This is a genomic window from Brevundimonas sp. UBA7664 (genome assembly GCF_002483305.1).
In the GTDB taxonomy this organism is placed as follows: domain Bacteria; phylum Pseudomonadota; class Alphaproteobacteria; order Caulobacterales; family Caulobacteraceae; genus Brevundimonas.
This window is the reverse complement of sequence record NZ_DLHQ01000059.1, coordinates 729-54,559: the sequence shown is the minus strand read 5'-3', so window position 1 is coordinate 54,559 and position 53,831 is coordinate 729. Positions and strand designations below refer to the sequence as shown.

The 53,831-nt window shown below is 68.9% G+C and carries 62 protein-coding genes, 1 tRNA gene and 1 pseudogene (1 of these 64 only partly in view); 26 read left to right on the top strand and 38 right to left on the bottom strand.

The window, feature by feature from the left end; all coding sequences use genetic code 11:
* The 6 genes in view from narI to mobA are tightly spaced (at most 58 nt apart) and all read left to right on the top strand, a layout consistent with a single transcriptional unit that may run on beyond the window.
* Positions 1-485, top strand: the 3' portion of a protein-coding gene (gene narI / locus B2742_RS14075) for a respiratory nitrate reductase subunit gamma (protein ID WP_292067461.1). The gene continues 235 nt to the left of window position 1, outside the view; only the last 485 of its 720 coding nucleotides appear in the window; the start codon falls outside the window, past its left edge; the stop codon is at positions 483-485.
* Entirely contained in the window at positions 482-1,594 is a 1,113-nt protein-coding gene (locus B2742_RS14070; protein ID WP_292067459.1) for a peptidylprolyl isomerase, read from the top strand. The genes narI and B2742_RS14070 overlap by 4 nt, the downstream gene beginning before the upstream one ends.
* Before the next feature lie 58 nt (positions 1,595-1,652).
* Positions 1,653-2,834 carry a hypothetical protein gene (locus tag B2742_RS14065; protein ID WP_292067458.1) on the top strand — a complete coding sequence of 394 codons (1,182 nt, stop codon included), beginning with the start codon at positions 1,653-1,655 and terminating at the stop codon, positions 2,832-2,834.
* A gap of 30 nt (positions 2,835-2,864) precedes the next feature.
* Complete coding sequence (locus B2742_RS14060) at positions 2,865-3,425, top strand: hemerythrin domain-containing protein (RefSeq protein ID WP_292067456.1); 561 nt, start codon at positions 2,865-2,867, stop codon at positions 3,423-3,425.
* On the top strand, positions 3,422-4,117 hold the full coding sequence (locus tag B2742_RS14055) for a carbonic anhydrase (protein WP_292067453.1): 696 nt from the start codon (positions 3,422-3,424) through the stop codon (positions 4,115-4,117). The genes B2742_RS14060 and B2742_RS14055 overlap by 4 nt, the downstream gene beginning before the upstream one ends.
* On the top strand, positions 4,118-4,699 hold the full coding sequence (mobA, locus tag B2742_RS14050; RefSeq protein ID WP_292067451.1) for a molybdenum cofactor guanylyltransferase: 582 nt from the start codon (positions 4,118-4,120) through the stop codon (positions 4,697-4,699). It abuts the gene before it with no gap.
* A 178-nt stretch (positions 4,700-4,877) separates the two neighbouring features.
* On the opposite strand, the gene B2742_RS14045 is transcribed toward mobA, so the two are convergent.
* A complete protein-coding gene (locus B2742_RS14045; RefSeq protein WP_292067450.1) occupies positions 4,878-5,675 on the bottom strand; it encodes a DUF2189 domain-containing protein in 798 nt (265 codons plus the stop codon).
* Positions 5,676-5,757: 82 nt separating this feature from the next.
* Positions 5,758-7,200: an aldehyde dehydrogenase family protein gene (locus B2742_RS14040; protein ID WP_292067448.1), complete on the bottom strand. Its 1,443-nt coding sequence runs from the start codon at positions 7,198-7,200 to the stop codon at positions 5,758-5,760.
* Positions 7,201-7,375: 175 nt separating this feature from the next.
* Here B2742_RS14040 and B2742_RS14035 point away from each other — a divergent pair.
* Positions 7,376-7,451, top strand: a tRNA-Thr gene (locus B2742_RS14035).
* Between the two features lie 5 nt (positions 7,452-7,456).
* On the opposite strand, the gene B2742_RS14030 is transcribed toward B2742_RS14035, so the two are convergent.
* The 3 genes from B2742_RS14030 to B2742_RS14020 all read right to left on the bottom strand — a co-directional run bounded on the left by B2742_RS14030 (position 7,457) and on the right by B2742_RS14020 (position 10,223).
* Positions 7,457-7,975, bottom strand: a complete 519-nt coding sequence (locus tag B2742_RS14030; protein ID WP_292067446.1) for a hypothetical protein — start codon at positions 7,973-7,975, stop codon at positions 7,457-7,459.
* Positions 7,976-8,043: 68 nt separating this feature from the next.
* On the bottom strand, positions 8,044-9,915 hold the full coding sequence (feoB, locus tag B2742_RS14025) for a ferrous iron transporter B (protein ID WP_292067444.1): 1,872 nt from the start codon (positions 9,913-9,915) through the stop codon (positions 8,044-8,046).
* Positions 9,915-10,223, bottom strand: coding sequence for a FeoA family protein (locus B2742_RS14020; RefSeq protein ID WP_292067441.1), 309 nt, complete (start codon positions 10,221-10,223; stop codon positions 9,915-9,917). Before B2742_RS14020 ends, feoB begins: the two co-directional genes overlap by 1 nt.
* 151 nt (positions 10,224-10,374) lie before the next feature.
* Between B2742_RS14020 and B2742_RS14015 the strand changes: the two genes are divergently transcribed.
* Positions 10,375-10,884, top strand: a complete 510-nt coding sequence (locus B2742_RS14015) for a c-type cytochrome (protein WP_292067439.1) — start codon at positions 10,375-10,377, stop codon at positions 10,882-10,884.
* A 3-nt stretch (positions 10,885-10,887) separates the two neighbouring features.
* On the opposite strand, the gene B2742_RS14010 is transcribed toward B2742_RS14015, so the two are convergent.
* From B2742_RS14010 to B2742_RS13995, 4 genes are all read right to left on the bottom strand, one after another.
* Complete coding sequence (locus B2742_RS14010; RefSeq protein WP_292067629.1) at positions 10,888-14,115, bottom strand: efflux RND transporter permease subunit; 3,228 nt, start codon at positions 14,113-14,115, stop codon at positions 10,888-10,890.
* Positions 14,115-15,239, bottom strand: a complete 1,125-nt coding sequence (locus B2742_RS14005; protein ID WP_292067437.1) for an efflux RND transporter periplasmic adaptor subunit — start codon at positions 15,237-15,239, stop codon at positions 14,115-14,117. The genes B2742_RS14010 and B2742_RS14005 overlap by 1 nt, the downstream gene beginning before the upstream one ends.
* Before the next feature lie 123 nt (positions 15,240-15,362).
* Positions 15,363-16,148, bottom strand: coding sequence for a hypothetical protein (locus tag B2742_RS14000; RefSeq protein ID WP_349681133.1), 786 nt, complete (start codon positions 16,146-16,148; stop codon positions 15,363-15,365).
* On the bottom strand, positions 16,145-16,909 hold the full coding sequence (locus tag B2742_RS13995; protein ID WP_292067435.1) for a class II aldolase/adducin family protein: 765 nt from the start codon (positions 16,907-16,909) through the stop codon (positions 16,145-16,147). Before B2742_RS13995 ends, B2742_RS14000 begins: the two co-directional genes overlap by 4 nt.
* 142 nt (positions 16,910-17,051) lie before the next feature.
* On the opposite strand from B2742_RS13995, the gene B2742_RS13990 reads away from it, so the two are divergent.
* From B2742_RS13990 to B2742_RS13980, 3 genes are all read left to right on the top strand, one after another.
* Positions 17,052-18,185, top strand: coding sequence for a DUF2336 domain-containing protein (locus tag B2742_RS13990; protein WP_292067433.1), 1,134 nt, complete (start codon positions 17,052-17,054; stop codon positions 18,183-18,185).
* 31 nt (positions 18,186-18,216) lie between these two features.
* On the top strand, positions 18,217-18,999 hold the full coding sequence (locus B2742_RS13985; RefSeq protein ID WP_292067431.1) for an NAD kinase: 783 nt from the start codon (positions 18,217-18,219) through the stop codon (positions 18,997-18,999).
* Between the two features lie 112 nt (positions 19,000-19,111).
* The gene (locus B2742_RS13980) at positions 19,112-19,543 is read left to right on the top strand and encodes an Hpt domain-containing protein (protein ID WP_414633074.1); all 432 of its coding nucleotides are present in this window, start codon (positions 19,112-19,114) and stop codon (positions 19,541-19,543) included.
* A 56-nt stretch (positions 19,544-19,599) separates the two neighbouring features.
* Here B2742_RS13980 and B2742_RS13975 read toward each other — a convergent pair whose 3' ends face one another.
* Together B2742_RS13975 and B2742_RS13970 are read right to left on the bottom strand one after the other, a co-directional pair.
* Positions 19,600-20,742, bottom strand: coding sequence for a DUF2336 domain-containing protein (locus B2742_RS13975; RefSeq protein ID WP_292067427.1), 1,143 nt, complete (start codon positions 20,740-20,742; stop codon positions 19,600-19,602).
* A gap of 75 nt (positions 20,743-20,817) precedes the next feature.
* On the bottom strand, positions 20,818-21,615 hold the full coding sequence (locus B2742_RS13970) for a transglycosylase SLT domain-containing protein (protein ID WP_292067425.1): 798 nt from the start codon (positions 21,613-21,615) through the stop codon (positions 20,818-20,820).
* 199 nt (positions 21,616-21,814) lie between these two features.
* Here B2742_RS13970 and B2742_RS13965 point away from each other — a divergent pair, with 199 nt between their 5' ends.
* Positions 21,815-22,549, top strand: a complete 735-nt coding sequence (locus tag B2742_RS13965; RefSeq protein ID WP_292067424.1) for a TonB family protein — start codon at positions 21,815-21,817, stop codon at positions 22,547-22,549.
* Here the strand turns inward: B2742_RS13965 and B2742_RS13960 are convergent, their stop codons facing one another.
* Together B2742_RS13960 and B2742_RS13955 are read right to left on the bottom strand one after the other, a co-directional pair.
* Positions 22,550-23,560 (bottom strand): NAD(P)/FAD-dependent oxidoreductase, encoded by a 1,011-nt coding sequence (locus B2742_RS13960; RefSeq protein ID WP_292067422.1) that lies wholly within the window; start codon positions 23,558-23,560, stop codon positions 22,550-22,552. It abuts the gene before it with no gap.
* Positions 23,561-23,606: 46 nt separating this feature from the next.
* Positions 23,607-25,466 carry a phosphoenolpyruvate carboxykinase (GTP) gene (locus tag B2742_RS13955; RefSeq protein WP_292067420.1) on the bottom strand — a complete coding sequence of 620 codons (1,860 nt, stop codon included), beginning with the start codon at positions 25,464-25,466 and terminating at the stop codon, positions 23,607-23,609.
* Positions 25,467-25,671: 205 nt separating this feature from the next.
* Here B2742_RS13955 and B2742_RS13950 point away from each other — a divergent pair, with 205 nt between their 5' ends.
* Positions 25,672-26,307: a DUF938 domain-containing protein gene (locus tag B2742_RS13950; RefSeq protein ID WP_292067419.1), complete on the top strand. Its 636-nt coding sequence runs from the start codon at positions 25,672-25,674 to the stop codon at positions 26,305-26,307.
* Positions 26,304-27,059: a pseudouridine synthase gene (locus B2742_RS13945; protein ID WP_292067417.1), complete on the top strand. Its 756-nt coding sequence runs from the start codon at positions 26,304-26,306 to the stop codon at positions 27,057-27,059. The genes B2742_RS13950 and B2742_RS13945 overlap by 4 nt, the downstream gene beginning before the upstream one ends.
* A gap of 271 nt (positions 27,060-27,330) precedes the next feature.
* On the opposite strand, the gene B2742_RS13940 is transcribed toward B2742_RS13945, so the two are convergent.
* Together B2742_RS13940 and B2742_RS13935 are read right to left on the bottom strand one after the other, a co-directional pair.
* Entirely contained in the window at positions 27,331-27,870 is a 540-nt protein-coding gene (locus tag B2742_RS13940; protein WP_292067415.1) for a dihydrofolate reductase family protein, read from the bottom strand.
* A gap of 1 nt (position 27,871) precedes the next feature.
* Entirely contained in the window at positions 27,872-28,549 is a 678-nt protein-coding gene (locus tag B2742_RS13935) for a glutathione S-transferase family protein (protein ID WP_292067413.1), read from the bottom strand.
* A 60-nt stretch (positions 28,550-28,609) separates the two neighbouring features.
* On the opposite strand from B2742_RS13935, the gene B2742_RS13930 reads away from it, so the two are divergent.
* From B2742_RS13930 to B2742_RS13920, 3 genes are all read left to right on the top strand, one after another.
* Positions 28,610-29,050, top strand: coding sequence for a MarR family winged helix-turn-helix transcriptional regulator (locus tag B2742_RS13930; protein WP_292067410.1), 441 nt, complete (start codon positions 28,610-28,612; stop codon positions 29,048-29,050).
* Between the two features lie 73 nt (positions 29,051-29,123).
* A complete protein-coding gene (locus tag B2742_RS13925) occupies positions 29,124-30,116 on the top strand; it encodes a sensor histidine kinase (protein WP_292067408.1) in 993 nt (330 codons plus the stop codon).
* Between the two features lie 79 nt (positions 30,117-30,195).
* Positions 30,196-31,887 carry an alpha/beta hydrolase gene (locus tag B2742_RS13920; RefSeq protein WP_292067406.1) on the top strand — a complete coding sequence of 564 codons (1,692 nt, stop codon included), beginning with the start codon at positions 30,196-30,198 and terminating at the stop codon, positions 31,885-31,887.
* An 18-nt stretch (positions 31,888-31,905) separates the two neighbouring features.
* Here B2742_RS13920 and B2742_RS13915 read toward each other — a convergent pair whose 3' ends face one another.
* The 10 genes from B2742_RS13915 to crcB all read right to left on the bottom strand — a co-directional run bounded on the left by B2742_RS13915 (position 31,906) and on the right by crcB (position 38,776).
* Positions 31,906-32,166, bottom strand: a complete 261-nt coding sequence (locus B2742_RS13915; RefSeq protein WP_292067404.1) for a phosphotyrosine protein phosphatase — start codon at positions 32,164-32,166, stop codon at positions 31,906-31,908.
* 56 nt (positions 32,167-32,222) lie between these two features.
* Positions 32,223-32,669: a hypothetical protein gene (locus tag B2742_RS13910; protein WP_292067403.1), complete on the bottom strand. Its 447-nt coding sequence runs from the start codon at positions 32,667-32,669 to the stop codon at positions 32,223-32,225.
* Between the two features lie 143 nt (positions 32,670-32,812).
* Positions 32,813-33,280 carry a hypothetical protein gene (locus tag B2742_RS13905; protein ID WP_292067401.1) on the bottom strand — a complete coding sequence of 156 codons (468 nt, stop codon included), beginning with the start codon at positions 33,278-33,280 and terminating at the stop codon, positions 32,813-32,815.
* Positions 33,277-34,809, bottom strand: a complete 1,533-nt coding sequence (locus B2742_RS13900; RefSeq protein ID WP_292067397.1) for an acyl-CoA carboxylase subunit beta — start codon at positions 34,807-34,809, stop codon at positions 33,277-33,279. Before B2742_RS13900 ends, B2742_RS13905 begins: the two co-directional genes overlap by 4 nt.
* Before the next feature lie 248 nt (positions 34,810-35,057).
* Entirely contained in the window at positions 35,058-35,384 is a 327-nt protein-coding gene (locus tag B2742_RS13895) for a winged helix-turn-helix domain-containing protein (RefSeq protein WP_292067396.1), read from the bottom strand.
* Positions 35,381-35,827 (bottom strand): hypothetical protein, encoded by a 447-nt coding sequence (locus B2742_RS13890; protein ID WP_292067394.1) that lies wholly within the window; start codon positions 35,825-35,827, stop codon positions 35,381-35,383. The genes B2742_RS13895 and B2742_RS13890 overlap by 4 nt, the downstream gene beginning before the upstream one ends.
* Before the next feature lie 79 nt (positions 35,828-35,906).
* Positions 35,907-36,671, bottom strand: coding sequence for an ATP12 family chaperone protein (locus B2742_RS13885; RefSeq protein ID WP_292067393.1), 765 nt, complete (start codon positions 36,669-36,671; stop codon positions 35,907-35,909).
* Positions 36,672-36,678: 7 nt separating this feature from the next.
* Positions 36,679-37,353, bottom strand: a complete 675-nt coding sequence (locus B2742_RS13880; protein ID WP_292067388.1) for an HAD-IA family hydrolase — start codon at positions 37,351-37,353, stop codon at positions 36,679-36,681.
* Complete coding sequence (locus B2742_RS13875) at positions 37,350-38,384, bottom strand: RluA family pseudouridine synthase (protein WP_292067385.1); 1,035 nt, start codon at positions 38,382-38,384, stop codon at positions 37,350-37,352. The genes B2742_RS13880 and B2742_RS13875 overlap by 4 nt, the downstream gene beginning before the upstream one ends.
* The gene (gene crcB, locus B2742_RS13870; RefSeq protein ID WP_292067384.1) at positions 38,381-38,776 is read right to left on the bottom strand and encodes a fluoride efflux transporter CrcB; all 396 of its coding nucleotides are present in this window, start codon (positions 38,774-38,776) and stop codon (positions 38,381-38,383) included. Before crcB ends, B2742_RS13875 begins: the two co-directional genes overlap by 4 nt.
* Before the next feature lie 208 nt (positions 38,777-38,984).
* Between crcB and B2742_RS13865 the strand changes: the two genes are divergently transcribed.
* The 3 genes from B2742_RS13865 to B2742_RS13855 all read left to right on the top strand — a co-directional run bounded on the left by B2742_RS13865 (position 38,985) and on the right by B2742_RS13855 (position 41,034).
* Positions 38,985-39,227, top strand: coding sequence for a hypothetical protein (locus B2742_RS13865; RefSeq protein WP_292067382.1), 243 nt, complete (start codon positions 38,985-38,987; stop codon positions 39,225-39,227).
* Between the two features lie 9 nt (positions 39,228-39,236).
* Positions 39,237-39,674 (top strand): DUF2214 family protein, encoded by a 438-nt coding sequence (locus B2742_RS13860; protein WP_292067380.1) that lies wholly within the window; start codon positions 39,237-39,239, stop codon positions 39,672-39,674.
* A 142-nt stretch (positions 39,675-39,816) separates the two neighbouring features.
* On the top strand, positions 39,817-41,034 hold the full coding sequence (locus B2742_RS13855) for a hypothetical protein (protein WP_292067378.1): 1,218 nt from the start codon (positions 39,817-39,819) through the stop codon (positions 41,032-41,034).
* Between the two features lie 135 nt (positions 41,035-41,169).
* Here B2742_RS13855 and B2742_RS13850 read toward each other — a convergent pair whose 3' ends face one another.
* The 6 genes from B2742_RS13850 to B2742_RS13825 form a co-directional block, all read right to left on the bottom strand.
* Positions 41,170-41,670 carry a CC0125/CC1285 family lipoprotein gene (locus B2742_RS13850; protein ID WP_292067377.1) on the bottom strand — a complete coding sequence of 167 codons (501 nt, stop codon included), beginning with the start codon at positions 41,668-41,670 and terminating at the stop codon, positions 41,170-41,172.
* A gap of 56 nt (positions 41,671-41,726) precedes the next feature.
* The gene (locus B2742_RS13845; RefSeq protein WP_292067374.1) at positions 41,727-42,452 is read right to left on the bottom strand and encodes an RluA family pseudouridine synthase; all 726 of its coding nucleotides are present in this window, start codon (positions 42,450-42,452) and stop codon (positions 41,727-41,729) included.
* Between the two features lie 40 nt (positions 42,453-42,492).
* A complete protein-coding gene (locus B2742_RS13840; RefSeq protein ID WP_292067372.1) occupies positions 42,493-42,936 on the bottom strand; it encodes a hypothetical protein in 444 nt (147 codons plus the stop codon).
* Positions 42,933-43,379, bottom strand: a complete 447-nt coding sequence (locus B2742_RS13835; RefSeq protein ID WP_292067370.1) for a hypothetical protein — start codon at positions 43,377-43,379, stop codon at positions 42,933-42,935. Before B2742_RS13835 ends, B2742_RS13840 begins: the two co-directional genes overlap by 4 nt.
* 62 nt (positions 43,380-43,441) lie before the next feature.
* Complete coding sequence (locus B2742_RS13830) at positions 43,442-43,816, bottom strand: VOC family protein (RefSeq protein WP_292067368.1); 375 nt, start codon at positions 43,814-43,816, stop codon at positions 43,442-43,444.
* Positions 43,813-45,120, bottom strand: coding sequence for a replication-associated recombination protein A (locus B2742_RS13825; RefSeq protein WP_292067366.1), 1,308 nt, complete (start codon positions 45,118-45,120; stop codon positions 43,813-43,815). The genes B2742_RS13830 and B2742_RS13825 overlap by 4 nt, the downstream gene beginning before the upstream one ends.
* A 73-nt stretch (positions 45,121-45,193) precedes the next feature.
* Between B2742_RS13825 and B2742_RS13820 the strand changes: the two genes are divergently transcribed.
* Complete coding sequence (locus tag B2742_RS13820) at positions 45,194-45,622, top strand: VOC family protein (protein WP_292067364.1); 429 nt, start codon at positions 45,194-45,196, stop codon at positions 45,620-45,622.
* A 3-nt stretch (positions 45,623-45,625) separates the two neighbouring features.
* Here the strand turns inward: B2742_RS13820 and B2742_RS13815 are convergent, their stop codons facing one another.
* Positions 45,626-46,999: a trypsin-like peptidase domain-containing protein gene (locus B2742_RS13815; RefSeq protein ID WP_292067626.1), complete on the bottom strand. Its 1,374-nt coding sequence runs from the start codon at positions 46,997-46,999 to the stop codon at positions 45,626-45,628.
* A gap of 189 nt (positions 47,000-47,188) precedes the next feature.
* Here B2742_RS13815 and B2742_RS13810 point away from each other — a divergent pair, with 189 nt between their 5' ends.
* Genes B2742_RS13810 through B2742_RS13790 form a run of 5 tightly spaced genes read left to right on the top strand, consistent with a single transcriptional unit; the run spans position 47,189 to position 49,959 of the window.
* Positions 47,189-47,416, top strand: coding sequence for a DUF433 domain-containing protein (locus B2742_RS13810; RefSeq protein WP_292067362.1), 228 nt, complete (start codon positions 47,189-47,191; stop codon positions 47,414-47,416).
* Positions 47,413-47,748, top strand: a complete 336-nt coding sequence (locus B2742_RS13805; protein ID WP_292067360.1) for a DUF5615 family PIN-like protein — start codon at positions 47,413-47,415, stop codon at positions 47,746-47,748. The genes B2742_RS13810 and B2742_RS13805 overlap by 4 nt, the downstream gene beginning before the upstream one ends.
* Positions 47,745-48,137, top strand: coding sequence for a bleomycin resistance protein (locus B2742_RS13800; RefSeq protein ID WP_292067357.1), 393 nt, complete (start codon positions 47,745-47,747; stop codon positions 48,135-48,137). The genes B2742_RS13805 and B2742_RS13800 overlap by 4 nt, the downstream gene beginning before the upstream one ends.
* 48 nt (positions 48,138-48,185) lie before the next feature.
* Entirely contained in the window at positions 48,186-49,097 is a 912-nt protein-coding gene (locus B2742_RS13795; protein ID WP_292067355.1) for an ABC transporter ATP-binding protein, read from the top strand.
* Complete coding sequence (locus tag B2742_RS13790) at positions 49,087-49,959, top strand: ABC transporter permease subunit (protein ID WP_292067353.1); 873 nt, start codon at positions 49,087-49,089, stop codon at positions 49,957-49,959. Before B2742_RS13795 ends, B2742_RS13790 begins: the two co-directional genes overlap by 11 nt.
* A 5-nt stretch (positions 49,960-49,964) precedes the next feature.
* On the opposite strand, the gene B2742_RS13785 is transcribed toward B2742_RS13790, so the two are convergent.
* From B2742_RS13785 to B2742_RS13760, 6 genes and pseudogenes are all read right to left on the bottom strand, one after another.
* Positions 49,965-50,423, bottom strand: coding sequence for a GNAT family N-acetyltransferase (locus B2742_RS13785; RefSeq protein ID WP_292067351.1), 459 nt, complete (start codon positions 50,421-50,423; stop codon positions 49,965-49,967).
* Positions 50,420-51,493 (bottom strand): sensor histidine kinase, encoded by a 1,074-nt coding sequence (locus B2742_RS13780; RefSeq protein WP_292067349.1) that lies wholly within the window; start codon positions 51,491-51,493, stop codon positions 50,420-50,422. The genes B2742_RS13785 and B2742_RS13780 overlap by 4 nt, the downstream gene beginning before the upstream one ends.
* Positions 51,494-51,722: 229 nt before the next feature.
* Complete coding sequence (gene rplQ, locus B2742_RS13775; protein ID WP_292030110.1) at positions 51,723-52,142, bottom strand: 50S ribosomal protein L17; 420 nt, start codon at positions 52,140-52,142, stop codon at positions 51,723-51,725.
* 102 nt (positions 52,143-52,244) lie between these two features.
* A complete protein-coding gene (locus B2742_RS13770; protein ID WP_292067347.1) occupies positions 52,245-53,264 on the bottom strand; it encodes a DNA-directed RNA polymerase subunit alpha in 1,020 nt (339 codons plus the stop codon).
* Positions 53,265-53,351: 87 nt separating this feature from the next.
* Positions 53,352-53,741, bottom strand: coding sequence for a 30S ribosomal protein S11 (gene rpsK, locus B2742_RS13765; protein ID WP_013268944.1), 390 nt, complete (start codon positions 53,739-53,741; stop codon positions 53,352-53,354).
* 9 nt (positions 53,742-53,750) lie between these two features.
* A pseudogene (locus B2742_RS13760) lies at positions 53,751-53,831 on the bottom strand (30S ribosomal protein S13); the annotation flags it as partial.

Here is a 53,831-nt window from a genome sequence, read left to right as displayed (position 1 = left end):
TTGGCGTCAGCCATGGTTTCAAACAGATGCTGGCCATCGTCGCCGGCGGCGTCGCCGGGGCCGCCTGCCTCGTTGGCGGTCTCCTGCTCCTGCACAGGCGCGTGTTTGATCCACGGATCCGCCAGAACTCCAGTTTCGGCGACACCGCCATCCTGGCCATTCTGCTGGCCCAACTGTGTCTCGGCCTCGCCACCATTCCTCTGTCGCTGGGCCATCTCGACGGCCACGAGATGATCAAATTCATGACCTGGGCCCAGGGAATCTTCACCCTGAATCCGGCCAGCGCGGGCTTCGTCGCCGACGTCCACTGGATCTTCAAGGCGCACCTGACCCTCGGCCTGACCATTATGCTGATCTTCCCGTTCACGCGGCTGGTTCACATGCTATCGGCCCCGGTCTGGTACCTGAATCGCCGCGGCTGGCAGCTGGTCCGCAGCAAGCGCCGGATGCCGGTCGCCCGCCGCGCCGGAGACTTGGGCCAATGAGCGGGGTCATCGTCATCGACGGGGTGGCCCTGCCTGAGCGGCTGGTCGCCGAGGAAGCCCAGAACCATCCCGCCGCAACCCCGGAAGAGGCGCGGACGGCGGCCGCTCATGCGCTCGCCATCAAGGCCCTGCTGCTGGATCGGGCGCACCAGCTCGGCCTGACGCCCCGGGCGGAACAGGACGAGGATGGTCGCGAGGAGACGCCGGAGGAGGCCCTGGTCCGGGCCGTGCTGGACATCGAGATCGAGGTCGAACGGCCCGGAGAGGCGGAATGTCAGCGAGTGTATGACAGCGCGCCGGAACGGTTTCGCACCCCGCCCCTGACCCAGGCCTCCCATATTCTGTTCGCACCGAAGGGCGACGACGAGGCCGCCTGGCAATCGGCGCGCGACGCGGCCAGCGCGGCAATCGCCGAACTGGCGTGGCATCCCCATCGGTTTGCGGACCTCGCCGAGACGCTCTCGGACTGCCCCTCCAAAGGCGTCGGCGGCTCCCTGGGGCAGCTATCACCCGGCGATCTCGCGACCGAGGTCGAGGCTGGATTGGACCTGTTGCAGGACGGCGAGACCGCGTCCGAACCTGTGCGATCGCGTTTCGGCTGGCATGTCCTGCGCTTGGACCGCCGCATCGAGGGCCGCCGATTGCCTTTCGAGCATGTCCTTCCCCGTATCGCCCTGCATCTTGAGAGCCGGGCCTGGACGGCGGCCGCAGCCCGCTATGTCTCCGGCCTTGCGGCTGAGGCCCGGGAATGCGGCGTGGCGCTCAGCGTGACCGAAGACGGCGGTCTCGCCCCCGGGGCTCTGTCTCTGGGTGACTTGCTGAACGACCAGGCCGCGGTCACCGCGCGTCTTGAGGTCTGGCTGGACGAAGCCGACCCGGCACTGGCCGTCCAGGCCCGTCAGACGGCCGCGACGAACGGAGTCAGTTTAGCCGAATTCGTCCAGGGCGAAATTGCGGGCTTCATACAGGGCGCCGACGACCAGGGCTGGACCCGCCTGATCTCTGCCGCCCAGGGCTCGGACGATCCCGCGCTGGCCTGCGTGCGGGCGATCCTGAAATCGAAACTGAAAGCGCCGGGCCGATCCTACGCCATCGTGCGGAGACACTGAGATGCCGACCGTTGGTCAAACGACCCTTTTGGCGCTCGCTGCGATCGCGGCGCCAGCTATGGCAAGCGCACAGACTCCGGCCCCGCCCACTGCTCCGCCGGCGCCCGCCGCCTCGACGCGATCGGGCGACATCCTGTTCGAGAGCCGCCTGCGCTATGAAGGCGTCAGCCAGGACGGGCTCGACGACGCAACCGCCCTGACCCTGCGCGCGCGCTTCGGTTGGCAGAGTCCGGAGCGGTCCGGCTTCCGTGTCCTGGTCGAGGGCGAGGGGGTCGTCGCTTTCGTCGATGACTACAACGACACCATCCACGGCCCCCCGACCTACCCCGTGGTGGCCGATCCCGAAGCATTCGAACTCAACCGGCTGCAGGTCGCCTGGACCGGCCTGCCGGACACCGAGGTGATCCTGGGGCGGCAACGCATCGTGCTGGGCACAGCCCGGTTCGTCGGCAATGTCGGCTTCCGCCAGAACGAACAGACCTTTGATGCGGTCAAGGTGACCACCCGTGCGTTCGAGCCGCTCACAGTCACCTATGCCTGGATCGACCGGGTCCACAGGGTGTTCGGCGACGACAGTCCCGTGGGCGAGTGGCGCTCGGACAGTCATCTCATCAACGTCGAGGCCCCGACCCCGGTGGGCAGGATTACGGCCTATGGCTACCTGCTGGATTTCAGCAACGCCCGCGCCCAGTCCTCGGCGACCTGGGGCGCGCGACTGGAGGGAAGCGGTAGTCTGTCACCGGACTGGTCGGCCCTCTACACAGTCGAATACGCCCGCCAGTCTGAGTACGGGGCCAATCCCGCCCGGTTCGACCTCGACTATGGGCTGGTCTCGGCGGGCCTGAAGCGCGGTCCCTTCACCGCGATTCTCGCCCTCGAGCGCCTCGACGGAAACGGCGTCCAGGCGTTTCAGACCCCCCTGGCGACCCTTCACGCCTTCCAGGGCTGGGCCGATGTCTTTCTGACCACGCCCAGGGACGGACTGCGCGACGTTTCCGCCACGGCGAGCTATGCGGTGACTCATCCGCCCGTGGGCCGAAGCGGCGTCCTGAGCGCTTCCTGGCGCGACTTTCATGACGCTGACGGCTCAGCCCGCTACGGGAGGGAACTCGACGTGTCGGCGCGACTGGTGCTCGACGCCCGCTGGGCCCTCGAGCTGAAGGGCGCCCATTTCGACGGCGCTGTGGCTGCCGTCCCGGACCGCGACAAGGTCTGGGCCGCCCTCGACTATCGGTTCTAGGCCGATGACCGGGCAGAGAGCGAACGACCGATGAGCCAGAGCCCCGGGATAGAACCGCTGCCGCCAGAACTGATCCATGAACCGCTCAACTGGCTGTTCGCGGAACACTATCGTCATCGCCAGCTGTGTCAGCTGATTGAACGGGTCGGCAACGCGACGGTCCTGCTGAGCGATGAGGCCCACGAGATACTGGCCTTCCTGCGCCATGACATGCCGCTGCACGTCATCGATGAGGAAGATGACCTGTTTCCGCTGCTGCGGCGGCGCTGCCAGCCCGCCGACGAACTGGACTCCGTTCTGGGGGCGCTGTCGGCCGAGCACCACGATGACCTACACCGCGCCCGCACCCTCATCGTCGCGCTGGAACGGGCCCTCGCTGACGGCCGGGCTCCCGGTCAGGATCGGGAGAGCCGACTCCTTTTCACGGACTTCGCCCTGCACGAGCGCCGCCACATCGCTCTGGAGAACGCCGTGGTTCTGCCGATCGCCCGCCTTCGTCTGACGGCTGCCGACCTCAGATCGCTGAGCATCCGGCTGGCGGCCCGCCGCGGTGTCCTGCTGGATCCCGAAGGCGATGAGGCGGCGTCATGATCGAGGCCCTGCTACGCAACAACCTGGACTGGGCGGCCACCCGGACCCGGCTTGATCCGGGGTATTTCCGCCGGCTCTCGGAACAGCAGGCGCCGGACTATCTGTGGATCGGCTGTTCCGACAGTCGGGTTCCGGCCAACGAGATCGTCGGCCTTCAACCCGGCGAACTGTTTGTCCATCGCAACGTCGCCAATCTCGCCCCGGCCCAGGACATGAACCTGCTGGCGGTGCTCCAGTTCGCCCTTGAGACGCTGAAGGTTCGCCACATCATCGTCTGCGGCCATTATGGATGTGGTGGCGTGCGGGCCGTGCTGGATGGCCAGCGCCACGGCATCCTCGATCACTGGATGCAGCGGGTTCAGCGCCTGTGCGAAGACCATCACACCGATCTCGACGCCATCCAGGATCCCGAAACCCGGGTTAACTTCATTTGCGAAAAGAACGTCCTGGCCCAGGTGCGGTCCCTGTCCCGCAATCCATTTGTCACCGACGCCTGGCGCCGGGGCCAGCCGCTGTCGATCCATGGCTGGATCTATTCCATTCGCGACGGCCTGGTCCGGGATCTGGAGACGACCGTCAGCGATGTCGGCGCAGCCGGGCGGCTGGTTGCGCCGCCCCCGCTTCCCGCGCGGGGCGCCGGTCCCCGCCCGGCCTCGCGCCCGCCCGTTCCGCGACGCCCCGGGGCGCGCTGAATGGGCCTGGTGGTGGCCATCCTCGCCGGCGGGGCCGGCCGGCGGATCGGCGGCGACAAGCCGCGCCGCCTGCTGGGTGGAGCCCGCCTGCTGGATCACGCCCTGACCCACGCGCACGTCATCGCGGCGCCCTCCATCCTCGTCGCGCGCAGCCCCGAACAGGTCGCCGGCTTCGACGGGACCGTGGTGCTGGACGCACCGGGTATCGAAGGGCCGCTGGCAGGCCTGCTCTCGGCCTTGTCCTGGGCCGCGGAGGCCGGCGCCGACCGGGTCCTGACCCTGGCCTGCGACATGCCCTTCCTGCCAGACGACCTGCACCATCGGCTGGAGCAGGCCCTGACCTCTGAGGTCGGAGTCGCGGTCGCCGCCAGCGACGGACGGCTGCATCCGGTCTGCGCCCTCTGGCGAACCTCCGTCGTGCCCACGGTGGTGCGACGGGCCGAAGAGGGGCGGCTGTCCCTTCGCGGCCTGAGCGAGGCCGTGGGCTGCGCCGTCGTGGACTGGTCCGTCGAGAGAGGCGATCCTTTCATGAACATTAACACCGCCGAAGACCTGGCCGCGGCTGAGGCGGTGCTGACATGATGTCGCAGCCAATATAAATCAGGCTCGAGAGCCGGGTCGGCAACCAGCCTTGCTCCAGCTCTGGTAGGGCCAGGGTCTGCATCCCCTGCCCTCTACCCGCTGCGACTGGAGACAAGTTGTCGTTGGACTGACAGCACCGCCACCGGGCCTCACGGATGCCTGTGAGAGCCCCCGGCCGCTACGCGGCGTCAGGCAGCCCGTCCGCCGCCGCTTCGTGCTCCACGACCAGATCGCGGTAGGCGCGCCAGCTGGCGAGCCCCAGCCACGGGAAGACGACGACCAGGGCGAGAAAACCCGTCGCCGCCGACATCAACAGCAGGATGGTGATGATCACCGCCCAGAGCAGCAGCGGCAGGAAGCTTGCGTTGACGGCGCGCACGCTGGTGGCCACCGCCGCAAACACATTGGCGCCCGAGTGGAGCAGCATGGGCGCGGATACGACGACCAGCGCATAGGCCACGAAAGCGAGCACCCCGCCCGTAAGGGATCCGGCCATGAGCATGCCCCGGCCATCCTCGGTGCCCAGGGCGAAGGCCGCGAGGGCGTCGAAATCGCGGTGAATCTGGTACGTCGACAGCCCGTAGACGATCTGAGCGACCCGCCCCCACAGGAAGTAGAGCATCACCAGCAGCAGGCTGAGGTAGGCGACGTCCTGCCGAAACGCCGAGCGCACGAACAGGATCTGCCCCAATTTCGGTCGTTCGCCCCTCTCGATCAGACGGCCGGCCTCATAGGGCCCCATGGCGAGAACGGGGGCGATCATGACGAAGCCGATCGTCAGCGCCATGACCCAGAAGGCGCCGTTGGTGACGTAGACTCCGTAGCAGAGCGCGAAACTGCCGGCCGCGACGCCGGCCCCGTACAGCAGAAGGGGGCCCGGAGCCTTCATCAGGTCCCCCCAGCCCGCGGCCAGCCAGCCGAACGGCGCGGCGAGGCCGACCTGCCGGATCGCCGGCAGCCCCAAGGTCGTGTCCATCATTCCCCCGACGTTTCGCTGCAGAATGGACTTTCGCGAATGATGTCGCCGTTGGCGGACGCTGGCAAGCGACCGGCCCGCGTCAGCCCGCCGAATAGCTCGTCTTGGTCTGGGTGAAGAACTCCACCGCCGCGAAGCCCTGCTCCCGGGCGCCGTAGCTGGAGGATTTCGAGCCGCCGAACGGGACATGATAGTCCACCCCCGCGGTCGGCAGATTGACCATCGTCATGCCCGCCTTCGCCCGCCGCTGGAAATCACGGGCGTGTTTCAGCGAGCCGGTGACGATGCCGGCGGACAGGCCGAACTCGACGCCGTTGGCGATCTCCAGCGCCTGCTCGTAGTCCTTGACCCGGATGGTCGAGGCGACGGGGCCGAAGACCTCTTCATGGTTGATCCGCATGCCGGCCGCGGTGTCGGCGATCAGGGTCGGCTGGACGTACCAGCCCGGCTTCTCCAGCTGCAGACGCGCACCACCGGTGACGATCCGCCCGCCCTCGCCCCGCGCCACCTCGACGTAGCGGTAGGAGGTCTCCATCTGATCCTCGGACACGGCCGGACCCATCTGGGTCTCCGGATCAAGCGCATCGCCCACCCGCAGCGCCGCGACCCGTTCGGCCAGGGCGGCGACGAAGCGGTCGTGGATACCGTCCTGCACGATCAGCCGGCTTGAGGCGGTGCAGCGTTGGCCGGTGGCGAAGAACGAGCCGTCCAGCGCGATCTGAACCGCCCGATCCAGATCGGCGTCGTCGAGCACGATCAGCGGGTTCTTGCCGCCCATCTCCAGCTGGACGCGCGCCTGACGCCGCACGGCGCCGGCGGCGACGCCCGCGCCCACGCCCTGGGAGCCGGTGAAGCTGACCCCGTCCACGTCCGGATGGTCAACGATCGCCTGTCCGACCCGGCCGCGCCCGATGACGAGATTCAACACGCCTTTCGGCAGGCCCGCCTCATGCAGGATGGCGACCAGGGCCTCGGCGGTTGCGGGCGTCGGCCCGGCGGGCTTCATGACCACCGTATTGCCGAAGGCCAGCGCCGGCGCCGCCTTCCAGGCGGGAATGGCGATGGGGAAATTCCACGGGGTGATCAGGCCATAGACGCCGACCGCCTGACGATAGGTCTGGATCTCCACCCCGGGCCGCACCGAGGCCAGGTTCTGGCCGTGGACGCGCAGGGCCTCGCCGGCGAAATATTTCAGCACCCGGCCGGCGCGGACGGTCTCGCCGATCCCCTCGGCCAGGGTCTTGCCCTCCTCGCGCGACAGCAGCCGCCCCAGCGCCTCGCGGCGCTCCATGACCAGGGTCCCGGCGCGGTCGAGGATGTCGGAACGCATCTCGGGCGAGGCGTCCGCCCAGGCCGGGAACGCCGCCTTCGCCGCCGCCACCGCCGCATTCACCTCGGCCTCGCCGCCGTCGGGCGTGCGGGCGACCACCTCTCGCGTGTCCGACGGATTGAGGCTCTCACCCGGGCGGTCCGCCTCGACCTTCTCGCCGTTGATCCAGTGGGACAGTTCGATCGTCTTGGTCATGGTCGGCCCTCGTAGCACTCCTGTCGCCTTAGCAACCGGCGCGGTCTCGCGACAGACCCCTAACCGAACGGACCCCGCCAGGCAGGACCGGCCGGCCGGGCGAACGAGGGCGCGGCGGACCCGCCTTGACGTCCTCGGCCATGCGCCAGCATAAGGGCCGCCCGTCGAGGCGGCGGCCGGCTTAGCTCAGTTGGTAGAGCGCCAGTTTTGTAAACTGGATGTCGCGGGTTCGATTCCTGCAGCCGGCACCAGCACCCTAGAAGATCAGGCCGCCCCGCGCCTCGTGCAGCCTGGCGAAATGGCCGGCGGCGTTCGGGCCGAAAAGCACCGGATCAGCGGAGTGGGCGTCCTCGATGACTGCGAGCAGCGCATCCAGGGAGTCCTGCCGGCTGGGCTGTCCGCCCACGGCGATCCGGTCCAGCAGAGCCAGAAGGTTTTCACGCCTTTCACTGGCCTGGGCCTTCAGCACCTTGGCGCTGGGTCCCTTCGATCGGGACCGCGCAGCCGTTGGCGCGGGCTGCTCAGGGGTCGGGATATCGAAGAAGGCGCTGTCCATCGCGCCCTGGGGCCCTTCGGAAGCGAACGACTTCAACACTTCATCCACGCTCAGCGACGGCGTGGCCCCGTTCACGAGGGAGGATGATTCCTGGGGACTGGCGGCCTGGGTCTTGCCGCAGCGTCGGCAGCGGTCGGCGCGATGCCGCTCGGACCAATAGAATTCGTGTCGGCACAACAAAGGTTTCAGCGGCGACAGCATTTCATTCTCCCCGGACATCCGGGGATTCGCCTCATGCTTTGACGCTTGTCAACCATGGTTCGCCTGGAGCACGAACGCGCTGCCGATCAGCCCCCGCCCAGGGCGACCGCGATCCGGTAGACGACGAAGGCCGCCAGATAGGCCAGTCCGAACATATAGATGACCATGACCCACATCCATTTCCACGAGTTCAGCTCGCGCTTGACCACGCCAAGCGTCGCCACGCACTGGGGCGCGAAGACGTACCAGGCGAGGAAGGCCAGGCCGGTGGCCAGCGACCACTGGGCCGCCAGGGTGGCGCCCAGCAGGCTGGTGGCGCTTTCCGGATCAGCCACCGCATAGACCGTGCCGAGGGCCGCGACGGCGACCTCGCGGGCGGCCATCCCCGGTATCAGGGCGATGACCATCTGCCAGTTGAACCCGATCGGCGCGAAGATCGGCTCCAGGGCGTGGCCGATCATGCCGGCGAAACTGTAGTCGATCGCGGGCTGGGTCGCGCCCTCGGGGGGGTAGGGGAAGGTCGCCAGCGCCCAGACGATGATCATCAGCGGCAGAATGATGCGCCCGGCCCGCTCGAGGAATATCCGCGCGCGGAGCCACAGGTTGAACACCACGCTCTTGGGATCGGGCGTCTTGTAGGCGGGAAGCTCCATCATGAAAGGCTCCACGGCGCCGCGCCAGAACACCTTGCGGATGACGAAGGACACCGTCAGGGCGCTGACGATGCCGGCGGCGTAGAGGCCGAACATGACGAGGCCCTGGAGATTGGCGAAGCCCCAGACCTGCTCGTTCGGAATGAAGGCGCCGATGATCAGCGTGTAGACCGGAATCCGCGCTGAACAGGTCATCAGGGGCGCCACCATGATGGTGGTCAGGCGGTCGCGTTTCGAGTCGATCACCCGCGCCGCCATCACGCCTGGAATGGCGCAGGCCACGCTGGACAGCAAAGGAACGAAGGCCCGGCCGTGAAGGCCGGCGACGCCCATGATCCGGTCCAGCAGGAACGCGGCGCGGGCCATGTAGCCGAAGTCCTCGAGCAGGATAATGAAGAAGAACAGGATCAGGATCTGGGGCAGGAAGACGAGCACGCTGCCCACGCCAGCGATCAGCCCGTCGACGATCAGGCTCTGCCAGATGCCGTCCGGCATCACCGCCGCCACCGCCAGACCCACGCCGGCGAGGAGCGCCTCTATGCCGTCCGCGAACGGCGTGGCCCAGCTGAAGACCGCCTGGAACATCACAAACATGATCGCGGTCAGGATCAGCAGTCCGCCGATCGGATGCAGCAGCACGGAGTCGATCCGGCCAGTCAGGGTGTCGGGCCGCTCCGGCGGTTGGACGCACGCCTTCATGATGCGTTCGGCCTCGCGGGCCGCGCTGCGCAGGGCGGTCGCGTCCGGCGGAGTCCAGACGCTTTCCACCACCTGAGACCGGGCGTCGACCATCGCCTCGACAGCGGCGATGAGGTCCTCGATGCCGCGCTTCCGCGTCGCCGTCGTCGGCACCACCGCCAGGCCCAGTTCGGACGACAGCCGTTCCAGGTCGATGCGCAGGCCCTGACGCTGGGCGATGTCATACATGTTGAGCGCCAGCACCATCGGTCGTCCGACCGCCTTGAGCTCGAGCACCAGACGCAAAACCAGCCGCAGGTTGGTCGCATCGGCCACCGCGACGATCCCGTCCGGCGCCTGCTCGCCGGCCAGCCGGCCCAGCACCGCGTCGCGGGTGACCTCCTCGTCCGGGCTCCGGGCGCGCAGGGAATAGGTGCCTGGCAGGTCCAGCACGGACATCACACCGCCATCCGCCGAGCGGATCAGGCCCTCCTTCCGCTCCACGGTGACGCCGGCGTAGTTGGCGACCTTCTGGTGGGCGCCGGTCAGGGCGTTGAACAGGGCCGTCTTGCCGCTGTTCGGATTGCCGACGAGCGCGACCCGCGCGCTCCGTACCGCCATGTCCATCAGGCGGCGACTTCTTGAGTCGCGAATTCCGGCTCGGGGATCATGGCCGGTTCGAAACACACGGTCAGGCTGGCGGCCTCATGCCGGCGCAGCGCGACCCGCATGTCATCGACCTTCATGGCGATGGGGTCGCGGCCAAACAGGCCCTCGTGGAGCAGTTCGACCCGCGCGCCCTCGACGAAGCCGAGCTCCAGCAGCCTGCGCACCAGCTCCATCGCGTGTTCGTCATGGAGACCGTGATCGCCGACCTGGACGATGACGCCCCGGTCGCCCTGGCGGGCATGGCTGAGTTTGCGGGTGTCGGACATGACGCTCGTGAATCATCGGCGCAACCTGCCGCGCCTGTTGACACTGATTATCAGGTGCGACTGGCATTCGTCCAGCCCGGCATCTCGCCGCAGCCGGTTGCCCGGCGCCGTGGTTCAGCTATCACTCGTCAGGACAAACCGGAGCCGGCCCATGATCCGCCCTGCACTCACTGCCCTCGTCGCCCTTGCCCTGGCCGGTTGCGGTCAGGGGAGCGATGCCAGCAGCGCGCCGGCCGCGGAGTCAGGGAGGTCCGCCCCGCCGGCGGCCGCGCCCGCGCCAACCACGGCGGAGAAGGCGGCCCTGCTGGCCGCCCTGCCCGCGCCGTGGAACCAGGCCGATCTGGACAATGGCCGCCGCGTCTTCGCCCGCTGCCGGTCCTGTCACACCATCACCGAGGGTGGACCGAACATGACGGGGCCGAACCTCCATGGCGTCTTCGGACGGCAGGCGGGCGCGGTCGCCGGCTTCAATTACTCCACCGCGGTGAAGGACGCCGGTTTCGCCTGGGACGGCGAGCGGCTCGACCACTGGCTGGAGAACCCGCGCACCTTCCTGAAGGGCACGAAGATGTCCTTCGCCGGCATCCCCGACCCGACCGACCGCCGCGACGTCATCGCCTTCCTCAAGGTCGAGACCGGCTACACGCCGCCGGCGCCCTGACGCCTACTCCGCCGCGGCCGGGACCTTGTCGTTGGCCGTGGCTTCCTGCGCCTCCCACTCCTCGATCTTGCGGGCGGTGTACTCCGGCGACTTGGTGAAGCGCGCCAGCACCCCATAGATCACCGGCACCACGAACAGGGTCAGCAGCGTCGCGAACATCGCACCGGAGAAGATCACCACGCCGATGGTCTGGCGGCTGCCGGCCCCCGCCCCCTGCCACAGCACCAGCGGCAGGGCGCCGAAGGCGGTGGCGATCGAGGTCATGATGATCGGCCGCAGACGCAGCGTCGACGACTCGATGATCGCGTCGTGGATCGACCGGCCCTGGTCACGAAGCTGGTTGGCGAACTCGACGATCAGAATACCGTTCTTGGCCGCCACCCCGATCAGGATGATCAGACCGATCTGGCTGTAGATATTCAGGCTGGACCCGGCCATCAGCAGGCCGAACAGGCCACCCGCCGCCGCCAGGGGCACGGTCAGCATGATCACAGCCGGCGTAATCCAGCTCTCGAACTGGGCCGCCAGCACCAGGAAGACCAGCAGCAGGGCCAGACCGAAGGCCGCGGCGACGGCCCCGCCCGCTTCCTGCTGATCGCGGGCCGCGCCGCCCCACTGGGTCGTCACGACGCCTTGCGGCTGTTCGGCGGCCACCTCGGTCAGGAAGGCGGTGGCGTCGGCGATGGTGGTCCCGGGATTGAGATCGGCGTTCAGGGTTATGGCCCGCTGACGGTCCAGCCGGCGACGGTCGGGCGTGTCGCCCGACGTCTGGGTGGTGACCACCGACGACAGCGGCACCAGCTGGCCGCCGCCCGTGGCCACATAGAGGGCCTCGAGATCGCCGACGGTGCGGCGGTTGTCGCGCTCGGTCTGCAGGATGACGTCGTATTCCTGGCCGCCGCGCAGATAGGTGGTCGCGCGGCGCGAACCAAACATGGTCTCCAGGGTTCGGCCGATCGACTGGGCCGAGACCCCGAGGGCCGCCGCCTTTTCGGGATCAACATCAACCAGCAGGCGCGGCGAATTGGGCTCGTAGTTGACCCGCGGGCGCGAGAAGCCCGGATTCTCGAGCGCCCGGGCCAGCACCGGCTGCAGCCAGCGATAGATGTCCTCATACTCCGAGCCGGTCACGACCATTTCGACCGAGTTGGAGTTGCCGCCGCCGCGCTGGAAGGCGCCGGGCACCGAGGCGTTGACCTGGGCGTCGGTCTGGCCGCGCAGCTTGCCGTTCAGTTCCTGGGCAATCTCGTCGGCGGACCGGTCGCGCTCGGACCAGTCAGCCAGGGTGAGGCTGGCGTTGCCCGAGTTGAAGCTGCCGCCGCCAAAGCCGGGCGCAGAGACGAGGTAGCTGTCGACCTCGCCGCTGGCCTTGTATTCGGCCAGGATCGGCTCGAGCCCCAGCATGATCCGGCGGGTCGTGTCGAAGCCGGCGCCCTCGGGCCCCTGGACCCGGACGGACACCCGCCCCCGATCCTCCGGCGGCACCAGTTCGTCGGGCAGGGTCACGAACATGAACGCCGCGCCCCCGGCGACGAGCAGGATCAGGCCGCTGACCCCGGCGACCGCGACGCGCCGGCCCAGCAGGGCCTTGAGTGAATTGGCGTAGGAGTTCTTGAGCGCCTCCATGGCGCGGTCGACCTTGCGGGCGACCCAGCCGCCGCCGGCGGCGGGGCGCAGGATGCGCGAGGCCAGCATCGGCGAGAGGGTGAGCGCCAGGAAGGCTGAGAAGGCCACCGCGGCCGCGATCGCCGCCGCCAGCTCCACGAACAGCCGTCCGACGTAGCCGGGCAGGAACAGCAGCGGGGCGAACACCGCCAGCAGCACCACGGTGGTGGCGACCACGGCGAAGAACACCTGACGGGCGCCGCGTTCGGCCGCCACCAGCGGTGGCTCGCCGTGATCGATGCGGCGCTGGATGTTCTCGGTCACCACGATGGCGTCGTCGACCACCAGGCCGATGGCGAGCACCAAGGCCAGCAGCGTCAGCAGGTTGAGCGAGAAGCCCAGCGGGGCCAGGACGATGAAGGTGGCCAGCAGGCAGATCGGCGCCACGATCGTCGGGATGAAGGCGGCCCGCAGACTGCCCAGGAAAATGAAATTGACCAGGGCGACCAGCACCAGCGAGATGCCGATGGTGATCCAGACCTCGTCGATGGCGTGGGAGGTGAAGACCGAATTGTCGGACCCGACGACCAGTTCGGCACCCTCGGGCAGGCTCGAGCGGATCTCGTCCAGCAGGTCGTTAACACCGTCGGAGATGGCCAAGTCGTTCGACTGGGCCTGGCGGGTGACGGCGAGGCCGATCTGGTCGAGGCCGTTGCCACGGAACAGGCGGCGATCTTCCTCGGGCGCCTCGACGACGCGGGCGATATCGCCGAGGCGGGTGACGTAGGCGCCCTGCGCCTGGATCGCGCCGGTCGCGCCGCTGGGCAGGCCTCCGGTCGCCGCCGCGCCCGCCGCCGCCGCCGCCGCCGCCGCCGGACCGGATCCCCGCGTGCCGATCGGCAGCTGGCGGAAATCCTCGGCGTAGGCGTAGTTGCGCGCCACCCGGACGGTGTAATTCTTCTCGCCGGTCTCGAGCTGGCCGGCCGGCAGTTCGACGTTCTGACTGGTCAGGGCCGACTCGACGTCGGTGACGGTGAGTCCGCGCGCCGCCAGGGCCGCCGGGTCCAGCCAGATGCGCATCGAATAGCGCTGCTCGCCGTAGATCTGCACCTGCGCCACGCCCGGCACGGTGGCCAGACGGTCGATCAGATAGCGGTCGGCATAGTCCGTCAGCTCCAGCCGGTTCAGCGTCGGCGAGCGCAGGAACAGCACCATGATCGGCTGGCTGTCCGTGTCGGCCTTGGACACCTCGGGCGGATTGGCCTGGTCCGGCAGCCGGCCCACGACACGCGACACCCGGTCGCGCACGTCGTTGGCGGCGTCGTCGATATTGCGGTCGAGCGAGAACTCGATGGAGACGTTGGAGCGTCCATCCCGGCTGGTGGAGTTGATCCGCTCGACGCCCTGGATGCCTGCGATCTGTTGCTCAATCGGCTCGGTGATCCGGCTCTCGATGACCTCGGCCGAGGCCCCGGCGTAGCTGGTGCTGACCGAGACGATCGGCGGATCGACATCGGGCAGTTCCCGCACCGGCAGGAAGAAGAAGGCCGCGGCCCCCACCACGCACAGCACGATGGCCGCCACCGCCGCAAAGACGGGGCGGCGGACGGCGAGATCGGACAGCATCATCGGGCGGCGCCCTTGGCGGGGGCGCCCGCCCCGCCGCGCCCCGCGACTGTGACGGGCGCGCCCGGCTGGATGCGATTGAGGCCGGAGCCGACGACCCGGTCGCCGGCGGCGAGGCCGGACAGGATTTCGACGAAGCCGCCCTCGACGGCGCCGGTCTCGACCTCGACCCGCTGGGCGGTCAGGCCCCGCTCGCCGCGGGCGATGCGATAGACGAAAGCGCCCTCGCCCTCATACTGGACCGCGCCCTCGGGCACGGCCGGCGCGGTGCGCACGCCCTGTTCGACGGCCACGCGGACCGCCATGCCGGGCCGGATGCGGGCCCCGGGATTGGGGATTTCGGCCCGCGCCGTCACCGACCGGGTCTGTTCGTTCACCCGCGTGTCGATCAGGGCGATGCGACCCGAGAAGGTCTGCTCGCCATAGGCATCGACGTTGGCCGAGATCGGCGCGCCGGTACGCAGAACGCCGAGATAGCGTTCGGGCACCGGGAAATCGACCCGGATCACATCGATGTCGTCCAGGGTGGTGATGACGCCGCCCGGATTGACCAGCGTTCCGGCCGTGACGGAACTGAGCCCCAGCACCCCGGAGAAGGGCGCGCGGATCAGCCGGTCGCCACGCCGGGCCTGGGCCGCCGACAGCGAGGCCCGGGCGCTCTCAAGCGCGGTTTCCGCATCCTCCGCCGTCACCCGTGGGGCGATCCCGCGGTCGGCGAGCGTCTTGTATCGATCGTACTGGCGCTGGGCCTGGGCGACCTGGGCGCGGGCCTCGATAATGCCGGCGTCCTCTTCGCGCGCCTGAAGCTCCACCAGGGGCGCCCCGGCCGCGACCCGCTGGCCGTCGGTGAACAGGACGCGGGTGATCAGTTCGCTGGTCGATGAGGTGATGTTGACCGATCGGCGGCCCCGGGCGACGCCCAGCACCCGGATCTGGTCGGTGAACTGTCGCTCGGTGGCGACCGCCTGCGACACCGCCTGGCCCCGTCCCCCGCCGGGCCCGCCGGTTCCGCCCGGGCCGCCGCCCTTCTCATCACCCCCGAACGCCATCCGAAGGACGACCGCGAGGACCATCAGGGCGAGCAGGACGGCGGCGGCGACGAGGAAGAAATGGCGTTTGATCACTCGGGAGGCTCTCAGGCATTGGGACGAGCCGACTTAGCGGCTGACGCCGTCGACGCAAGTAAGCTTCTTGTAACGGCTGCTGTTCCCGTTTCCGTCGCCACATGGCGCGTCCAAGCGCCGCAGTCAGAACCGTCGCCACACGGCGATCACCGGTCCGCCGGATTCCGGGGTCTCGCGCCCCGCCACGGCCTGTCGCCAACCGGCCTGCAAGCTCCAGTCGCCGAAGTCCCGGACCACCGAGGCCTCTACTGACAGCCAGCGGGGACCGCCGTCGTCGGCCTCGCCGCCAAAGGCCTGGGCCAGCACCATCCAGTCGTCCCCGAGGTGGGCCCCCGCCGTCGCGTCGACCCGGGTTTCGTCCGGCAGTCCCTGTCGTATCCGCCGCGCCGCCTGGAGCTCGACGAAAGACCCGGTGTGTCCCCACTGTGTGGCGCCGCCGAACGACCGCCCCACCGAGGCCCGTACCTCCCAGTCGCTGTCGCCGACGCCGGGCGCCGCATAGCCGGCGTTGCGCCCCTCTCCACCGTCGGCATAGCCGGCGTAGAGGCTGAGCGCGGCGCGGTCGTCGCGCCAGACCTGCCAGTTCACCCCGACCTCGAGCGGCCCGCGGCCTTCATAGTCGAAGAAGGCGTCCTCGCCGGTCTGCCAGTCGCCCTTGAAGCGCAGGGTCAGGCGGTCGGTCACGCCGTATTCGGCGAACACCCCGAGGGACGTGTCCCGGCGCCCGGCGGGAAGGTCGGCGAGCGACCCGGTCATGTCGAAGCCCCGGTCGGCCCGCATGTCCTCATACTTGATGATGACGAGCGCCTCGCCCTTCGACCGCGTCCATGCGTCCGCCGCGGCCGGTCCCGCGCCGACGAGCACGGCCATTGCGGCCATAGCGGCCAGAAGACCGCCGGCGGGTTTCACACGTCGTAGCCGGGTGATTTCCGGTCCAGCATCCGCAGGGCGCCGGGCCATGCCAGGGCGGAAATGAAGCCGATGCCCCTGCCCTGCTCCTTGGTCTCCGCCTGGGCGGCGTCCGGGGCGAACAGCACATGTTCGCGTCCCCCCGACAGCGCCGCCACCTGTTGGGCGCAGGCCCGCTCGAGGAAGAACATGCCGATCCAGGCCTGGGCCGCGGTCTGGCCCACCGCCAGGGTCCCGTGGTTGCGCAACAGCATCAGCGGCTTGTCGCCCAGATCGGCCACCAGCCGTTCACGCTCCTCATGGTTCAGCGCCAGGCCCTCGTAGCCGTGATAGGCGACCTGATGCTGGAGCAGGCACGCATTCTGGCCGATGGGCAGCAGCCCCTCCGTCTGCGCCGCCACGCCGACGCCCGCCACGGTGTGCAGGTGGATGACGAAATGGGCGTCCTCCCGGGCGCCGTGAATGGCCGAATGGATGGTGAAGCCGGCCGGATTGATGAAGCTGGTCGTGTCCTGGACGATGTTTCCATCCAGATCGACCTTGACCAGGCAGGAGGCGGTCATCTCCTCGAAATACCAGCCATAGGGGTTGATCAGGAAATGGTGCTCCGGTCCCGGCACGCGGGCCGAGATGTGGGTGAAGATCATGTCGTCCCACCCGTGCAGGGCCACCAGACGGTACAAGGCGGCCAGTTCAACCCGGACGGCCCACTCCGCCTCGGACACCCTCGACTTCAGGGAAACAGCGGCGCCATCGGCCATGGTCGCGATCCTTTTTCTACTTGGCCGCGTACGGTCGCGCTGTGCGGAGCCGCCGTCAAGATTCAGCTTCCGTTAACCGCGTCTTAGTGCGCCTGATTTAGGCTCGGCTGGCTGACTGATCGTCGGCGCGCCGGAGACGCCCGTGGTCCTCGTCCAACTCCAGCCTGCCCAGCGCGCCGCGCCGACGCCCAGCGATCTGCTGGCCCTCGCCCACAATCCAAGCCCGGACGCGCGCCATCGACTCCTGCTGGGCGTGGTCGCCCTCTGCGACGCCTGTCCGCCGACGGGCGAGCTGTCGCCCGTGCTCGGCGAAATATTCCTGACGCTCGCCCGCCAGGCCGAGCGCGAAGTGCGCAAGGTGCTTTCCGAGAAGCTGGCTCAGGCCGACTGGGCCCCCGCTGCGCTGGTCAATGTTCTGGCCCTCGACGAGATCGAGATCGCCCGCCCGATTCTGGCATCCAGTCCCGTTCTGCAGGACGAGGACCTTTTGCGGGTCCTGATCGAGGCGTCGCTGGAACACCAGATCGCCATCGCCCGGAGGCCGCATATCAGCGGGCGGGTGGCCGACGCCGTGATCGACCGGGCCGATCCCGCTGTGCTCATGGCCCTGACCACCAACCGCACAGCGGAGATCAGCACCGATGGCGTGCGCCGGCTGGTCGAGCACTCCCGCCGCATCGCCGCCCTGCGAGGCCCTCTGACACGCCATCCACTCCTGACGGAGGCCTTGGCCGAGCAGTTGTACCAGTGGGTCGGGACCGCTTTGCGCCAGTCCATCGCGGCCCGCTTCACCGTCGATGAACAGGCCCTTGGGGCGGCGGTCTACGACGCCGTGGAGGGCATTATGCGCCCCGCAAAGCCGGAGCAGGCGCCCCCTGACGACGCGGATCGCGACGAGATGGAGCGGCGGCTGGTCGACAAGCTTCAGTCCGCCGGCCAGCTCCGCCCCGGGCTTCTGATACGGGCCATCCGGGAAAAACGCCTCAGCCTGTTCGCGCACGGACTGGCCGCGCTGGGCGGTTTCACGGTCAGTCAGGCCCGCGCGGCGCTTGCGGCGCCGACGCCCGAAGCCCTCTACTATGCCTGCGCCGCGGTCGGGATTGACCGGGCGGTCTTCCCGACGCTGCTGGTCGAGTTGCGCAAGCTGAATGACTCCCTGCCCGGCGACCGGGGCGAGGCGGTCTGGCTGCGGGGCGCGCTTTCGCAGGGCTCCGCCGGACGCGCCTTCCGGGTCCTGGTCGGCAGCGAACAGAGCGAACTGCAAGCCGCCGTTTGACTTCCCCCTCCGGCTCGGCTTGCGTGCCTGCGTGACCGAACCCGCGCCCGCCCCCATCCGTATCGCCTTCGCCGCCTCGGACCGGCCCGAGGCTCAAAGTGCGCGTGACCGCCTGGCGGCGCGCTATGGCTCCGTCGATCCGGGCGAGGCGGAGGTCATCGTGGCGCTCGGCGGCGACGGCTTCATGCTTGAGACGCTTCACGCCGTCCTGAAACGTCGCACCCCGGTGTTCGGCATGAACCGCGGCTCCATCGGCTTCCTGATGAACGACTTCGAGGAGGACGGGCTGCTGGAGCGGCTGGCCGAAGCCGGGCGCGCCGTGATCCATCCGCTCCAGATGGACGCCTGGACCGAGAGTGGCGAGGTCCACAGCGGGCTGGCGATCAATGAGGTCTCCCTGCTGCGCCAGACCCGCCAGAGCGCCAAGTTGCGGATCACCGTCGATGGCCGAGTCCGACTGGAAGAGCTGTCGTGCGACGGCTGCATGCTGGCCACGGCAGCCGGTTCTACGGCCTACAATCTATCAGCGCATGGCCCCATCATTCCGCTCGACTCCCGCGTGCTGGCGCTGACGCCGATCAGCGCCTTCCGGCCGCGGCGCTGGCGCGGGGCGCTGTTGCCCCATCGGTCTCGGGTTTGTTTCGAGGTGCTGGAGCCTGACAAACGGCCGGTCAGCGCCACGGCCGACAGTCTTGAGATTCGACGCGTCGTCCGTGTCGAGGTTCGCGAACGCCGCGACATCGCCCTGACCATGCTGTTCGACGCCGGCCGATCGTTCGAGGAGCGGGTTCTGGCCGAGCAGTTCGCGTCCTGACGAACGTGCACCGCTTTTTAAGGAGGTCGGTGCGAGGGTCGCTCCAGTCCGTACTCAGGAGTCTGCCGTGAGCAACCCGGCCCAGGTCATTCGCCCGCCCAACACCCTTCGCATGAAGGTTGGCGGCGGCTTCGGCGGCATCGACGCCGGCGCCATCGCCAAGGCCGAAGAGGCCCTGAAGGCGATGTCGGCCCAGTTCGGCCAATGGCTGCAGGACGAGATCGTCAAGCTGGACAAGGCCCAGACCGACATCCGCACGCTCGGCTACAACGCCGCGACGGCCGAAGCCCTGTATTTTCGCGCTCATGACCTCAAGGGGCTGGGCACGACCTACCAGTATCCGCTGGTGACCCGCCTCGCCGGCTCGCTGTGCAAGATGATGGATGATCCCGCCAAGCGCATGGCGGCCCCGATTGTCCTGCTGGACGCCCACATCGACGCCATCAAGGCCGTCGTCCGCGATCAAATCCAGACCGACGATCATCCGGTGGGCAAGATCCTGGCCGACACGCTCGAGGCGCGGGTCGCCGACCACCTGGGCTGACCCTTTCCCTGACCCGGCGACGACGCTGACGCCCGCCTCCGGCGGGCGTTTTGCTGTCAGGCCGCGGCGCTGATGCGCGGCCGGGCCGGCAGCGGGTCATGTTCCAGCCGCTCCATCAGATAGGCCAGATCCTCGCGCGGCGCATTGGGGCGCTGGGTCAGGAAGCGTTCCAGCATCTGTTGGCGGAAACCGTCGCCGGAGGTGTCCACCCCCTCGGCTTGCAGGACGCGCCAGGTATCGACCCCGGCGCGATAGGCCTGGAACAGGCGCGGCGGAAGGCCGGCGCGATCGTAGATGGCCTTGAGTCCCAACGGCCCGGCGTCGTGGATCATCAGCCAGGCCCGTTCATGCGGCGTCCCGGCCAGCTCGGCGACCCCATGCTCGAACAGCGCCATCTGGCCCCGCGCCAGCGCCCGCAACAGCAGCGAGGCCGTCAGGACCCGACGGGCATTCAGCTTGGCCACAAACTGCGGCAGATCGGCGTGGCTGGACGCCTGGTCGACCAGATCGACCGTCGCCCTTTCGCGGGCGAAGGCGGCCAGACGGATGGCGGTTTCCGGCGCCACGGCGTGGCGGGTGACCAGGTGCTCGCGCACCGCCTCGGACGCCAGCTCCACCAATCGCTCGGTCACCGAGAGTGGCAGGACCTGACGATAGGCGATCGCGGCCACGATCTCGGGCGAGGTCCCGAATCGGTCGATGCAGCGGCCCAGCGCCGCCTCGGCGACATCGGCGTTGTCGTTGGCGGCCAGGGTGCGCACGGCCTGTTCGCAACCGACCTCGGCCAGCGCCGTCGCCACGTCGCGGCCGACGTCGGGGCGGCCCGCCACAGCGACCTGACGCAGCGGCGATCCAGCCTGCACGATCTCGATCAGGTCCTCGTCGGTGAAGGCCGGCGAGAAATTGATCAGCGGCAGGGCGACGCTGTCGACATCGGCGGCCAGCTTGCGGGCCACGTCCCGGGGAATCAGATCCGACGCCTTCAGCGTCACGGCCATCGCCCGGCGCACCAGTTCCGCCGCGTCCTGAGCCAGCATGCGGAGGATTTTCTGCGCCGCCGCGCGGTCCTCGTCGTCGAGTTCAGCCTTGTCCATGCTGCGGCACAACTTGTGCGCCGCGGCGGCCCGCTCGTCCGCGTCCGTCGCCTTGATCAGGCGGCGGATGTCGATCTCGGTCAGGCGGGCGCGATAGGCGGTCATGGGCGGGTCCAGGCTTTGCCGGTCAGCATTGGCTCACCATCCTTAACGGGCGGTTCACCATCGCCGGATTCGCGATCAGACGCCCTGGCTCGTTTCCGGGCCGAACGCACCACCGAAGCCGCCGGCCTTGCCGTCTCCGTCCTGTCCGAGCAGCAGGGCCAGCAGGCTCTGATCCTGCTTCAGCCGGTCCAACCGCGCCGCCAGCATCTGGTCGCGCTCGGTGAGGTCAGGCGCGGCAGGCGCGGATCCCGCCCCCGCCGCCGGCGCGCCGTCTCCCGCGCTGCGCTGCAGGTTGGCGTGCACCTCGGCCACCGTCGCGGGTCGGCCGTCACGGAAGAAAATCGACCGGTTGGCGGCGGCCGCCTCCGGGAACAGCGCCACCGCGCTGGAGCCGGGACGCCGGTCCATGGCGTCCATCAACTGGGCCGCGCCGGCCGGCCCCAGGAAGTGTGCGGCGTACAGGTCGCCCGCGCCCGGCTCGCGACCCGAGCGCCCCCGCAGATAGGCCGCGTTCGACGCCGTCAGCTCCGCCGCCATGGTCGAGGCCGCCTGGGGATCGAACCGCAGGTCCAGGACGACGTTGCGCGCCGAGCCCTCGACCCGCCAGCGCCCGTCCCCGCCGCGATAGATCAGATCGGCGTACTGGCCGTATCCGTGCTTGGCCCCATGGGCCTTCACCGTGCCGAGCCATGTCTGTTCAATGAACTGGAACAGGCCCGCCGCCGAAGAGGTGCGGGCCCGGGCGGACGGGTTCATCGCGCTCTCGCGGCGGGCCGTCCGGACCAGGAAGTCAGCGTCCACGCCAGTGGCGTTCGACGCGCGCCGGATGGCCGCCTCGACCCCGCCAGAGGATGGAATCGCTCCGATGTTCATGAGTCATGACGCTGGGGGTTCGTGGTTAATCAAACCCTAACGGCGGCCGCCGCGTCCACAGGCTCTTAACCTTCGCTGGGACGGCAAAGGCACGGTGGCGCTTTCAAGGCGGCGCTCGCCCCAAACTTGCCGCGAGGTCGGCGCTCAACTTCGCCGTGGGACGCTGTGGGGACGGCGATAAGACAGGGATGAGACGGCCATGATGATCAAGACAGCGGGCGGCCCCGGACTGGTGAGCCCCATCGATTTCCACGAACGCAGGACGCCCCGGAACCTGAAGGCCGCCTGGGTCGCCACCGGCATCGTCGTTGCGGCCCACGTCGGCCTTGGCGCGGCGATGTACTACCAGCGGTTTGAAATGCCCTTGGTGCAGGCGCCGGCCGATCCGACACCGATCGACGTCACCATGGAGCGGCCGCCAGAGCCCAAGCCCTTGCCCGAGCCCAAGCCGGTTCCGCCGACGCCCCCCAACACCCGGGTGAACGAGACCCCGGCGCCCCCGGCGGACGTCGAGACGATCAGCGTGATCCAGGGCGACAAGGCCGCTGAGACCAGCACCACAATCAACCTGACGACAGAAACTCCGGAACCCGTCGACAACGTCCCGGTCGAACCCGCCCGCCCGCAACCGCCGGCGGTCATCACCAACCCCAGCTGGTCGCGCCAACCCTCGGCTGATCAGATGACGCGCGCCTATCCGGCGCGGGCCATCAACGCCGGGATCGCGGGGTCGGCGTCGCTCAACTGCCTGGTGCTGCCGACCGGGGCGGTGACCGACTGCAACGTCACGCGGGAAACGCCGGGCGGCTATGGATTCGGCCGGGCGGCGCAGGGACTGTCACGCCAGTTCCGGGTCAATCCACGCACCGTCAACGGCGCGGCGCAGGGGTCGCGGGTGAACATCAGCCTGCGCTTCAACCCGCCCGCAGACTGATCAGGCGAACCTGAGCGGATCGAGGGCGGCGGCGTCCGGCGACGGCGCGCCGCCCTCGACTGCATCGGCGACCGTCCGGGCGACCAGCGGCCCCAGCAGCCAGCCGTTGCGGAATGGCGCCAGGGCCAGATGCAGGCCCGGCTCGCCCGAGGGGCCCGCCAGGGGCAGACCGTCGGCGGTGGCGCCGCGCACGCCGACGCGCGGCGTCCCGGCCACCCCTTCCGCGTCCAGCAGGGTCAGACCGGCGGCGACGCGGCGAGCGGATTCGTCGAGATCGGGCTCCAGGTCGCGGCGACCGCGCTCCATCGTGGCGCCGATGACGACGCCACCGGAGTCGGGAACCACATAGACGGCGGGCGTCCGCAGGGGGCGGGGCGGCGATTGCGCCGCGACCGGCGTCAACTGGCCGCGCACCGGCTCGATTGCGGAGACGGCGGCGGCGACCTGGTCGGGGAGACCCGGAAGCGGGGGGGCGGCCCCGGTGGCCAGCACCACCGTCGGCGTAAACCACAGGCGGCCGTCGCCGGACTGGATCCGCCAGCGCCGCGCATCGGCGAACAGGCTGGCGACCGACCCGCGGACGATGGTGACGCCGGCGGACCGGGCAAGCGCCTTGAGGCCGGACACGACCTCGACCCGCCAGTCCTCGGGCGAAGTCAGGCCGCCGGGCGCCGCCTCAGCGGCGAACCCCATGGCCTTCATGCGGGCGATGGCGTCCTCGGGATCAGGCCCGCGCCAGTCGACCCCGTCCCGGATCAGCGTCAGACCGTGAGTCTCGGCGAAGGCGGGCCACAGGTCGCGGGCGCGCCTCAGCAGGGCGGCCCGCTCGGGCGTGGCCTCGTCGGACAGGCATTCCAGCGCCGGAGCGATCATGCCGGCGGCGGCCGAGCTGGCGTTGAACCCGCCGGGATCGATCACGGTCACGGCGTGGCCGCGCGCGCCAAGCTCCGCCGCGGTGCAGAGACCGAGCACGCCGGCGCCGATGATGATCACATCAGGGGAGGAAGCCACGGGCCATCAGATCGACCGCCCGGGCTCCGATTGCAAGGCGTGATCGCTACTCGGCCGCGATGGCCGCGGCGCGGTTCGCCTCGATGCGGGCGGTCAGGGCCGCATGCTGCTCCCACAGGGCCCGGGGCAGGCGGTCGCCGAACTGGGCGTAGAAGTCGGGAATCAACGAGGCTTCCTCGGCCCAGACCGCGACATCGACGTCCAGCAGGGTCGACAGATCAGCGTCCGACAGGCTCAGGCCGGACAGGTCCAGCGCCTCGCGGCTCGGCACCCGGCCGACCGGCGTGTCGACGGCCTCGGCCTCGCCGTCGAGCCGTTCGGCGATCCATTTGAGGACGCGGGCGTTGTCGCCGAAGCCGGGCCAGACGAACTGGCCGTCCTCATTCTTGCGGAACCAGTTGACGAAGTAGAGGCGGGGCAGCTTCGCGGCCTCGGTCTTGCCCGCCATCGACAGCCAGTGGGCGAAATAGTCGCCCATGTTGTAGCCGCAGAACGGCAGCATGGCGAAGGGATCGCGGCGCAGGGTCCCGATGGCGTTCTCGGCGGCGGCGGTGCCTTCCGAGGCGACCGACGAACCCATGAACACGCCGTGCTCCCAGTCAAAGGCCTCGGTCACCAGCGGCACGGCCGAGGCGCGGCGGCCCCCGAACAGGATGGCGTCGATCGGCACGCCCTTCGGGTCCTCCCATTCCGGCGCGATGGTCGGGCACTGCGAGGCCGGGGCGGCGAAGCGGGCATTGGCGTGGGCCGCCGGTTCACCCGAGGCCGGATCGTGGGGCTGGCCCTTCCAGTTGGTCAGACCCTCGGGGGCGACCTTCGTCAGGCCTTCCCACCAGACATCGTTGTCGTGGGTCAGGGCCGTGTTCGTGAAGACCGTATTGGTCCCCATCGTCGCCAGGGCGTTCTGGTTGGTGTTGCGGCTGGTGCCGGGGGCCACGCCGAAGAAGCCGGCTTCCGGGTTCACGGCGTAGAGGCGGCCGTCATCGCCAAAGCGCATCCAGGCGATGTCGTCGCCGATGGTCTCGGCCTTCCAGCCGTCCAGCGTCGGCTGGAGCATGGCCAGATTGGTCTTGCCGCAGGCCGACGGGAAGGCGGCGGCGACGTATTTGGCGCGGCCCTTCGGATCGGTCAGCTTGAGGATCAGCATATGCTCGGCCAGCCAGCCTTCGTCGCGGGCCATGACCGAGGCGATGCGCAGGGCGTAGCATTTCTTGCCCAGCAGGGCGTTGCCGCCATAGCCCGAACCGTAGGACCAGATCTCGCGGGTCTCGGGATAGTGGACGATCCACTTGTCCTCATTGCAGGGCCACGGCACGTCCGCCTGGCCCGCGGCCAGCGGGGCGCCCAGCGTGTGGACGGCCGGCACGAAGACGCCGTCCTCGCCCATCAGGTCCAGCACCGGCTGGCCCATGCGGGTCATGATGCCCATGGATATAGCGACATAGCCGCTGTCGGTGATCTCGACGCCGAGGGCGCTGAGCTCCGAGCCCAGCGGGCCCATGGAGAAGGGCACGACATACATGGTCCGGCCGGCCATGCAGCCGTCGAACAGGCCGTTGAGGCGCTCCCGCATCTCGGTCGGGTCGGCCCAGTTGTTGGTCGGGCCGGCGTCGGCCTTGTCGGCCGGGCAGATGAAGGTGCGGCTCTCGACGCGGGCGACATCCTTGGGGTCCGAGGCGGCGTAGTAGCAGCCGGGGCGTTTGGTCTGGTCCAGTTCGCGCAGCGTGCCCTTGCCGATCAGGTCGGCGACGATGGCGGCCTTCTCGGCCTCCGAGCCGTCGCACCAGTGGACGCGGGCGGGTTTGGTCAGGGCGGCGATCTGCTCGACCCAGGCCACGAGGCCGGCGTGCGCGGTCGGTGCCGGGTGCAGGCCCGAAATCTGGCCCGGGATGGCGGATGCGGTCACTCGAACTCTCCTGACGTCTGCCCGGCGATCTGACGCCGCCGTGGCGCTCCCTTGCGTGATATCACGCAATGTTTCAGGGGCGGAATGACACCTAAGGCGACGCGGCGTCAACCGATGCACGTTTCAACCTCTCGCAAGCGAGGCGCCTGACGAGGCCTGCATAATTCCGGTCGCGGCGCGGGCCGGCGCGGGGTATCGGGGCGGCATGCAGACGATGGACCCGATCGCCGCGACTCCCGACGGAGCCCTCGCCTCGCCCGCCGTGGCGCGGAATACCGCACCGATTCTGGAGGTGCTGAAGGCGCACCTGCCGGGGCGGGGCCGGGTCCTGGAGATCGCCGCCGGCTCGGGCCAACACGCCGTCGCCTTCGCCAGCGCCCTGCCCGGCCTCGACTGGACGCCCAGCGACCCCAGTCCGGAGGCGCGGGCCAGCATCGAAGCCTGGGCGGCGGCCGCGAGCCTGCCCAATCTGGGCCCGCCCCTGGCGCTGGACGTGCTCGATCCGGCGACCTGGCCGGAGGGCTCGATGCAGGCGGTGGTCTGCATCAACATGATTCACATCAGCCCGTGGGCGGCGACCGAGGGCCTGATGGCGCTGGCCGGGAGCCGGCTGGCGGTGGGCGGACTGCTGGTCCTGTACGGGCCGTACCGCGAGGCGGAGGTCCCGCTGACGGCGTCGAACGCCGCCTTTGACGAGAGCCTGAAGGCCCGGGATCCCGCCTGGGGCCTGCGCGACCGGGACGAAGTGGCCGCGGCGGCGAAGGCCGGGGGGCTGGCGCTGACGCGGCGGGTCCAGATGCCGGCGAACAATCTGATGCTTCTGTTCCGGCGGACCCGATGAGCTTTTCGAAGACCTATAACGGCCTCGAGCCGGTGCGGATCAACAAATGGCTGGGCCAGACCGGCGTCTGCTCGCGGCGCGAGGCCGACGCCCTGATCGCCGACGGGCTGGTGTCGGTGGATGGCGAGGTGGTCGCGGACGCGGGGCGAAAGCTTGAGCCGGGCCAGACCCTGACCCTCAGCGATCGGGCCACAGCGGCCCTCGCCGAGGGCGTCACCATCGTCATGCACAAGCCGCTCGGCTACGTCTCGGGCCAGCCGGAGCCCAACAAACTGCCCGCGGTTCGGCTGGTCACCGACAATAACAGGGTCGGCGAAGGCGTGACGCCCGCGGACGAGGTCTCCCTGCCCCCCATCGGGCGGCTGGATGAGGACTCGCGGGGCCTGTTGCTGCTGTCGTCCGACGGGGTGGTGGCCAAGGCGGTGATCGGGCCGGAGTCCGACCTGGACAAGGAATATCTGGTCCGGGTGACGGGCGACATCACCGAGAGGAAGCTGAAGATCCTGCGTCACGGCCTGATGCTGGACGGCCGTCAGCTGAAGCCGGCCTATGTCAGCCGGATGGAGTCGTTCCGCCTGAAATTCATCCTGCGCGAGGGCCGCAACCGGCAGATCCGCCGGATGTGCGAGATGGTTGACCTCGAGGTCGTCGACTTGATCCGGGTGCGGATCGGGCCGCTAAAGCTGGACAATCTGCCTGAGGGCAAGTGGCGGATGCTGACGGCGGAAGAGCGGGCGGCGCTGGTCGGCTGAGGGGTCGAGAAGGTACGGTTTCACCCTGGAAATTGCGGACCGAATTTTCAGGAAGCCGACCGCAGCGGGTCGAAGGGCGTGCGCCGGGTCCTGGGCGGACGCGGCGGGGTTTGGAAGACTGTCAAAGACCGGCCCGCTGGGCATTTGATCAGTATGCACGCACCTGCGTCAGATACGGTCGCAGGGGCCTGGGCGACGTCTTCCATAGGGTCGGAAAGGCGCCTTCGAGGGTCGCAAGGGGCGAGATGATACGGGGCGGGAAGACACTGTTTCAGCCGTCGCCGGCCGGCACGCAGGTCAGCCGGATCGCCTCGCCGCCGATCCGCTCATGCGCCGTGACACGGAGCGGTGGCCGGGCCCCGGCGAAGAAGGGCGCGCCCTGCCCCAGAACCACGGGGTGGATGTAGAGCCTGTATTCGTCGATCAGGCCGAGGTCGGTCAGACCTTGCGCCAGAGCCGGCCCGCCGACGTGAATCTCTCCGTCGAACTCATCCTTCAGCCGGCGGACCGCGCCTTCCACGTCGTGGGCGATCAGGGTGGCGTTGGGACCGACCGAGGTCAGGGTGCGCGACACGACCCATTTGCGCTCGTTGCGCCAGGCGTCCGCGAACGCACGATGATCGTCGGTCCACGCCGGATCGTCCTGCTCCCAATAGCGCATGATCTCATAGAGCTTGCGGCCGTAGATCTGGCCGGTCGCGGTGCGCACCACCTCGATCCAGTGCCGGAAGAGCGCCGGATCGGGCATGAATTTGTCGTGGTCGACATAGCCGTCCAGCGAGACGTTCATGTCGAAGACGAGGCGGGCCATATCAGGCCGCCCCACCGACCAGCGCCGGGTTCTGCGCCTCCGCCGCCCTGAACGGCTTCATCTGATCCGCCAGCGCCCGCCTGAACGCCGGCCGGGCCTCCGCGCGCGCGACATAATCCGCCAGCGCCGGGAAGTCAGCGACGATGTCCGTATGGCGCAGGTCACGCAGGACGTGGGTCATCAGGATGTCGGCGGCGCTGAAGCGGTCATTGGCGAACCATTTGCGGTCGCCCAGCGCGGCCTGAAGGTCGCCGAGCCGCTTGCGCAGCTGCGCCTCGACCTGCGGGCGGCGCTCGACCGTCCAGGCCTCGCCGGCGTGGAACAGGTCGATGTCGGCCAGCGGGGCGACCCAGGGTTCTATGCTGTTCGAGGCGGCGAACAGCCAGGTCATGACCATGGCGCGGCCGGCGGGGTCGGCGGGCATCAGCTGGTCCGAGGACTGGGCGATGTAGAGGACGATGGCCCCGCTCTCGAACATCTCGACCTTGCCGTCGCTGAAGGCCGGCACCTGGCCGAAGGGCTGGAGCGCGCGATACTGCGGAGTCGCCGTGTCCTCGAAGCCCAACAGCCGGTCATCATAGCCCAGACCCGCCTCCTCCAGCGCCCAACGGACGCGGATGTCGCGGACCGAGCCCTGGGCGAAGGGCGGCACCCATTTGAAGGCGGTGACCTGGATCATGGGGGGCTCCTTCTGAAGCGTCTGATTGACATTTGAGTTGATATCAACATATCTGGAACCATGTCAAACCCGGCGGCCTGGGCGACCACCCTCCACATCAAGGATCACTGCCTGTGCCTGCACGCCCAGCGGGCGGCGCGGGCCCTGTCGCGGCGGTTCGATGAGGCCTTCCGCCCGCTGGGGATCACCAGCGGTCAGTTCTCGCTGTTGAACAGCCTGAACCGGCCCGAGCCGCCGACCATCGGCGCCGTCGCGGCCCTGCTGGTCATGGACCGCTCAACGGTGACCGCGAACCTGAAGCCGCTGGAGCGGATGGGGGCGGTGGTCGTGCGGGTCGACGAGAAGGACCGGCGCGGGCGCCGCGCGGCCCTGACCGACGCCGGCCGGGCGCTGCTGGCGGCGGCGACACCCGTCTGGGTCGCCGAGCATGCGGCGGTCGAGGCCGGGCTCGGTCGGGATGCGGAGGGGTTGAGGGCGGGACTGGGAGCCGTCTCGCGGTAGGCGCACCCGGCGGACCACCGCCGGAGGAACGGCCAAGCTGGCTAACCGGTGCGGGAGCCTTTAGGGCTCGTCCATGCCCTTCAACGCCGACACGATTGACGCCGCCTTCGTGCGCACGGTGCTCGCCGCCTCCAACGACTGCATCAAACTGCTCAACCTCGACGGCGACCTGACCTTCATGAGCGAGGGCGGGCAGCGGGTCATGGAGGTCAGCGACTTCAACCAGCTGCGCGGCTGTCCCTGGTCGTCCTTCTGGGAGGGCGACAGCCATGCCGAGGCGGCCAGGGCGGTGGCCGAGGCGCGGGCCGGACGCAACTACCGCTTCCAGGGACCGGCCAATACCGCCAAGGGCAATCCGCGCTGGTGGGACGTGCAGGTGACGCCCGTGTTCGGCGCGGACGGCAAGCCCGAGAGCCTGCTCTCGGTGTCGCGCGACATCACCGAGTTGAAGCGGGCCGAGGAACAGCAGCGGCTGCTGGCGCTGGAGATGAACCACCGCATCAAGAATGTGCTGGCCATGGTCCAGGCCATCGCCAGCCAGACCTTCCGCTCCACCTCCGATCCGGTCGAGGCGCGCGCCGCCTTCATCGACCGGCTGGGCGCGCTCGGCTCGGCGCAGGATCTTCTGACCCAGACCACCCTGACCGGCGCCCGCATGGCCGACGTCGTGGCCGAGGCCTTCCGTCCGCACGGCCGCGAAGGTCAGGTGACGATGTCGGGCCCCGACGTCGACCTGGCCCCGCGCTGCGCCCTCGCCCTGTCGCTGGCCCTGCACGAGCTGACCACCAATGCGATCAAATACGGGGCCCTGTCGGCGGACGGCGGACGGGTGGCGGTGAGCTGGACCCTGACCCCGGGCGAGGCGGACACGGTCTTCGCCCTGTCCTGGACCGAAAGCGGCGGCCCGCCCGTGGCCCCGCCGACGCGGACGGGCTTCGGCACGGGCATGATCCAGCGGGCCCTGTCCGGCTATGTCGGCGGGGCGACGACCCTGACCTATGAGCCGGCGGGGGTGGTGTTCACCCTCACGACGACGCTGGCGGCGTTGACGGCGGATGTGATCTAGCCGCGGCGCGTCCGCCTCTGGACGCTGGCCGGGCGGCGTGGCCTTATCCGCGACCGATCAGGGTTCAGCGAGGGGCGGTATGGTTGTGCGCGGCGTCGTCGGGGTGCTCGTTCTGCTGGGCCTGTCCGCCTGCGCGCCCACCCTGCGGCACCCGACCGCCTTCGGCACGGATTGTGAGGCGTTCGACGCCGACGTCACCTGCGTGCGCGTCTTCTACGGCTCCAACCGGGCGATCGTCGCGACGGCGCAGGGCGAGGCCGAGGTCGACGTCGATCAGGTGGCGCGCGGCGACGCCGGCGAACTGCGGCTGGGGCGGGCCGATGTCTGGCTGCCGCGGCTCAAGGCCGACGGCACGCCGCGCGAGCGGGGCGAGACCCCCCTGCTGACCGGAGAACCGCCCGAGGACCCGAACCTCCTCGAACGCTATGTGATGATCACCCGCATCACCGCCCAGGGCCGGGACCGGTTCGTTGACGACCTGGGCGATGCGGTGTCCGACACCGAGGGCGAGCCGTCGATCCTGCTGTTCGTGCATGGCTTCAACGTCGGCTTCGAACCCGCCCTGATCAGCTCCGCCCAGCTGACGGTCGACCTGCGCGAGGACCGGCGCTTCGATCCGGGCGCGCCGGTGCTGTTCGCCTGGCCGTCGCAGGCCTCGGTCACCCCCTGGGCCTATTTCGGCGACCAGCAGCTGGCCGACGCCGCCGTGCCGCATCTGAAGGCCTTCCTCGACCTGCTGCTGGATGAGGTCCGCCCCGCGCGGATCAACATCATCGCCCATTCGATGGGCAATCGCGTCCTGACCCAGGCGCTGGAGGACTATGCCGAGGCCCGGCTGCTGGACGGGAACCGCCCCGAGGTGGAGTTCCGCATCATCCTGGCCGCCGCCGACGTCGAGCGCGACGTGTTCGGCATCGTGGCGGGCAAGCTGGACACTCTGCAGCCCAACGTCACCGTCTATGCCTCGGACGACGACTCCGCCCTGTGGGTTTCCCGCGTGCTGAACCGCAGCCCCCGCCTCGGCCAGACCGACGGCGACCGGCCGTGGATCCGCGGCGTCCCCGGCTACACCACCATCGACGCCACCCCGGTGGCCAGCACCCTGTTCGGCCTGGGGCACGGCTACTATTCGGACAACCCCTTCATCCTCAACGACATCCGCTGCGCCCTGGCGGACCTGCCGATCGACGACCGCGCCCTCGATCCGGCCCGGTACGACGGGCGGCCCGACGGACAGACCTATTTCCTGACCCGGTCCGGCGGCGAGGCCTCAGACGACAACTGCGCCCTGCGCCGCCGCTACAAGCCCGATGCGCCCGAGACCGTGCGCGCGGATGAGGAGGAGGAGGAGTCCCCGCCCGTCACCGCCCCGCCGCCGGTCCTCGAACCCGCCGGACCGCCGCCGCCGCCCGTGGTCGCGCCGCCCTCCGGCTCGCGCGACTATGAGGTCTATTTCGACTCCGGATCGATCGCCCTCGACCCCGAGGCCATGGTGCGGATCGAGCGGGCCGTCCGCTATCGCGACAGCAGCGGCCTGATGCGGGTGATCGTCACCGGCCACGCCGACGCCGTCGGCTCGCGCGAGGCCAACGCCCGCATCGCCCTCGCCCGCGCCCGCGCGGTCGCCGACCGTCTGATCGCGCTGGGCGTGCCGGCCTCGATGATCGAGATCCGGTCCTACGGCGAGGAACGCCCGCAGGTGGTCGGGCCGGAGGACGGGCCGGAACGCGAGAACCGCCGGGTGGATATCCGGATCGAGGGCGGCGGGTGAGCTGATCTCACCCTCCCCTCAGAGAAACGGCCCCACCTTCTTCTCCAGCAGCGCCACCAGCTCGGGCTGTATGAAGGCGTAGTCGTCGGGGATGTCGAGGCAGATGACGCGGGCGCGCTTCAGATGGGCCCTGAAGCGGCGCTGGAGTTTCGCGCGGTGGACGCGCTCCATGACGAAGATGATGTCGGCCCATTCCACCAGTTCGGCGGAGCACAGCTCCTCAGCATCGGGCGCCAGGCCGGCGGAGGCGGTCTCGACGCCGGGCCGGGACGCGAACACCTGCTCGGCCGTGGGGGAGCGGAGGCGGTTGCGGGAGCAGAGGAAGAGGAGGTTGGTCAGGTTCGCGCCTCGATCCACTGGCGGAGGACAGCATCATCCGACGGGTCATAGGTCGGGTCGCCCGGGAACAGACCGGGCTGCGCCGCAGCCCATTGCGCGAGCATCTCCAGCATCGCGGCGCGTTGGGGTTCGGGCCAGTCGTCGAACCCGGCGCGGTCCAGCTTTTCGGCCAGCACTTCGGACACGATCAGCCACCCGTGGCGGGGGCTGGCGACGCTGCGTTCGAGGAAATGCGGCAGGATCCATTTGTACGTCTCGGGACCGCCGAGGGTGTTCATCGCCTTGAAGGCGACGAGGTCGATGTCCTCGTCGGACCAGTCCGCCGGGCGGGTCGCCAGCATGCGGGCGACGCGGGTCCGGTCCTCGGCGCGGGCCGCAGCGATGTCGGCGCCGCCCTCGGGTCTGATGTCGGCGAAGGCAGCCTTGGCGGAGGACGGGTTCATGCCGCCAGCCTATCCGGGTAAGGCAGGGCCGTCACCGCATCGGGCGCCAGGCCGGCGGAGGCGGTCTCGACGCCGGGGCGGGACGCGAACACCTGTTCGGCCGTGGGGGTGGCGGTTGCGGGCGCAGAGGAAGAGGAGGTTGGTCAACCCGGGATTGGGTCGTCTGTCCGATGCCGGAGGTGCGATCGGTTGAGATCCACAAGTGACAAGGCCTCGTCCACCTCCAGTCGTTTGGCTCGCCGGCTCAGGAAGGTGCGCCTCTCAAACGATTCCGCGCCGATCCCGAAGGATTCGATGAACTCGCCATTACGATAAAATTGAACGTGAATCGAAAGGATGGGAGCACCAGCGAATGGCGTGCTCCACCCTTCAAGTCGCGCATCGACAAAGGCTTCGATCCGCGCGATGCGGTCGGGATCAGATATAGTCTGACAGAGGTTGCCTGAGCCCTGTGTCGACCGGGTGCAGCCAACGCTTGCGACGATGCGAACTTCATCGATGCCTTCGGATACGGGAGCCAAGGCCTCAGGAGGCGCGGTCTCAATACAGGCCGTCAGCGCGAGGCCAGCACCGAGACTGAACATGAGCTGGATTGGACGAAGACGGCTCACAGCGGAATATTATCGTGCTTCTTCCACGGATTCTCCTGCTGCTTGTTCTTCAGCGTCCGTAGCGCCCGGATCAGCCGGCGCCGGGTCCCGTGCGGCATGATCACGTCGTCGATATAGCCCAGGCCCGCCGCCACGAACGGGTTGGCGAACTTGTCCTTGTACTCGGCCTCGCGGGCGGCCAGCGCCTCGGGGTCGCCGGCCTCCTTGCGGAAGATGATCTCGACCGCGCCCTTGGCGCCCATGACGGCGATCTCGGCCGAGGGCCAGGCGTAGTTGACGTCGCCGCGCAGATGTTTGGAGCTCATCACGTCATAGGCGCCGCCATAGGCCTTGCGGGTGATGACCGTCAGCTTGGGCACGGTGGCCTCGGCATAGGCGAACAGCAGTTTGGCGCCGTGTTTGATCAGGCCGCCGTACTCCTGGCGCGTGCCGGGCATGAAGCCGGGCACGTCGACGAAGGTCACCAGCGGGATGTCGAAGGCGTCGCAGAAGCGGACGAAGCGGGCGGCCTTGCGGCTGGAGTCGATGTCGAGGACGCCGGCCAGGACCTGGGGCTGGTTGGCGACGACCCCGACGGTCTGGCCGTCGAGGCGGCCGAAGCCGGTGACGATGTTGCGGGCGAAGTCGGGGGCGATCTCGAAGAATTCGGCCTCGTCGACCGTCTTCAGGATCAGCTCCTTGATGTCATAGGGCTGGTTCGGATTGGCCGGGACCAGGGTGTCGAGGCTGGCCTCGTCGCGCTCGGGGTCGTCGTAGGAGTCTCGGACGGGGGGCTTTTCGCGGTTGGACAGGGGCAGGAAGCCGATCAGGCGGCGGACCTCGCTGAGGGCCTCCAGGTCGTTCTCGAAGGCGCCGTCGGCGACGCCGGACTTCTGCGAGTGCACACGCGCGCCGCCGAGGTCCTCGTGGGTGACCACCTCATTGGTGACCGTCTTCACCACATCGGGGCCGGTGACGTACATGTAGGAGGTGTCCTTCACCATGAAGATGAAGTCGGTGATGGCCGGGGAATAGACGTCGCCGCCGGCGCAGGGGCCCATGATGACGCTGATCTGGGGGATGACGCCCGAGGCCAGGGTGTTCTGCAGGAAGATGTCGGCATAGCCGGCGAGGGCCTCGACCCCCTCCTGGATGCGGGCGCCGCCGGCGTCGAACAGGCCGATGATCGGGGCGCCGTTGGTCAGGGCCATGGTCTGGATCTTGACGATCTTGGCCGCGTGGGCGCCCGAAAGAGAGCCGCCGAAGACCGTGAAATCCTTGGAGAAGACATAGACCAGACGGCCGCCGATGGCGCCGCGGCCGGTGACCACGCCGTCGCCGGGGATGCGCTGGTTTTCCATGCCGAACTGGGTCGAGCGGTGCTCGACGAACATATCGGTCTCCTCGAAGGAGCCCTCGTCGAGCAGGACGTCGATCCGCTCGCGCGCGGTCAGCTTGCCCTTGGCGTGCTGGCTGGCGATCCGCTTTTCACCGCCGCCGAGGCGGGCGCCGGCGCGGCGCTGTTCCAGCTGGTCGAGGATGGTGTTCATGCGGCGTCTCCTTGAGCGGGAGGCTTAAGGAGGGCCGGGGGCGGAGGCAAGCGGCGACGGCAAACCGGTGGCGCTGGTCGGTTCATCACAAGGGACACCAAGGGGACACGAAGAACACGAAGGGAGCCTGCCCGTCCCGAAGGGACATTCAATCCTGCACAGATCAGGATTGCCGCTGCGCGGCGATCCACCGGCGTCTTCGTGCCCTTTGTGGATCCTTTGTGTCCTTCGTGATGAACCTGCGCGGGCTACCCCGAGAAGCCCTGCCCCATCGGTTGCGGCGCCGTCATCGCCGCCAGCCGCTGCAGTTCGGCGACGTGGGCGGCGAAGGCCCTGCGGCCCTGGCCGGTCAGGGCCAGCCAGGTGCGCTGGCGGCCGTCGAAGGGGGCCTTGGTCAGGGCGACGTAGCCCGCCTCCTCCAGCTGTTTGACGTGTTTGGACAGGACCGAGTCCGAGACGCCGATACGGTCGCGGATCATGGCGAACTCGGCGTCGTCGACGCCCGACAGGATGGCGCAGATCTGCAGCCGGCCGGGGGCATGGATGACGGGGTCGAAGACGGGGACGGCGCTCACTGCGGCCCCTCCGCCAGTTCCTTGCGCCACACGTGCATCCAAAGGCGGTTGCCGATGATGGCGGCGACGAAGCCGAGGGCGCCGGAGACAAGGAAGAGCCAGTCGGGGCCCGCGCCCTGACCGCGAACCGAAAGGAAGGCCAGGGCGAGGAAGACGACGCCCAGTCCGTAAGACACCCAGCGCGCCCGCTTCGGCGAATAGCCGCTGACCCACCAGCCGAACTTCTTTCGCCAGGCGGTCACCATCCAGGCCAGACCGGCCATGGCGACCGGGATGATGACGATGGACCACGGGTGCGGGAGGCCCGGTCCCGCGACCAGCAGGGCGCAGACGGCGCCGTACAGGATGTCATAGCCGATCGGGTAGTCGGCGACGGAGGCCACGCCGGTGCGGGCGGCCTGGATCGAAGCCAGGGCTTCCTGGGGGCTGGGGTCTTGCGTCATGGCGAACTCTCACTTTCCAATATGGAAAGCGTATCATGACTTTCCATCACGGCAAGTGATTATTTTCCACTTTGGAAAATCAGTCTTCCAGCGCCCTGAACCAGCGGTCCAGCAGCTTGGCCTCGGCGCGGCGGGCGGCGGTGCGTTCGGCGGCCTCGGCGTCGACGCCCCACTGGCGCTCCTGGAAGGCCTCGTCGAGGCGGCTGAGTTCGAAGGCGGCCTCACCGGCCAGCACGCCGCGCTGAACCGCCAGCGCCAGAACCGCCGACCCCAGCAGGGGTGTGGCCAGGGCCAGGCCGGTCAGGGAGAAGTCGTCGAGGCGCAGGGCCAGTTCGGCGACGCGGGCGATGGCGGCCGGGTCCTGAGGGCGGTGGACGATGCCCTCGGCGGGCTCCAACACCACGCCCAGCTCGATCGCCGCCCAGTCGCGCCACGGCGTCCACTCGCGCGCCTGTTCGACGGCCAGCGAGGTGGGATGCTCCGCGAGGTAGCAGAGCAGGTCCGAGCCGGAGAAGGCGGCGATCTCCTCGGCCACGGCCTCGCGGACCTGGCTGACGCGGTCGATGGCGGTCGAGGCCAGGCGGGTGGCGGGCATGGCCGCCGGATCGATGAACTCGCCCTGGGCGGCCCACTCATCGGCGACGAGGCGGGCGGCGGCCCCGGTCGGCAGGACCAGTTTTGCGTGGGCCGGGGTCTTCGGCGTGCGGCCGTCCAGCGTCACGGCCCAGCCGCCTTCCCCTTCCGCCAAGTCTACGGCGGTCCAGAAGCGTTTGAGGCGCTCCTCGGACTCGCGGAAGCCCTTGCGGGCGGCGACATTGGGATCGAGGGGCGGAATGTGGCTCATGACGGTCTCAGGCGGCGCGGGTCAGGTCGGCGAAGCCGTCCAGCACCACGGTCAGTTCGGCGAAGGATCGGGCGACGTGTCGGGCCCCGGCGGCCTGCTGTTCCTCGACCGTATGGAAGCCCCAGGCGACGCCCAGCGGCAGGACGCCGGCGTTGATCGCCATCTGGATGTCATGGGCGGTGTCGCCGATCATGAGCGTCGTGGCCGGACAGGCGTCGCACGCGGCCATGGCGGCGTGCAGCATGGCGGGATCGGGCTTGCCGGGCCCGTCCTCGGCGCAGTGGGACGAGATGAACAGGTCGGCCCAGCCCTCGCGCGCCAGATTGCGGGCCACGCCGCGGCGGTTCTGGCCGGTGGCGAGCGCCAGCCGCCAGCCGTCGCGGTGCAGGCGGCGGATGGTCTCCATGGCCCCCGGATAGAGCGGCTCCTCGTGCCCCTCTTCGTACATGCGGTTGAAGCTGGCGCGGAAGCCGGCGACGAAACGGGCCAGGGTCGGCGCGTCGAGCCCCGGCTCCAGCACCGCCATGGCGTGATCCAGCGACAGGCCGACGATCTGGCGGACGCGGTCATAGTCCGGCTCGGGCAGGCCGATGTCGCGCGCCGCCTCGCAGGCGGCGCGGTGGATCGAGGCGCGGCTGTCGACGAGGGTTCCGTCGATGTCGAAAACGGCGAGGGGTCTCATCGCTGGCGGCGCACCCCTTCGAACGGATCGCTCTCGTCGCCCTCGGACTCCTCGAAGCCGAAATGGGCCATGCCGGCGCGCATTTCCGGGCTCAGCGGCGCCTCGACCTTCAGCATGCCGCCGCGCGGGTGTTCCAGCTCGATGCTGCGGGCATGCAGCTGCAGCTTCAACGGGCCGGACAGCTCCTTCGACTTCTCGTCCCCGTATTTGGGATCGCCGAGGATCGGATGGCCGATGCCGGCCATGTGGGCGCGCAGCTGGTGGGTCCGGCCGGTGAAGGGCCGCAGGGCCATCCAGCTGGCGCGGTGGGCGGCCCGGCTGATGGTGGCGAAGGCGGTCTCGGCCGGCTCGGCGCGCGGGTCCTTGCGGTCGGCCGGGCGCATCATCTCGAAGTCGTTGATGCCGGTCTTCTTCAGCGGCATGTCGATCTGGCCCGCGGCGGGCTTGGGGTTGCCGATGACGATGGCCCAGTAGGTCTTCTTCGCCTGACGCCGGGCGAAGGCCCCCGCCAGCCGCTTGGCCGCCTCGGGGCCCTTGCCGAGCAGCAGGACGCCGGAGGTGTCGCGGTCGAGACGGTGCACCAGACGCGGGCGGTCCATCCCCTCCCCCCAGGCCGACAGCAGCCGGTCGACGTGGCGGCTGGTCTTGGTGCCGCCCTGGACGGCGAGGCCGTGGGGCTTGTTGATGGCGATGACCATATCGTCCTCGTAGAGGACCAGCGACTTGGCGAACTTTATATCCTGAGGGGACAGGGTGTGGACGTCGCCGGCCTGACGCGAGGTGTCGTCGGGGATCGGGGGGACGCGCACGGCGGCGCCGGCGGTCAGGCGGCCTTCGGGCTTGATGCGGGCGCCGTCTACGCGGATCTGGCCGCTGCGGGCCATCTTCTGCACCTGGATGTTGGACAGGTGCGGCCAGCGCCGGCGGAACCAGCGGTCGAGCCGGATGCCGTCCTCGGCCTCGGCGACATAGATGGTCAGCACCTCGCGCTTGGGGGCGGGTTCCGCTTCCTGGATAGGTTCGTCAGTCAAAGGGCGGCTCCGAAGGCGCGGCGGGCGACCATCAGGCCGATAAACAGGGCGGCGATCGACAGGACCACCGAGGCGGCGACGTAACCGCCCGCCATGGCCAATTGACGGCGCTCGATCATCAGCGCCGCCTCCAGCGAAAAGGCCGAAAAGGTGGTGAAGCCGCCCAGCACGCCGACGGCGGCGAACAGGCGCAGGCTCTCGCTGTGGGCGCCGCCGCGGAAGGCCAGCCAGCCGGCCAGCAGCCCCATCAGCAGGCCGCCGACGACATTGACCGTCAGCGTGGCCCAAGGCCACTGGGCGGTCGGCAACAGGCGCCGGGCCCAGACGCCGACCCCGTAGCGGGCGACGGCCCCGAGGGCGCCCCCGGCTGCGACGATGAGAAGACGTGTCATGATGCGGGGCTTATACACATCATGGCCGTCTCTGTGAGGCAGGAGGGATTGCGAAATGCTGTTTCAGGAACCGCCGCCTCCGGCTCAGCCCAGCCAGGAGGAACTGCGGGCTTTCGTGGCTCTGGTTCAGGCGCCCCGCGTCGAAGCGACATCGACCGTCACGGTGACCGGGCGCGGCCCGTCCCCCGGAGTTGGGTCGGGGATCCTGATGACCGCCGTCCTGATCATGACGCGAACGGAGGATGGCGCGGGCCGCGCCTTCTACGCGCCCTTCATGAGCGGCGACGCCCCCCTGCCCTCGCCGGGCGCCCGCTGTCTTCTCGAGCATCAGGTCGCTCGGATAGACGTCGTGGGAGGACTGGAGACGACGCACTTGTTCACCGGTGACGTCATCGGACGGTTCGATTGCGACGCCACCAGCACCCTGCCAACTTCTCGGCCTGCCCTTTGAGCGTGATCCATGACTGACCTCCTTCTCGCCATACTGCACCACGTCGCGGTCTTCGGCCTCGTCGCCGTTCTGGCCATGGAGGGCGTGCTGTTGAAGACCGCCACGGTCGATCCGGTCCGGCTGGTCCGGCTGGATTCCCGCTTCGGCATGACGGCGGGCCTGGTACTCGCAATCGGCGTCTGCCGTGTAATCTGGGGCGGCAAGGGCTGGGACTTCTATGCCGAGAATCCGTTCTTCTGGGGCAAGATCGCCGCCTTCGTCGCCATCGGCCTGCTGTCGATCGGGCCCACGCTGCTGTTCTTCCGTTGGCGCAAGGCCGCCGCCGGCGCCGCCTACACCCCCCCGGCCGGCGAGCTGAAACGGGCGCGGCTGTGGGTCGGACTGGAGGCCCTGCTGCTTGTTCCGCTGCTGGCCTGCGCCGCCGCCATGGCGCGGTACCCGTTCTGACTGAAACTTCACTTGCCGGGACCTACGGTTAACGGCGATACCTGACAGCGGCGCCGCTTCGCGCCCAGGGGGAACGCCGTCGGCCCGGCGGCGCGATCTGCCATACTGCCGGGCTGTTGATTCAAGGGACCGCCGAAGCGCCATGTCGCACGACGATCACAACCACGGTCACGATGGCCACGGGCACGGCGCCCCGCACGACGGCGGCCACGGCGGCCACGGCGAGGACGCCCGGCTGCACGCCACGCCCAACCCGCCCCCGCGCGGAGCCGAGGACAGTCCCAACCGGGCCGTCCCCCCGCCGACCCCGAGCCACGGTCGCGCGCCGCTTCGCGGGGGCGACGGGATCCTGCGCCCGATCTCCGAGAGCGAGTATTTCGCCGCCACGCCCGAGGCCGAGGCGATCGTCTCGTCGCACATCGACGAATATTTCAACCAGCCGCTGGACATCTTTCCGTTCTGGGAGACCGACGGAAAGCCCGATCGCTTCCACGTCCTGTTCAGCCGGCAGATCGAGGAACGCTTCCCGGTCGACACCGACATCCGCAGCCGGATTCACGGCTATGGTCGCCGGGTGTTCCGGGCCCTGATCGTCCACGTCACTGTCAAGCGGCTGAGCCAGGCCGGGGCGCTGGCCGCCTTCGCCGCCCTCGCCATCCTCGGCCCGGGCTGGTTCAGGGACTGGACCGGATCCGAAGCCATGGGCCTGGGCCTCGCCGCCGGGGCGATGCTGGCCGCCTTCGGCCTCTACTGGGGTCTGCAGGCGGTGCTGTTCATCCAGTACCGGTTCCAGATCGAGAACGACTCCTACGAGCTGTCGCGCGAGATCGTGCAGCGGACGCGCGAACTGCAGAACCTGTTCACCACCGCCCGCGCCATGGCCGACCAAGCCGAAACCCAGTTCCAGCAGGACGGCAAGGGCTGGGGCCAGCGCGCCATGTATCTGACCCGGCTGACCATGTGGCTGGGCGCGCGGATGGAATACCTCGAAAAGCACGTCCAGATGGAGTTGTGGCGCGTGCGCCGCGAACGCTACTGGATGCGCTGGGCACAGCGGATCATGACCCCGCTGGTGCTGATCGTCGGCCTGGCGGTGCTTGCGCTCGAGACGCCGCCGGCGGCGACCGGCGAGGCCGGTTTCCGCGCCCTGCAGGGACTGGCCGCGGTGCTCGGCGTTCTGGTCAGCTGGCTGTCCTATTTCCGCTGGCGCACGCCGACGGCCGCGATCCAGGACAAGCTGGGCGTCGACGGCTGGGTCCGCTACGCCTCGCTGGACGTCGACAACGCCGTCGCCGACCAGGTGCGGCGCGACAAGGAGCGGCTGGTCGAATACCGGGCCCTGACGCGCGGCGGGCGCTGAGGCGGCTGCGCCGCCAGTGGATAGTGGCTAGTGGCTCGTGGTTCGCGCTGCTGCACTTCCGGTGGCGGAAGGCGACGCCGACCGCGCCGTCGCACAGCTGTGGCCAGCCACCAATCACTCACCACCAGCCACTTCCTATCGCCGCAGATTGTCCTGCACGCCCCGGGCGTCATAGGCGTGGGGGCGGTCGGGGCGCGGGCCGTTCCCCATCACCACTTCCAACGTGGTCGAGGTCGGCGAGGGGCCGCTGAAATTCAGGCCGACGCCGACGCCGACGCCGGAGCTTGAATAGCTGCCGTATCGACCCGAGGACCGCCCCGAGCCGTAACTCACGCCGACGCTGGGGCGCATGCCGCCGGCGCTGTCCGGCCGGCCGTCAATCCAGCGCTGGGTCACCTCGAACCAGTCATAGCCTTGGGCGGTGGTCAGTTCGGCGGCGCGCAGCAGGGCGTAGTCGGCCACCGGCCCGGGCGCGCCGACACCGCTGTAGGTCACCCGGTAGCGATTGGATTCGATCCGCTGCTCGGCATAGCCCTGCCCGCCCGGTCCCATCTGGGCGCCGTAGGGTGCGAGACTGGCGCAGGCCGACAGGGCGAGGCCGGCGGCGGCGATCAGGGGCAGGGTCAGACGGTTCATGGCGGCTCTCCGGGCGTCTGTGGGATAGCGCGAGGCGGACTGCGTGGTTCCGAAGCCTACAGCCCCGCCGCCGCCTTCAGCGCCTCGAAATCCTCGGGCGGCGGCGCCTCGACGGTGCGGTAGCCGCCGTCGGGATGGGGAAACACCAGTTTCGCCGCGTGCAGCATCAGCCGTGGAGCGCCTCGCCCGGCGAAGGTCAGGGCCCCGCCGTAGCGGGCGTCCCCGGCCATCGGGCGGCCGATCGAGGCCATGTGGACGCGCAGCTGGTGCATCCGCCCGGTGGCGGGGTCGAGCTCGACCAGAGCGCCGTCGTCGGTGGCCGACAGGGTGCGATAGCGGCTCAGCGCGGCCACGGCGCCGGGCGTGTCGGGGGCGACAGCGCGCATATAGCTCTCGCGGCCGATCTCCTGACGCAGCAGGGGCGTGTCGATGGTCCCCGCCCTCGGCTCGGGCGCCGCCGACAGCAGGGCCAGATAGGTCTTCTTGAACCGCCGCGCCTGCATGGCCTTGCCGAGGAAACCCGCCGCCGGTTTGGTCTTCGCCGCCAGGATCACGCCCGAGGTGTCGCGGTCCAGCCGGTGCACCAGGTCGGGCCGTTTGCCGTTCGAGCGGGCGAAGGCCCACAGCAGGTCATCCAGCGTATGCGCCTGGATGCGCCCGCCCTGGCTGGACAGGCCCGCGGGCTTGTTGAAGGCGATGACCGCCTCGTCCTCGTGGATCACCCACGAGCGGACGGCGACGATTTCGGCCTCGGACAGGGAAACGGGGGTACGGTCGGTCACCGCGCCTGCATAGGCGAAAGACCGACCGTCCGTCAGCCCCTCAGCGCAGCACGCGGTTCCGGCTCATCATCCGGGCGTACCAGATGAAGAAAAGGCAGGCGACGCCGATGATGATCTGCATCGGCCACATCGAGCCCATGGCCTGCATCCCGTCCGACAGGGCGAAGGCGTAGACCGCGCCCGCCAACCAGCCGAGGAAGGAGGCCACGAACACCGGCAGGGCCAGCTTGCGGCGCAGCAGCAGCAGGATGGCGCCGAGGGCGCCGCCCCAGACACCGATCGCCCAGGCCGCGTGCGTCCACATCGGCATGGCCTTGAAATATTCGACCTGCGCCGCGGTCATGCCCATCTGGGCGAACCATTCGTCCATGCGGGTCTGGGTCATGAAATAGTCGACACAGCCGAAGCTGTTCCACAGCAGGGCCAGGACCCCGACGACCCAGAGGTGCCAAGGCGTGCGGACGGTCTGTCCCAGGCCGCTCACGACAGCACCCCCTTCTTGCCCATGGTCCAGGCGTAGGCGGCCAGAACAGCGGCGATGGCGGCGATGACCCAGGGCATGTAGCTCATCATGGCCATGGCCTCGGGCAGCGGCGGCATCGGATTGGCGAGCCCGTAACCCAGGCTCACCACGGCGCCGATCAGGGACAGGGCGAAGGCGGGCGCCGCCAGCCTGTTACGCATCAGAAGCAGGATCGACCCCGCCACCGCGCCCCAGACCCCCAGCACCCACGGAACATACATCCAGGTCGGCATGGCATTGTAATAGGCGACCATGGCGTCGGTCATGCCGGAGGCGCGCCAGTAGGTCTCGCCCTGGGTCACGCTCATCACGAAATCATAGCCGCCGAAGGCGTTCCACAGCAGCGAGATCACGCCCACCGCCCAGAGATGCCACGGCGTCGCGGCCTTCATCGTATCGCTCATCTTCCCCTCCCAAGGTTGATCGATGGGCGGAAGCTAGACCCAAAACCGGCGTTACGGCAACGCTAGCCCGCCTGGACCCGCCACGGCGGGTTCACGCGGTTCTCGCCGGCGAAATACAGGCAAAGGCCGTTGCCGTCCGGGTCGCGCACCCGGGCCTCGCGCCAGAGCCACCGCTGATCCGCCGGGTCGCTGTCGAAGACGATCCCGGCCGCCTTCAGGGCGGCAACCCGGGCATCGAGATCGGCGCATTCGAAATAGACCATCGTCCCGCCCGGCGCGGGCGCCTCGGCGAGGTGGATCGAGAAGGTCGCGCCGCCCGGGCAGAGGAAGCGGGCGTAGTGGTCGCTGGACACGATCAGCTCCAGCCCGAGCCGCTGATAGAAGGCGCGGGCACGGCGGATGTCGGCGACCTCGACGGTGACCTGGTTGAGGTTCATTCGTCGCCCTTCCGCGCCGCCCGCATGGCCGCCCAGCGCTCCAGCCGCTCCTTCACCTTGGCCTCATGCCCCTCGCCTTTCGGGGCGTAGAAGGTGCGGCGATCCATCCCGTCGGGGAAGAAGTTGGCGCCGGAGAAGCCCTCGGGGGTCTCGGGGTCGTACTGGTAGCCCTTGCCGTAGCCGAGCGACTTCATCAGCTTGGTCGGGGCGTTGCGGATGTGGGCCGGGGGCATGAGCGAGCCGGTCTCCGCCGCCGCCCGCTTGGCCGCCTTGAAGGCTTCGTAGACGCCGACCGACTTGGGCGCGGTGGCCAGATGGACCACGGCTTGCGCCAGCGCCAGTTCGCCCTCGGGGCTGCCGAGGAAGTCGTACGTATCCTTGGCCGCATTGGCGACCAGCAGGGACAGGGGGTCAGCCTCGCCGATGTCCTCGACCGCCATCCGCACGATGCGGCGGGCCAGATACAGCGGATCCTCGCCGCCGTTCAGCATCCGCGCCAGCCAGTAGAGGGCGGCGTCGGGGTCGGAACCTCGAACGGATTTATGCAGTGCGGATATGAGGTTATAGTGTTCTTCTCGACTCTTGTCGTAAGCGGGCGCGCGCTTCTGCAGGATGCCGGCGAGGGCCTGGACGTCGAGCGGCTCGGTCGAGGTCAGGTCGAACAGCACCTCGGACATGGTCAGCAGATAGCGGCCGTCGCCGTCGGCGAGGGCCAGCAGGGCGTGGCGCGATTCCGGGGTCAGCGGCAGAGTCTTGCCCTCCTGCGTCTCGGCACGAATCAACAGTTGATCCAGCGCCGCATCGTCGAGCCGCTTCAGCACATAGACCTGCGACCTGGACAGCAACGCCCCGTTCAGCTCGAACGACGGGTTCTCGGTCGTGGCCCCGACGAGGGTGACGATCCCCTCCTCCACGAACGGCAGGAAGCCGTCCTGCTGGGCGCGGTTGAAGCGGTGAATCTCGTCGACGAAAAGCAGGGTCGACTGGCCGGCGGCGCGACGCATGCGGGCGGCCTCGAACGCCTTCTTGAGGTCGGCGACGCCGGAGAAGACGGCGCTGATCTGCTGGAACTGGTAGCCGGCGGCCTGGGCCAGCAGGCGGGCGATGGTGGTCTTGCCGGTGCCCGGCGGCCCCCACAGGATCATCGACCCCAGACGTCCGGCCTCGACCATGCGCCGGATCGGTCCGCCCGGCCCCAGCAGATGATCCTGGCCCACGACCTCGTCGAGGGTGCGGGGCCGCAGCCGGTCGGCCAGCGGCGCGTCGGGGGGATGGATGCCGGAGGCTTCGAACAGGTCGGTCATGCGGGGTCAGAGATAGGCGTTCCGGGCGCGCATTTCACGCGTTAGTGTGGCCGCGCAGCGAGGAGAGCGCGACATGGCTGACGACCGGAACGCACAGGGTCCGACGACGGGCATCGTCCCTCACCTGACCATCCCCTCACGCGGCGGGCAGGCGGCGATCGAGTTCTACACCCGCGCCTTCGGGGCCGAGGAAGTGCGGCGCATGCTGGCCGAGGACGGCGAGCGGCTGATGCATGCCTGGCTGCGGATCAACGGCGGCGACGTCCTGCTGCACGACGAATTCCCCGAATACGGCCACGAGCCGGACATCGTCCCCAAGGGGGTCATCATCCACCTCCAGGTCGATGACGCCGACGAATGGTGGAACCGGGCCATCCTCGCGGGCGGCATCCCCGTGTTTCCGCTCTCGGACCAGTTCTGGGGCGACCGCTACGGCCAGCTCCGCGATCCGTTCGGCCACACCTGGTCGATCGGTTCGCCGATCCGGAAACAGGAGGGCTGAGGCCTAGCGGATCACCCCGTTGAGCCGCTGTCCGCGGCGGTTGATGGTCAGCTCCGAGCCGCGGCCGACGTTGGCCAGCTGCTGCACCGACGTCACGGCGCGGCCATTGACCGCCAGGATGATGTCGCCGCCCTGCAGGCCGATCCGGTTGGCGTAGCTGCCGCGCTGCACCCGGCCGACGATCACGCCGCTGGCGAAGGGGTCGCCGCCCAGGCTGTCGGCCAGGGCGGGGTTGAGGACCAGCACTTGGGCCCCCGAAAGGCCGCCGGAGCTGACGACCGTCGCATTGTCGAGGTCCGCATTTCCCGGCAGGGGCTGCACCCGGGCGTTCAGCGTCTCGGTCCGTCCGTCGCGCAGCACGGTGACCGCCACCGTCTCATTCGGCGCGCGGGTGCCGATGCGGAAATTCAGACCGCCCTGGTCGTTGATCTCCGACCCGTCGATGGCGGTGATGACGTCGCCCTCGCGCAGGCCGGCGCGCGCGCCCGGACCGCCGGCATAAACTTCGGTGACCACCAGGCCCTGGGGCCGGTCGAGACCGAGGCTGCGCGCGATGTCGGCGCTGACGCCTTCGCCCTTCACGCCCAGCCACGGCCGCACCACAACGGTGGCGCCCCCGACGGCGGAATCGACGACGCGCTTGACCATGGAGGCCGGCACCGCGAAGCCGACGCCTGACGACGATCCGGACCGCGAGAAGATGGCGGTGTTGATGCCGATCAGGTCGCCGTCCATGTCGACCAGCGCGCCGCCCGAATTGCCCGGGTTGATGGCCGCGTCGGTCTGGATGAAGGAGCCGCTGTCGGAAATGCCGGTCTCGGTTCGGTTCAGGGCCGAGATGATGCCGTTGGTCACGGTCTGGCCGACCCCGAACGGATTGCCGATGGCCAGCACCAGATCGCCGACCTGCTGTTCCTCGCGGTCGTCGATGTTGAGAGTGGGCAGGCGTTCCTCGACGCCTTCCAGCTGCAGGACGGCGATGTCCGAACGCTCGTCGGCCAGGACCACCCGGGCCGAGAATTCGCGCCGGTCGCTGAGGGTCACCCGGATGCGCTGCATGCCCTCGATGACATGGTTGTTGGTCACCACCACCCCGTCCGCCCGGACGATGACGCCGGAGCCGACCGAGCCGGTCTGACGCTGGCCCGGAATGCCCCAGAAGGGATCGCGCACCTGCTGCGTCCCGACGGCGGCGATATTGACCACGGCCGGGGCCGCGGTGCGCACGACCGGGGCGAAGCTGGATTTCATCGCCAGGGCGTCGCCGGGGACGACCCGGTTCTCGGCGAACACGCCGTCCTGGGCCCGGGTGTCATTGGGCTGGCCGCAGGCGGCGAGCGTCAGGGCGAGGGCGATCGCGAGGCTTCGGGTCTTCATCATCATCCAGTCGGTCGTTCAGTCAGGCTCAACCCCGGCCATTCGGCCCCGCCTTTGGGACAGGATCAAGGCGCCGGAGGCTGGAGAACGGCTGCTGATTCCTGACGTTCCGGCTGGCCAAGAGCCTAAGGGGGATGTTCGGCCGCGCCCAGCCTTTGGCTGAAGTTCGTCTTGGTGTAGATTGGGCCCATGAGCGACCTGCTGTCCCGCGTGACCCTTGACCCCCAACAGTGCGGCGGGCGTCCTTGCCTGCGCGGCACCCGCATGCGGGTCCAGGACGTGCTCGACATGCTGGCCGGCGGCGCAACCGCCGAGGAAATCCTGACCGACTTTCCCTATCTCGAAGCCGACGACATCCGCGCCAGCATCGCCTATGCGGCCGCCTCGATCGGCGACACGGCTGTCGTCGCCGCGTGAAGTTCCTGGTCGACGCCCAGCTACCGCCGGCGCTGACGACCTGGATCGAAGACCGCGGCCATCAAGCCTCCCACATAGTCGATCTCGGCGGGGTCGGTGTCAGCGACGCGACGATATGGGATATCGCGCGTCGCGAGGGCAGGATCATCGTCACCAAGGATCGCGATTTCGCCATCTGGGCGTCGGCCCGTCGGAATGGGCCTCAGGTTGTCTGGGTCAGGCTCGGCAATGCAACCCGCCAGAATTTGCTGAATTGGCTTGACCCCCGCTGGCCTGAGATCGAGGCGCGTCTGCGCGAACAGATACATTTGATCGAGGTGGGTCGCCCATGACCAATTTCATTCAGGTGACCCCCTTCCTGCACGTTGCTGACCTGCGGAAGGCGCTGGACTTCTTCACCGACATCCTCGGGTTCAGCGTGCCGTTCAGGATGCCCGGCTATGCCTATGTTCACCGCGAAACGGTCGGTTTCCGCCTGCTGGAGGCCGAGGGCGACGAGGTCCCCGCCGGTCATCGGCGGTTCGCCCACTATATCGACGTGCGCGATGTGGACGCCCTTTACGCCGAGCTGAAGCCGAAGCTGGATACCCTGCCGCCCGCCGATGTGCACGGGCCGGCGGACAAGCCCTATGGCCAGCGCGAACTGCTGGTCCTGGCCCCCGACGGAGAGCTGATCGCCTTCGGCATGGCCATCCCGCAGGCCGAGGTTGCGAATCCTTAATGCCGGGACGCCTTGCGCGGCGCCAGCGGGCGAGGTCAAGCTGCCGTCATGACCGCTGTTATCGAAACCCGAGGCCTGACCAAGACCTACGGCACTGTCCGCGCCCTCGACGGGCTCGACCTCTCCATTCCGCGCGGCGGGGTCTATGGCGTGCTGGGGCCCAACGGGGCCGGCAAGTCGACCCTGTTCCGCATCCTGCTGGGCCTGATCCGGCCGACAGACGGCACGGCGACCATCATGAGCGGACCGGTCGGCGACATCGCCCACATGCGCCTGACGGGCTCGATGATCGAGACTCCGCGCTATCCCCCCTATCTGACCGCGCGGCAGGTGCTGCGCTGGCTGGCGCTGGAGCATGGCATCACCGGTACGGCGGACATACCGTACTGGCTGGAGCGGGTCGGCCTGACCGAGGCGGCGGACCGCAAGGTGCGTGGCTTCTCCGTCGGCATGATGCAGCGCCTCGGCGTGGCCGCCGCCCTGATCAGCAAGCCTGAGTTGATCATTCTGGATGAGCCGACCAGCGGCATGGATCCCCCCGGCATCCAGGAGATGCGCGCCCTGATCCGCAGCCTCGCCAATGACGACGGCCTCACCGTCGTGCTGGCCAGCCACCAGTTGCTGGAGGTCCAGCGCGTCTGCGACCGCGTCGCCATCCTCAACAAGGGCAAGCTGGTGCGCGAAGGCGCCGTCAGCGAACTGACCGCCGTGGGCGAGCGCCTGCGCCTGTCGGCCGGGCCGATCGACAAGGTCCTGGCGGTGCTGGGCGCCAGGGGCGTGCGTGACGGCGAGGCCGCGCTGGCCGACATTCCGCGCGCGGAAGGCCCGGCCCTGATCCGCGCCCTGGTCGAGGCCGGGATCGACATCAGCGAAGCCCGCTGGGTCGGGACAGACCTCGAAGCCATCTTCTTCACCGAGACGGGCGCCGTGCAGGCGCCGGAGACCATCCATGCTGGTTGACGCCATCCGCGCCGAAGGCTTCCGCCTGTCGAAGAACAGGACCGCCCTGTTCTGGAGCGTGATGTTCGTGCCGATCATCTCCCTGGTGATCGGGGCGGTGACCAATTTCGTGCTCAAGGGCAGCGAGACCAAGATCCTCGGCGACGAGAAGATGCCGGCCGAACTGAAGGAGGCGTTGGGGCGCGGGACGCTGGACCTGGCCGACGCCCTTGTGACGTCCGCCGCCAACCTGGCCAATCCGCTGGTCCTGCTGTTCGTGCTGATCGGGGCGGCGACCATCTACGCCGGCGACTACCGCTGGGAGACCTGGCGTCTGATCAGCGCCCGCAACAGCCGGGCCAATCTGCTTCTCGGCAAGCTGGCCGTGACCGCGGGGCTGGCCCTGGCGGCGATGACGGCGATGCTGTTGGCGGGCGTCATCGAGAACCTGATCAAGGCCGCGGTGTTCGAACGGACCCTGACCTTTGCCGTGACCGCCGAGGCGGCGGGACAGTTCATCGCCTTCCTTGGCCTGTCGTGGCTGCGCATCATCCAGTTCGCGATGATGGGCATGCTGGCGGCGGTGGCGACCCGGTCCCTGTTGGCGGCGCTGTTCGTGCCGCTGGTCGTCGGGGTGGCGCAGTTCTTCACGCCGCAGATGCTGATGCCCATGGGCGTCCTGCCCGACGCCTGGCTGTCAGTACTGCTCAACCCGGCCGCGGCGACCGATACAATCCAGGCCATCATCAAGGGCGGCGCGGAGGCCGCGGCCCTGCCGGCCGGCCTGGCGGTCAAGGCCTGGATCAGCGTCGGCCTGTGGACACTGGTCCCGCTGGCCGCAGCCCTGGCCTGGTTCCGGCGTCAGGACCTGTCGAAGGAATAGCCGTCTCAGAGCGGCTTCTCCATCCAGACGTTGCAGCGCGCATAGGGCGTCGGCTGCGGCGGCAGATCGACGAAGCCGAAGCGGCGGTACAGGGCGATGGCGTGGGTCTGGGCCGCATTGGTCTCGAGATACAGGCGCGGCGCACCCTGCCCCCGCGCCACCGCCTCGCAGGCCTCAAGCAGCCGCCAGCCGAGGTTGAGGCCCCGCGCGCCCTCAGTGACGGCCATCTTGCCCACCTCAAAGCCGCCGTCGGCCATCGCCATCAGCGAACAGCAGCCGACCGGCGCGCCGTCGCGCTCTGCGATGAAGATGTGGCCGCCCCTGTCGAGAATGACGCCCTGCGGGTCGCTGAGGACAAGCTGGTCCTTGGCCTCCAGCGCATAGCCGCCGGCCCGCAACCAGTCCTCATTCAGCGACCGCCATGCAGCGGCGTGGATGGGGCGGTAGGAGACGATGTCGATCATCGCACCCTCGTCGCGTCTCCACTCAAGAAGACGATCTCGACCCTCATGCCGTGGCCGGGCGTGGATTGCACGTCCATCCGGGCGCTCGCGTTCTGCAGCAGGGACCGAACGATCAGCGCCGACAGCTTGCCCTGTTTGGGCCAGGCGTATCCCGCCGGCAGACCGATCCCGTCGTCCGCGACGACGATCCGGCATCCCCCCGCCCCGTCGATCTTGCTATGCAGGGTGATCGCACCGCCGGACGCGTCCTTGAAGGCGTGCTTGAGCGTGTTGGTCATGAGTTCATTGACCACGAGCCCTGCCGGCATGGCGACATCGAGGGAGACCGGCCACATATCGACCTGCAGATCGAGGTGGACTCCCTCCACGGCGTGAGCCCGCATGACGGCCGAGGCGATCTCGCTCAGATAGATCCCGAGGTCGACCTTTCCGTCGCCTTCGTTCTCGCTCAACGCGCGGTATAGCAGGCCGAGGGCCTCGACCCGCCCGGCGAGCCGATCAAAACCCTCGCCCGTCGTGCGGTCCGAAACACCCCGCGCCTCGACCCGGATGAGCGCGGTGATCATTTGAAGGTTGTTTCGGACCCGGTGCTGAAGTTCCTTCAGCTGGGTGTCCTTTTCCAGGACCTGTTCCTCGAGCTGCTCGAGGATCGACGGTGTCCGGGTGGCCGCCGCGACGAGCGCCACCAGTCTGAAAGCCGGCGCGCCCTCGTCATCCTCGATGAGGCTCGACCATGCGTCGACCAGCATGCTGCCGTCGTTGTGAGGCATGTTGAAAGTGCCGAGGTAGTCGGCTCCGTCGACGATCGCCTGACCGAGCGATACGGGTGATTCCGCCCCGAGAGCCGCCCCCGGCAGGCCCTGCCATCCCTTGCCGAGAACCGCCGCGTTCAGCTGGCCCGACAGGCGCTCGAACTGGTGATTGGCGTAGATCACCTTCTCGACCGGGACGAGTTCCGAGACCGCCACCGCGATCGGAATCTGGTCGAGGAACTGTTTGAACCGATCCTGCTCGAGGGCGACGGAAAGGTCAGCCCCCTCAAGGCTTACGGGGAACTCTGCCGAGGACATCCATACCACCCCGGAGTCCGCCACTACCGCGAGGCCCCTTCCGCGTCTGTCTAGAGGATCTCCCCGACATTGGCCATCGGTGCATCACCCGGGGTCCGGCGGCGGCCACTGGCGGCGGGCCGCCCGGACAGACAGCCAGGGCCTGCCCGTCCTTCCCTGGCGCTGATGAAAAAGGGCGGCCCGCTGTGCGCGGACCGCCCTTTTCTCAAGCCCCAGACGGGAAGCGTGCTTACGCTTCTTCGTCGCCCTCGATGGCATAGACCGGACCCGAGTCCAGGCCCTTGGCGGCGGTGTCGCGATCGACGAACTCGATCACGGCCATCGCGGCGTTGTCGCCGTGACGGTAGCCGGCCTTCATGATGCGGATGTAGCCGCCGTTGCGGTCGGCGTAGCGCGGGCCGATCGTTTCGAACAGCTTGCCCACCTGCGGCACGTCACGGACGTGGCTGATGGCCTGACGACGCGCGTGCAGGTCGCCCTTCTTGGCGAGCGTGACCAGCTTCTCGACGAAGGGACGCAGTTCCTTCGCCTTGGGAAGCGTGGTCGTGATCTGCTCGTGCTTGATCAGCGACGCAGCCATGTTGGCGAACATGGCGGTCCGGTGTGCGCTCGTACGACCGAGCTTGCGATAGGCGGCGCCGTGGCGCATCGGGGTCTCTCCTACTCACCCTGGTTTCCGGAGCACCGGACCTGGGGTTCTCACATTCTAACCGCTCCGCGATCCCGAAGGATCAAGGGCGGAGGGTTGAAACTAGATCTGGTCGTCGAATTTCTTGGCCAGGTCTTCGATGTTTTCGGGCGGCCAGTTCGGCACATCCATGCCGAGCGAGAGGCCCATCGTCGCGAGAACTTCCTTGATCTCGTTCAGCGACTTGCGGCCGAAGTTCGGGGTGCGAAGCATTTCGCCCTCGGTCTTCTGGATCAGGTCGCCGATGTAGACGATGTTGTCGTTCTTCAAGCAGTTCGCCGAACGGACCGACAGTTCCAGCTCGTCCACCTTCTTCAGCAGGGCCGGGTTGAACGGCAGGTCGGGCTTGCCGTCGACGGCTTCCACGGCCTTCTTCGGCTCGTCGAAGGTGATGAAGATCTGCAGCTGGTCCTGGAGGATGCGCGAGGCGTAGGCCACGGCGTCCACCGGCGAGACCGCGCCGTTCGTCTCGACCTCGAGGATCAGCTTGTCATAGTCCAGCGACTGGCCCTGACGGGTCGGCTCGACGCGATAGGCGACGCGCTTGACCGGCGAATACAGGGCGTCGACGGCGATCAGGCCGATCGGGGCGTCTTCCGGACGGTTCAGCTCGGAGGCAACATAGCCCTTGCCGTTCTGGACGGTCAGTTCCATGCGCACCGAGGCGCCGTCGTCGAGCGTGCAGATCACGTGGTCGGGGTTCAGCACCTCGATGTCCGAAGGGACGTCGATCTGGCCAGCCGTCACGGGGCCGGGGCCCGTGGCGCGCAGGGTCATGCGCTTGGGGCCTTCGGCGTGCATGCGCAGCGCCAGCTGCTTGATGTTCAGCACGATGTCGACCACGTCCTCGCGCACGCCTTCCAGCGACGAGAATTCATGGACCACACCGTCGATCTGGATCGCAGTCACGGCGGCGCCTTGCAGCGACGACAGGAGAACGCGGCGCAGGGCGTTGCCGAGCGTCACGCCGAAACCGCGTTCCAGGGGCTCGGCGACCAGGCGCGACTTGCGCTGCGGGTCGGAGCTCGCCTCGATCTGCGGCTTCTCGGGACGGATCAGCTCTTGCCAGTTACGTTCGATCATGGGTGTCCCTCGAAAACGGAGCGCCGGTCCCTCGCGCCTCGTCAGGAGCGGCAGGACCGGCGGAGATAGTCAGTCGGTTGAAATCGCTTAGACGCGGCGGCGCTTGGGCGGACGGCAACCGTTGTGCGGCATCGGCGTGACGTCGCGAATGGTGGTGATGGTCAGGCCGACCGACTGCAGGGCGCGCAGGGCCGACTCACGGCCGGAACCGGGACCCGAGACGTTGACTTCCAGCGTCTTGACGCCGTGTTCCTGGGCTTTCTTGCCCGCGTCTTCGGCGGCCATCTGGGCGGCGTAGGGGGTCGATTTGCGCGAACCCTTGAAGCCCATGTGTCCGGCCGACGACCACGAGATCGCGTTGCCCTGGGCATCGGTGATCGTGATCATGGTGTTGTTGAAGGACGCATTCACGTGGGCGACGCCCGAGGTGATGTTCTTGCGCTCGCGCTTCTTTACGCGACCCGGTTCCTTGGCCATGTGTCTGTCTTACTTCTTCTTGCCGGCGATCGGCTTGGCGGGACCCTTGCGGGTGCGGGCGTTGGTGTGGGTGCGCTGGCCGCGGACCGG

What these genes read in the sequence shown, in the direction of transcription:
- mobA (WP_292067451.1), top strand. Translation starts at nt 4,118, where the DNA reads ATGGGCCTGGTGGTGGCCATCCTCGCCGGCGGGGCCGGCCGGCGGATC.
- B2742_RS13785 (WP_292067351.1), bottom strand. Translation starts at nt 50,423, where the DNA reads ATGATCGACATCGTCTCCTACCGCCCCATCCACGCCGCTGCATGGCGG.
- B2742_RS13830 (WP_292067368.1), bottom strand. Translation starts at nt 43,816, where the DNA reads ATGAACCTCAACCAGGTCACCGTCGAGGTCGCCGACATCCGCCGTGCC.
- B2742_RS13780 (WP_292067349.1), bottom strand. Translation starts at nt 51,493, where the DNA reads ATGTCCTCGGCAGAGTTCCCCGTAAGCCTTGAGGGGGCTGACCTTTCC.
- B2742_RS13935 (WP_292067413.1), bottom strand. Translation starts at nt 28,549, where the DNA reads ATGATCCAGGTCACCGCCTTCAAATGGGTGCCGCCCTTCGCCCAGGGC.
- rpsK (WP_013268944.1), bottom strand. Translation starts at nt 53,741, where the DNA reads ATGGCCAAGGAACCGGGTCGCGTAAAGAAGCGCGAGCGCAAGAACATC.
- B2742_RS13850 (WP_292067377.1), bottom strand. Translation starts at nt 41,670, where the DNA reads ATGAACCGTCTGACCCTGCCCCTGATCGCCGCCGCCGGCCTCGCCCTG.
- B2742_RS13925 (WP_292067408.1), top strand. Translation starts at nt 29,124, where the DNA reads ATGCCCTTCAACGCCGACACGATTGACGCCGCCTTCGTGCGCACGGTG.
- B2742_RS13940 (WP_292067415.1), bottom strand. Translation starts at nt 27,870, where the DNA reads ATGGCCCGCCTCGTCTTCGACATGAACGTCTCGCTGGACGGCTATGTC.
- B2742_RS14030 (WP_292067446.1), bottom strand. Translation starts at nt 7,975, where the DNA reads ATGTCCGGGGAGAATGAAATGCTGTCGCCGCTGAAACCTTTGTTGTGC.
- B2742_RS13820 (WP_292067364.1), top strand. Translation starts at nt 45,194, where the DNA reads ATGGCTGACGACCGGAACGCACAGGGTCCGACGACGGGCATCGTCCCT.
- B2742_RS13945 (WP_292067417.1), top strand. Translation starts at nt 26,304, where the DNA reads ATGAGCTTTTCGAAGACCTATAACGGCCTCGAGCCGGTGCGGATCAAC.
- B2742_RS13965 (WP_292067424.1), top strand. Translation starts at nt 21,815, where the DNA reads ATGATGATCAAGACAGCGGGCGGCCCCGGACTGGTGAGCCCCATCGAT.
- B2742_RS13795 (WP_292067355.1), top strand. Translation starts at nt 48,186, where the DNA reads ATGACCGCTGTTATCGAAACCCGAGGCCTGACCAAGACCTACGGCACT.
- B2742_RS13800 (WP_292067357.1), top strand. Translation starts at nt 47,745, where the DNA reads ATGACCAATTTCATTCAGGTGACCCCCTTCCTGCACGTTGCTGACCTG.
- B2742_RS13995 (WP_292067435.1), bottom strand. Translation starts at nt 16,909, where the DNA reads ATGGCCGATGGCGCCGCTGTTTCCCTGAAGTCGAGGGTGTCCGAGGCG.
- crcB (WP_292067384.1), bottom strand. Translation starts at nt 38,776, where the DNA reads ATGACACGTCTTCTCATCGTCGCAGCCGGGGGCGCCCTCGGGGCCGTC.
- B2742_RS13770 (WP_292067347.1), bottom strand. Translation starts at nt 53,264, where the DNA reads ATGATCGAACGTAACTGGCAAGAGCTGATCCGTCCCGAGAAGCCGCAG.
- B2742_RS14065 (WP_292067458.1), top strand. Translation starts at nt 1,653, where the DNA reads ATGGCAAGCGCACAGACTCCGGCCCCGCCCACTGCTCCGCCGGCGCCC.
- B2742_RS13810 (WP_292067362.1), top strand. Translation starts at nt 47,189, where the DNA reads ATGAGCGACCTGCTGTCCCGCGTGACCCTTGACCCCCAACAGTGCGGC.
- B2742_RS14055 (WP_292067453.1), top strand. Translation starts at nt 3,422, where the DNA reads ATGATCGAGGCCCTGCTACGCAACAACCTGGACTGGGCGGCCACCCGG.
- B2742_RS13970 (WP_292067425.1), bottom strand. Translation starts at nt 21,615, where the DNA reads ATGAACATCGGAGCGATTCCATCCTCTGGCGGGGTCGAGGCGGCCATC.
- B2742_RS13835 (WP_292067370.1), bottom strand. Translation starts at nt 43,379, where the DNA reads ATGAGCGATACGATGAAGGCCGCGACGCCGTGGCATCTCTGGGCGGTG.
- B2742_RS14070 (WP_292067459.1), top strand. Translation starts at nt 482, where the DNA reads ATGAGCGGGGTCATCGTCATCGACGGGGTGGCCCTGCCTGAGCGGCTG.
- B2742_RS13930 (WP_292067410.1), top strand. Translation starts at nt 28,610, where the DNA reads ATGTCAAACCCGGCGGCCTGGGCGACCACCCTCCACATCAAGGATCAC.
- rplQ (WP_292030110.1), bottom strand. Translation starts at nt 52,142, where the DNA reads ATGCGCCACGGCGCCGCCTATCGCAAGCTCGGTCGTACGAGCGCACAC.
- B2742_RS13920 (WP_292067406.1), top strand. Translation starts at nt 30,196, where the DNA reads ATGGTTGTGCGCGGCGTCGTCGGGGTGCTCGTTCTGCTGGGCCTGTCC.
- B2742_RS14060 (WP_292067456.1), top strand. Translation starts at nt 2,865, where the DNA reads ATGAGCCAGAGCCCCGGGATAGAACCGCTGCCGCCAGAACTGATCCAT.
- B2742_RS13790 (WP_292067353.1), top strand. Translation starts at nt 49,087, where the DNA reads ATGCTGGTTGACGCCATCCGCGCCGAAGGCTTCCGCCTGTCGAAGAAC.
- feoB (WP_292067444.1), bottom strand. Translation starts at nt 9,915, where the DNA reads ATGGACATGGCGGTACGGAGCGCGCGGGTCGCGCTCGTCGGCAATCCG.
- B2742_RS13855 (WP_292067378.1), top strand. Translation starts at nt 39,817, where the DNA reads ATGTCGCACGACGATCACAACCACGGTCACGATGGCCACGGGCACGGC.
- B2742_RS14020 (WP_292067441.1), bottom strand. Translation starts at nt 10,223, where the DNA reads ATGTCCGACACCCGCAAACTCAGCCATGCCCGCCAGGGCGACCGGGGC.
- B2742_RS13950 (WP_292067419.1), top strand. Translation starts at nt 25,672, where the DNA reads ATGCAGACGATGGACCCGATCGCCGCGACTCCCGACGGAGCCCTCGCC.
- B2742_RS14045 (WP_292067450.1), bottom strand. Translation starts at nt 5,675, where the DNA reads ATGGACACGACCTTGGGGCTGCCGGCGATCCGGCAGGTCGGCCTCGCC.
- B2742_RS13865 (WP_292067382.1), top strand. Translation starts at nt 38,985, where the DNA reads ATGACCGCCGTCCTGATCATGACGCGAACGGAGGATGGCGCGGGCCGC.
- B2742_RS13900 (WP_292067397.1), bottom strand. Translation starts at nt 34,809, where the DNA reads ATGAACACCATCCTCGACCAGCTGGAACAGCGCCGCGCCGGCGCCCGC.
- B2742_RS14040 (WP_292067448.1), bottom strand. Translation starts at nt 7,200, where the DNA reads ATGACCAAGACGATCGAACTGTCCCACTGGATCAACGGCGAGAAGGTC.
- B2742_RS14015 (WP_292067439.1), top strand. Translation starts at nt 10,375, where the DNA reads ATGATCCGCCCTGCACTCACTGCCCTCGTCGCCCTTGCCCTGGCCGGT.
- B2742_RS13910 (WP_292067403.1), bottom strand. Translation starts at nt 32,669, where the DNA reads ATGAACCCGTCCTCCGCCAAGGCTGCCTTCGCCGACATCAGACCCGAG.
- B2742_RS13980 (WP_414633074.1), top strand. Translation starts at nt 19,112, where the DNA reads ATGAAGGTTGGCGGCGGCTTCGGCGGCATCGACGCCGGCGCCATCGCC.
- B2742_RS13880 (WP_292067388.1), bottom strand. Translation starts at nt 37,353, where the DNA reads ATGAGACCCCTCGCCGTTTTCGACATCGACGGAACCCTCGTCGACAGC.
- B2742_RS13975 (WP_292067427.1), bottom strand. Translation starts at nt 20,742, where the DNA reads ATGACCGCCTATCGCGCCCGCCTGACCGAGATCGACATCCGCCGCCTG.
- B2742_RS13825 (WP_292067366.1), bottom strand. Translation starts at nt 45,120, where the DNA reads ATGACCGACCTGTTCGAAGCCTCCGGCATCCATCCCCCCGACGCGCCG.
- B2742_RS13885 (WP_292067393.1), bottom strand. Translation starts at nt 36,671, where the DNA reads ATGAGCCACATTCCGCCCCTCGATCCCAATGTCGCCGCCCGCAAGGGC.
- B2742_RS13860 (WP_292067380.1), top strand. Translation starts at nt 39,237, where the DNA reads ATGACTGACCTCCTTCTCGCCATACTGCACCACGTCGCGGTCTTCGGC.
- B2742_RS14010 (WP_292067629.1), bottom strand. Translation starts at nt 14,115, where the DNA reads ATGCTGTCCGATCTCGCCGTCCGCCGCCCCGTCTTTGCGGCGGTGGCG.
- B2742_RS13890 (WP_292067394.1), bottom strand. Translation starts at nt 35,827, where the DNA reads ATGACGCAAGACCCCAGCCCCCAGGAAGCCCTGGCTTCGATCCAGGCC.
- B2742_RS13815 (WP_292067626.1), bottom strand. Translation starts at nt 46,999, where the DNA reads ATGAAGACCCGAAGCCTCGCGATCGCCCTCGCCCTGACGCTCGCCGCC.